Below are 57,671 nucleotides of genomic sequence, written 5' to 3' on the forward strand. Positions count from 1 at the left end.
TTGTGCTGCGAAGAAACTAGCTGAACTCTCATTAACTCATGGTTGTTGGGGCTATGAATTATGAGGGGATCCTACAGCGTACTGCTACAAGCTGCTACAGTGGTTAGGAGTAGGCTATATGCCAGTAGATGGCGGCTAAAACGTAAAGGCAGACCCGATGAAACGATAGGTTTTTTCATTACTGAATTCCTCCTGAACGGCGCAACATTTCTTGCTGCAGAATGCTGATATTGTTTTTCATTTCATTATTGACGCTATTGGCTTGTGCCAGCTCAGCGCGAGCTTGGGCCAATTCGGCCTCAAGGCTCGCCTCTATGGCGTAACGATCGGCGCTAACAGTGTCCATATTGAGTAATGCGCTGCTTGCAGATTGAAGTTTAAGTCTGGCCTGTGCCAGTTCATTTGAGGCATATTGGCCGACTCTTGCTTGCTCTGCGCGGGCAATGGTGTGTTCAGCTCGTTCCATTTCTGCGGTCTTAGTCAATGGCGTTGAACTGCAGCCCACGAGCGCTGTTGCAATACAACCTGCTAATAAGAAGTGTTTGGCTCGCTGCAGACCGATTGAATATTGCTGTGGTTGTTGATTTTTATTGATGTTCATTTGAAATTCCTTTCTCGGAAACAGTGTTCAGAGTGTGGTCTTTAGGTTTGTTATTCCACCATGCACAGTTAAATATGCTGGTGAATAGCCTTATTTTTGAGCCAGTTGGTATGAGTGAGTAATTTGACGCCACGGAAATTCATGATCTACTCCTCTGAGTTAAAGAGGGCCGACACAGTAAGGATTGCATCGGCTTGAGCTAAACGCAGTGTGTTACTGCAAGGTTTAGTTTTTGCACTTAATCAATGAAACTTTTCCCTGTTTGTTCGTCACGTCCTAGTCTAACGAGTGATGATTTGGCTCTTTTTCAGTCCAGTTTTCTTCCTTGTCGTTTGATTTAAGTTCTTCAACCTCGCTTATTGTGTGTGCTTTTACTGGTATCCACGTCTTGTTTAGCTTTATCCGCAACTGCAGTTTTGACCATCTGACGGTTGCGGGCTACGACGGGAGGATTGGCTTTGTTGGTGTTGGAATTCTGTGCATCGTTATCGACGGATTTATATTGTTCTGTGAATTTTTTCATATAAACCTCAAGTAACCCGGTGTAGTGCAAGAGTGCATGAACCGTACATTCAGCATGACCTGCAAAATATTGAACGTCTGTGCGTTAGCGCGCATGGGATTAGTGATGGCAATATTGGCCGCTCGGCACGTTTTTTGTTTGCTGGGTGGGTCGATGCAATCAACAATAATTCATTGATTATAAAGGTAATATTTCGGATACTAGGCAGCATCAGTTTGCGCCATGTTGGCGTGTCGGGTTGATGACTGCCTGTTTTGTTTATGCTCTGCAGTACCAGTGTGGTTGTAGTACTGAAGTGGAATATGGGATAACGATAGAATGGCTGTTGTACGAGTGGTCTAGCCATCCGTTATGTGTATTTTTGTATCCACAGTACGTTTATGTTTGCTGCGCTTGTTGAGGGGGCATCAGCCGTTCTGATTCCTGTCTAACGACCGTGTAACATTCACAACAGGTTTGTTCTAGTAACTCGCGATCGACCACTTCAATATTCCCTCGGCTGTAATTGATAATTCCCATGCGTTGCAGTTTGCCTGCCGCATCAGTGACCACCTTCACGGCGTACGCCGAGCATATTGGCAATCAATTCTTGTGTCATCAGCACGCGATCATCGGGCAACCTATCTATCGAAAGCAGCAACCAACGACACAGTTGCTGTTCAATACTATGGTGGCGATTGCAAACCGCAGTCTGAGCCATTTGGGTCAGTAGCACCTGACTGTAACGTAGTAACAGATGGAGCAGTGCGCCATGACGGTTAAATTCGTCTTTAAGCCGCTGACCAAACAATCGATAGGCAACGCCAGCACTTTGCACTACAGCGCGACTCGTGGTGCTTTCTCCTCCCATAAACAGTGCAACGCCGACCATACCATCATTGCCAACGACGGCAATTTCAGCGGATGCCCCATTCTCCATCACATATAGTAGCGAAATAATCGAGTCCAGCGGGAAATACACATAACGCTGCTTTGAGCCTGCTTCACAGACTACTTGTCCGAGTTCTAATGGAACCAGTTCCAGATGCGGGAAAATACGTTGTTTGACTTCTTCTGGCAATTCACATAACAACCGATTGGATTCTGGCGGGAAGTGAGTTTCCGGTGGCGGTCGCTCTGATACAGATTTCAGTTTTAGTGTGTCCATTATGATAGCGTGTCCTTGTTTGGTGATGTCGCTAACTCAGGTTGCAGCGAGAAACACCTATGCTATGTACGGTAGCGAACATAATGGCAGGTTTTTTGAATCGTTGAGTGGAAAATATGCACTTAAGTGCGCATTGAGTGATAGCAACTGCAGCAACGGGCAAGTAGAGCTTGCCGATCAAGAATATGTAATCGCCCACGATTATATGAAATGCTGCCGCGGGTCTGTAAATTGCCTGCGGCCTCGGTAATACTGCTTCGTCTAACACCCAGCATGTCGGCTAAAAATTGATGGGTTAGATATAACTCATCAGTCTGAATTCGGTCGTGACTCATTAGCAACCAACGTGCTAGCCGAGACTCAATGGAGTGAAAATGGGCACAGACTGCATTTTGTGATAATTGGCATAACAAAGTGTATAGATAAGTCTCTACTATTTGCTTCAGATTGGTATTTTGAGCGAGCAAACCTTCAAAGGTTTCAATGGGGAGCCGCCAAGCTTGACCAGAACCTTGGATGAGCGCCTCTGAAGGCACTTGCCGAGTGCCCAGCAAAGTCGTCGCCCCAAGCATACCTTCGTAACCAATCAAACCCATTTCCAATGCAGGATGTTTGGGGAGTTTAGCAATCAAAGAAATAAAAGCCGTTAAGGGAAAATAGACATATTGATATGACTCGCCTGGTTTGCACAGTAAGTCGGCAAAGTTAAGTTGGACTAATTCAGCTTGTGATAATAAATCCGCTTGTTCTACCACTGGCAGATGACGGATTAATCGGTTCTGAATTTGTGGGGCTAATGTGTCTTGGTGTTGAGTGGACATAGCGGTTCAACCTGTGGTGGCATTGACTTGGCACCAGAAAATCTGCTGCAAAAAGAAGGGCCGCAGCATCAGAACGGGGCTGCGGAATGATGGAGATTAAATGACTAGTTGTTTAGTTGCGGTGAAGGTGCGCCAGATTTTAGTTGCATATCGTTTTTGACTGAAATGACGCTGGGGACTTTGCTTGTTAGTTTTACCGCAGTATTGATATCTTCACGCGATTTAACAAACCCGCTGAGCTGGACCACGCCTTTAAAGGTTTCAACATTAATCTCGGCCACACTTAAGTTTTTATCACCTAAAATGGCAGCTTTCACTTTGGTGGTGACCACACTGTCGTCTAAATACTCGCCAGTACCTTCTTTGTTGTATGCAGAACTGCAACTGGCCACGGCGACTAAGCCTAGAGCCAGCAGGAAGATACTTAACATTTTAATTGTTCTCATCAGATTATCCTTTTTGATAAAGAGTAAAAATGGGGCGTATTAGCTAACGCGTCCCGTTAACAGCAATATAATCAGCACCAGTAGCACTATGCCTATAAGTCCACCAGGACGATAACCCCAGTTTCGGCTATGGGGCCAAGTGGGGAGCATGCCGAGAAATAACAAAATTAAAATAATCAATAAAATAGTCGCAATTGACATGGCTAATCTTCCTGATACCGGGGCAATTTTGCACTGGGTAACATGAGTCTGTGCCCTAGCAAATGGGATGTCGGTACGCTGGCGCACTTACAGGGATCTGACGAGTCGATGTGTTTATATTCGCATTACCTGATAAGCGGTATGCCGAACAGAGCGAGTGATTGTAGAGATGCATACTCTAACTTATGTCCAATGACGGACATGTTCAATTCGAAACCAACGTTTGGTATTTCACTTATTCCGTTGTCCAGTTTCATGGGCTGCGCTAATAAAGAGGTCAACAAAATGAATTATCATGATCGCGATGTTTACGGCATTTACAACAATCCACAGTTCGCTTCTCCATCATTGGCACAAGGACCCGGCCCATATCTGATGGGCGCTGAAACACTGATCGGCAATAATGTTGTTAATAATTCTGGTGAAACCTTAGGGGATATCAAAGAAATTATGCTTGAAGTGGAAACTGGCCACGTCGGGTATGCGGTACTGTCGTTCAGTACTTATTTTGGTTTTGGAGAAAAGCTGTTTGCAGTGCCTTGGAAGATGCTGACACTTAATCATGAGCAAAAATGTTTTGTCATGGACATCTCATTAGAGCGACTCAAAACGGCGCCGGGTTTTGACAAAGGCCATTGGCCCAATATGAAAGATGTTGAATGGGAAAACGAACTGCACGATTACTACGGTAGCCGTAGGGATTAATGGTGTTAAGCAGGGGATTTATCCCCTGCGTTATTATTTGGATTCGGTAAATATGTATAAGTGTGGTTGTGCCTATCAAGTGAGTAGGGCCCACACGCATTTTAGTTGTTAGGGATTTGCTTATCGCCATGGTTGACACCTAATAACGATAAAAGTTTGAGCTAGCGTATTATCGAAAGTCACCAGCGTGTATCGCTGATCAATGTCTTCGCTTCATCAAATGATTAAAGCCTTGTCGAAAGATAAGGCTTTTTTGTTTTTCTATTTTAAGTTTAAATCCCTATTTAAGGTAAATCTGATGTTTTCGGATTTGTACTACAGCTTATTTTACTTGATGTCGCTAGATTGCTCCGTTTTCTTGATTTTTTCTCCATAGGTGATGAGGGAAGAGTCATATTTAACAGTGGATATATCGAATAGATAATTTCAGCTTACTGTTCATGCTGTTGTCATCTGCGTCATTAAAGCTAAGCTCATTAGTATTTAGCTCAGTTATCTAAAGGATTTATATGGTTGAACACATTACTGGCATGCTAGCGCTAATTGGAGTGCTATCGTTATTTTGTCAATGGCTTGGCTGGAAACTGCGGTTACCAGCGATTTTACCCTTGTTGCTATGTGGGCTCACTTTAGGCCCTGGGCTTGGATTCCTCAATCCTGATGCGATTTTTGGTGATTTGCTTTTTCCGATAATTTCCCTCGGGGTCGCCGTGATTTTATTTGAAGGGGCTTTGACTCTTAACTTTAAAGAAATCAAAGATCATGGTCGCATGGTGACGCATCTTGTGACTATCGGTACCGTGATCACTTGGGCCTGTATCAGTACGGCCACCTTTTATTTACTGGATTTTAGTTGGGAAATTGCATTGCTCTTTGGGGCGCTAGTGGTAGTGACTGGGCCTACGGTTATCGTGCCAATGCTCAGAAGTGTGCGTCCTAAATCCCAGCTAGCGAGTATTTTGCGTTGGGAAGGCATAGTGATTGACCCAATAGGCGCGCTGCTCGCAGTGTTAGTCTTTGAATACATAACCGTTGCCAGCGATCAAACGACACATGTGCTTTATGCCTTAGGCTCTATGTTGTCCCTCGGATTAGGACTTGGCGCAGTGGCGGGTTATCTAACGGGACAAATCTTAAGACACAACCTATTGCCACACTATCTGCGTAATACCGCCGTTTTGACCTTAATGCTGGGTATCTTTGTCGGCTCGAACCTATTACAAGAAGAATCGGGTTTATTGACTGTGACGGTTATGGGCATTTGGCTTGCGAATATGCGTGGTGTGGATATTGCTGAAATCCTTGAATTTAAAGAAACATTAACCGTACTGTTGATTTCTGCACTGTTTATTTTACTGGCGGCGCGATTAGATTCTAATGCCATGCTCGGCTTAGGTTGGGGTGGACTGGGGGTTTTAGCGGTGACCATGTTATTGGCACGACCGCTGAGTATTTGGGCTTCTGGTATCGGCACATCTCTGTCGAAAGCGGATAAGTGGTTTTTATGCTGGATTGCCCCTCGAGGTATTGTGGCCGCGGCGGTATCTTCGTTATTTGCAATCAAGTTAGAAGCCAATAATGTGCAGGGCGCAGATGCAATTGTGCCCTTAGTGTTCTTAATTATTATCGGCACTGTGGTGGTCCAAAGTTTAACGGCGGGACGTTGGGCACGATTTCTTGGGGTTAAAGCCGATTCTGCCCAAGGTTTATTGATCTTTGGCGCCTCTAAATTTTCCAGAGAGTTAGCGAAAATTTTAAAAGCCAAAGATGTCAAAGTGCTATTGGCTGATAATAACTGGGATAACATTCGCCTTGCGCGTATGGATAATATCCCAGTGTATTTTGGTAATCCCGTATCGGAACATGCTGAAACCTATATGGATTTAACTGGAATTGGCCGCGTATTGATTATTTCACCTTACCGACAGTTAAACCCGTTAGTGAGCTTTCATTTCCAAGACTTTTTTGGTGCTAAAAAAGTATTTGGTCTTAATAATACCGAAGTAGGCAGTGCGCGCCACCAGCTCTCTGAAAGTTATAAGCAACGTTTATGTTTGTTTGGTGATGCAGTGTCTTATGCCAAGATAGCCAGCCTAATGGCGAAAGGCGCTCAACTGAAAGTAACGAATTTAACCGAAAACTTCAGCTTTGAACATTTTCGTAAACGTTACGGTGAGACGGCAATACCACTGATTTACCTGACAAAAGAAGGTAAGGTCGTCGTTGTTTCGGGTAATGATACCGTATTTCCGAATGGCATTGAGCTTATCAGTCTATTGCCAATTGAAGCCTTAGAAGAAGCCAAAGTGCAGCAAGCAATTGCAGAGCGGGAAGCCCAAGAAAAAGCAGCAGAATCTGCTTTAGCAAAGGAAAAAGCGGAAGAGGAGGCCGAGCGATTAAAGCTTGAAAAGGCTCAAGCTGAGGTGGCTACTGAAGATAATACCGCTGATCCACTACAAGCTGTAGATGAGACCTTAGTGAAGAATTAACCTAGGCTGCTATTGCGTTTAATGCTGCTTAATGACTTGAGTCGTGTGATTGGTTATAGGCATTAAAAAAGGAGGCTAATTAGCCTCCTTTTTGTGGTTTAAATCTTAGTGAGTATTACGCAGCACGTTCCTGTGAAGTGGTTGAAACCACTTCTGGACGAAGTTCTGCTGGGTCAAAGTCATCAACGTTGATTGATTTCATACGACCAATTTCTGCTCTTTCCAGTAATTGCACTTCGGCATCGCTTAACACTCCTAAGGCTTTACCTTCTGCGGCAACTTTATCTAACCACATAAATGGTAGACGTTTACCACTGGCTTTACAGACTTTGTCATGTAGCGGTTCAGACGCGATGATGTCGAGTAGTGTTTGTTCTTGGATCCCCACAGCATTGTGCTCAGAGTTAGTCCAGAACTGACCTTTACCTAAACGGTTACGGCTTTCACATGGTGTTTGCATGATCTTAGCGACTTTATGATCTAACACATCGCTTGGGCGTTTCAGTGGACGACCGAATGGGAACATCACCACACGTAATACGCCACCAAGGCCCATAGGGAAGTTATCCAGTAAATCGTCTAAAGAAGCTTGTAGCTTATATAGCGCATCTTCAACTGCCCATTGTACTAATGGCAAGTCGTCGGTTTGACGGCCTTCATCTTCATAGCGTTTCAGCGTGGCTGATGCCAGATACAGTTGGCTCAGTAAGTCACCTAAACGGGCAGAGATACGTTCTTTACGTTTAAGGTTGCCGCCCAAGGTTGCCATGGCTAAGTCAGAAAGCAGGGCAAGGTTGGCACTGAAACGGTTCATCTGTTGATAATAACGCTTGGTTTTATCTGAATAAGGCGCGTTAGAGAAACGGCTTGATGTCAGACCTAACCAGAAGCTACGGATGAAGTTACTGGTCGCGAAGCCAATGTGACCAAAAATAGCTGCATCGAAGTTAGCTAAACCTTGACCCGATTCAGTATCAAACGCTGACTCCATTTCTGCGAGTACATACGGATGGCAACGAATTGCGCCTTGGCCGTAGATGATCATAGAACGGGTAAGGATGTTTGCACCTTCAACAGTAATTGCGATAGGCGCAGCTTGGTAGCCACGGCCTAAATAGTTATTGGGGCCAAGACACACGCCTTTACCGCCGTGAATATCCATGGCATCGATAACGCATTTCTGCATTCTGTCGGTCAGGTGATATTTCACAATCGCAGAGATAACCGACGGTTTTTCACCTAAGTCGATACCTGTGGTGGTCAAAGTCGTTACAGCATCCATCAGATAAGCGTTACCGCCGATGCGTGCCATTGGCTCTTCGATACCTTCAAGCTTGCCAATAGGCAATTTGAACTGACGACGAATGCGAGCATAAGCACCTGTTGCCAGCGCTGCGGTTTTCACGCCGCCAGCTGAGTTTGATGGCAGTGTGATACCACGACCCACAGATAAACATTCCACCAGCATGCGCCAGCCTTGACCAGCCATTTTCGGGCCGCCAATGATGAAGCTTAATGGCACGAATACTTCGTTGCCGCGAGTCGGACCGTTTTGGAACATGCAGTTGAGCGGGAAGTGACGACGACCCGTTTCAACCCCTTCCATATCGGTAGGGATCAAAGCACAAGTAATGCCGAGTTCTTCTTTATCACCAAGTAGATGCTCTGGATCGCGCAGTTTAAAGGCTAAGCCTAATACTGTCGCGACAGGCGCTAAGGTGATGTAACGCTTGTTCCAGGTCAGCTTCATCCCCAGAACTTCTTCACCTTCCCATTGGCCTTTACACACAATACCAAAGTCAGGAATCGAGCCTGCATCGCTACCGGCTTCTGGGCTGGTCAGAGCGAAACAAGGGACTTCTAACCCTTTGGCTAAACGCGGTAAATAATGGTTTTGTTGTTCTGGCGTGCCGTAATGTTGCAGCAGCTCTCCAGGGCCTAAAGAGTTAGGTACGCCAACAGTTGAAGCCAATTCACTACTTAAGCCCGCCAGTTTTTGTAACACGCGAGATTGGGCATAAGCTGAATATTCTAAACCGCCGTATTTTTTCTTAATGATCATGGCGAAGAAACCGTGATCTTTCAGATATTGCCATACGTCGGCAGGCAGATCGGCAAGTTGATGTGACACTTGGTGTTGATTCACCATGCGGCACACTTCTTCAACAGGGCCATCGAGGAAGGCCTGTTCGTCTGCACTTAAACGCGCAACTGGGTAGTTATGGAGTTTTTTCCAGTTCGGGTTACCCGCAAACAGATCCGCTTCCCACCAAGTGGTGCCGGCTTCAATCGCTTCTTTCTCTGTTGAAGACATTTCCGGCATGATGCCGCGATATACCTTCATCAGTGGACGACTGATCACATTTTGTCTAAATGCACTGATATTTAACGGCAGCGCGATCACGAGGAAAACGATCCAAGAGATAGGGCCGACAACATCGAGTGTCCATCCTGCTGTCATCACAACAGCGGCTGTAATAGTGGCAGTGAGCAAAGATACCCGAAGGTAAGCTAGGGCTCCTAGCACTAAGATCATGGCGATGATCCAAAGTAGGGTAGTCACTGTAATTCTCCTTAAATATGACCGAGTGCCAACCACAGGTCATAGAGTGTTTTATTGATTGCGATCACAATTATAGTTTGTGGTCAGACCTGTGTCGCATAAAAGTTAAACCTAAGAGAATTTTAATACAAGTATTTTTCAAACAATTGTTTAAATTATTTGTCAGCTTTGATCATTCCACAAATGTCATCAACTAGTTACAATGCCAATAAGTAGTTTTTTTGATTGATGATAGGCGAGAAATATGTGCGAGTTACTGGCGATGAGCGCCAATGTGCCGACCGATATTGTGTTTAGTTTTACGGGATTAGCACAACGTGGTGGTGTAACTGGTCCCCACGTGGACGGCTGGGGTATTACTTTTTACGAGGGGAAAGGTAGCCGTACTTTTAAAGATGCTTGCCCGAGTAGCGAATCGCATATTGCAAAATTGATCAAATCCTACCCGATTAAAAGTGAGGTGGTGATAAGCCATATTCGCCAAGCGAATCGCGGCTGTGTGTCTTTAGAGAACACTCATCCTTTTACCCGCGAATTATGGGGACGTTATTGGACCTATGCCCACAATGGTCAATTGACGGACTATCTGCCCAAGTTTCATGTCTCGCGCTATCAACCCGTAGGCGATACCGATAGCGAACTTGCTTTCTGCTGGATTTTGGAACAAGTCGCCCAGAAGTTTGGCGGTACTAAACCTGAAGATATGTTGGCAGTTTTCCATTACGTCGCAACGTTGGCCGAGCAAATCCGTGCGTTAGGTGTGTTCAACATGATATTGAGCGATGGCGAGCATTTAATGAGCTATTGCAGTAATAACTTATGTTACATCACTCGCCGCGCGCCGTTTGGTAAAGCGAAACTTATCGATACCGATGTGGTGATTGATTTTGATAAGGAAACTACCGCCCATGATGTGGTGACTGTGATTGCGACTCGCCCTTTGACCGAAAATGAACAGTGGCGCGTTATGCAGCCGGGTAACTGGAAGCTGTTCAGATTGGGTGAGCTGTTAATCGATCTCTGATGTGATACCACTGAGCTAAATAATGAGGGTAAGCGGATTTACGGTTGACTTTGTTTTGTTCAGGTCACTTTATTAAAAAGTTCGAGTCAGTATCTAACATACCTTCTAGCAATCAGTGATGAACCATTAGCGATGAACATTAACTGAACTTAGAGGTAGGCCCTAAGTTCAGTTAGATATAGTTCAGTTAAATATAGTTCGGTTAGATATTAGTTCGGTTGGGCTTTATTCGATATGAGTTTGGCTTTAGTTCAGTATTGTGAAGCTAAGGCTTTGTATCATTGGGTTAAGTTTATACATCTTAACTCAATGCCTTACCGATTAACCTTCAGTCGTGCCGAGCAGTTTAGGCACTAGCGGTTTCTCTGCAATGTCTGCAGGTATGGTTTCTTGGTGCGGCACTTCATCGAAGTGATATTTAAGTAACTTAATATCGAGCTGCTTACTGCCTTTTTCAAAGTGAGTTAGACGCACGGGCAAATACGCTAAGTCAGGCGCCATCCAGAAGAAGGTTTGACGTTTTTTATTGTCACGCACGACTTCAATTTTGACTGTGTCGTAACTGCCGCTGTCGATGTTCATTCGTTCTTTACCGATCACATGAAACTTGTATTCATCGACTTCGTTGTCCTTGACCATCTTATAGTCGAGCACTTCTTTGCCCGCCATCATATCTAGCCTAAATTGCAACTGCACCATAAGAGGATCAAAGATTTTATCATCATAGGGAAACTTGCCTTTTTCATCTTTGTAACGTGTATGAATAAAGCCTTGAGCTTTGGCGAATGCGGTTTGCTCCGTGTAATTAGGCCCGACACCTTGGCGTTGTTGTAAGTAACGCAAAGGACTGAGCTGCGCGTCATTTTGAGTAAATTCACTCAAGATGTGACGCACATCTGTTAACAATAACAGGCTGAGATCGCTATCAAAACGATACTTAAACACGCCATCTTCGGCATTGGGTAGCGTGTATTTGGCTTTTCCTAATTCAATGTCTCCATAGTTGACTTGGTATTCGGCCGTCTGCGGTGTTAGCGGCGTTGGCGCTGCCATGGCAAACATACTTTGAGTGAGGACGGTAAAACTCACTAATAATGTGGGAATGGTACGCAAAGAATGCTCCTTGGGTCGCAGGTTTTCACCTTGTATCACTACAGAATGGTCGGTAGTGGTTGATAAAAAAGTGTCGAGTAGCATGCTTACTTACACAGTTCTGGGTCAATCAGTTGAGCATAAATCAATTATCGGATCGACTGTAAGCAGGTTATAGCCGAGGACGACGTTTCTGTAAATAGAGATGTAAATAGTTTATGGATCAATATATTAAACTAAAATGGCATTGCCATGACTAAAGTCACCAGATCCGGTCGCCACTCGTATTCAGACAAACTAATTTTGCCGCAGTTCACTGTTATCCCTTCAATTCTTAATAATTCCATCTGTTCTTGAAAGAAGGTTGAATTTTTCTCGAAGGATATTTTGCCTTGACTATTGAGTACCCTATGCCAAGGGAGTGACAAATGTTCGGGAGCTGCTTTCAGCGCTTTTGACACATAACGCGCTCGTTCCGGTAATCCTGCATAATCGGCAATTTTGCCATAGCTGCTGACTTTACCCTGCGGGATCATGGCGACGATATGCCAGATTTTCGCCATAGGAGACAAGTCCACTGCTTGGGGCTGTTTTCTCGCTACACTCTGTTTATCTTGTTCAAGGTATTGATACAGCGGTGATTTGTCTTTAGGAAACGATGCCATTGAATTGTTAACCCTCAGCTTAATGGTATTGATACCAATCACATTAAATATCTAATCAGTTCAAAGCCTCACAGGTATTTAAATCTCAGGCGCATTGACGCAGAAATCGTTATTCTCTTTTAAGTCAATGCAACACCAGAGTGGGATACCTGTGAGGCTCCCAAAGGGCGGGTTTCAAAACGCTTTATACTGCGTTTAAGGCTTTCGACAGAGCACCACTATGCCTTCAAGCCTTCGCCTTGTCTAAAGCGCGTTGAATTCTCGCTGAATGAACAGATATTTAATACGATTGGTATGACTCACAAAGAATCACGCTCAAAAACTTTTGCTTGATGAGTTCACGCTAGTGTAACGGTAAAGCGTGGCTTAGCGGAAGATGTGAGGGTATTTGGTATTTAAAGGATTAAGCACTTCTCGATATTTTTATCGGCTAGCTCGATTACTAACAAAATATTTAAACTGTTTTTAGCTTAAATATTGTGTAAATAGTCAAATAGTCCATAATAGCGCCAATTTTTTTGACTCGATGAGAGAAGATAACTGGCATGGCTGTACTCGATATTCTAACTATTCCCGATGAGCGCCTTAAACGTAAAGCGCAACCTGTAAAAGATATTGAAGCTGTTCAGGGATTTATCGATGATTTAATCGAAACCATGTATCACACGGACGATGGTATCGGTTTAGCGGCAACTCAAGTCGGCAGTACAGATGCAATTATCGTGATCGATTTATCTGACGGTCGCGACCAGCCTTTAGTGTTGATTAACCCTGAGATTGTTGAAAAGTCAGGTGAGTTCGTCGGTGAAGAAGGTTGTCTGTCTATCCCAGGTTATCGCGCTAAAGTGTCACGTTTTGAAAAGGTTAAAGTGACTGCCTTAGACAGAACTGGCAAGGCTATCGAAATCGAGACCGATGAGTTTTTAGCCATAGTGTTGCAGCACGAAATCGACCATTTGCATGGCAAAGTATTTATCGAACATTTATCCATGCTAAAACAACAAATCGCCCTTAAAAAAGTGCGTAAATACGCTTAACTTTTGACTTAAGTTGTATTTTAGAGAATGGTTGTACCTATTGATTAGCCGCATTTATAGTGCGGCTTTTTTGTATTTAAAATCTAATCAAGGAAGATTAATGCTGTGATATGTGAACATAACAGCTTGTTTTTACTCTGATGAATGGATAAGGTAACCCAAAATCTGCATTATACCAATCGTATTAAATATCTGTTCATTCAGCGGGAGTTCAACGCGCTTTAGACAAGGCGAAGGCTTGAAGGCATAGTGGTGCTCTGTCGAAAGCCTTAAACGCAGTATAAAGCACGTTGAAACCCGCCCTTCGGGAGCCACACAGGCATCCCACTCCGGTGTTGCATTGACTTAAAAGGGAATGACCATTTCTTCGTCAATGCGCCTTGGATTGAGATGCCTGTGAGGCTCTGAACTGATTAGATATTTAATGTGATTGGTATTATTGTAGGTTCAGTTTTCATCATTAACAGCAAGTGTATGGATACGGTAGGGAAACAAATGAAACTTAAGGTAATAGCCTGTGGTATAGCCTCATTCGCAATGCTTTCACTGGGTGGTTGTAGTGCATTTTTTAACGGTAATACTACTGAGAAAAATGCGGTATCAAGTAGCTTAGTTGAATATTTATACCCTGATGAGAAGAGTCGCCAAGCCCAGCAGCCATCCTTACCTGTGCTGCGTTTACCTATTACCGTCGGCATCGCTTTTTTGCCTTCGTCCCATTGGCAAGCCGATGCAATTGATAGCCGAACTCAGATGGCATTACTTGATAAGGTTAAAAAATCCTTTGTTAAATATGACTATATCGATCGTATCGAAGTGATCCCAAGTACCTATCTTAAAAATGGTAAAGGTTTTGAAACCTTGCAGCAGGTTGCTCGCCTGCATGATGTTGATGTGATGGCATTGGTTTCTTACGATCAATTGATGCAAAGCCACGAGAACAAGTCCGCCATCCTTTATTGGACTATCGTGGGCATGTATTTAATCCCCGGTAATGAAAATGCGATTCAAACCTTTGTTGATACAGCCGTTTTCGATATGCGTAGCCAGAAGATGTTATTTAGGGCGCCAGGTATTAATCAGTTAACTGAAAGTTCAACCGCTGTTGGCGTGACGACAACACTAAGAGAGAAATCCTACGAGGGTTTTGAGCTTGCGGTGAACGACATGATAGTCAATTTAGATGACGAGCTTGCCCGTTTTAAAACTCGGGTTAAGGAAGAGCACGTCGCCACCATAGAACATAAACAAGGTTACAGCGGCGGTGGCAGCTTATCTTTATTAATACTTTCACTATTGGGAATTTTGTCACTCGGCCGTTTAACCATCTGCCGAGAATAGTTGAACCCATTTATCAGGGGTGAGGTGAATGAAAAGGAGTTTCAATGTTTTGGATATTTCTACTTCGGGCTTTGTATTAAGTTCTTATCACTCCTTTACCCTATGTTAAATGGGCTGATTGAAGCATTAAGGACTTAAATATAATGACAGAAATTATTGATAGAATTGTTTATGACATCGAGGATGTTGAAGAGGCGGTAAACCTTGTAAAAACTATCTCGTCAGCACATGAATTGTATGCCTTATTGGACCATTATAATTGGGATGATGGTAATGAGATTCCTATTGCAATTGCGGATCATCCATTATGCGAGTTAGCCATTGCCATAAAGCTATTTTGGCTTGCTGAAGCGATGGATTGGTTAGAAATGAATGAGCTAAATGAATTAATTCCAACAAATGAGGTAATAGAACCTTATCAACAGGAACATTATGATTTCGCGGTCATGCTGACTAAGCGAATTTTAAGCGGTTATTATCAGGTGAAAACTGTTTCTCATACTGAAAAAATAACAAAGACGGCGCAATATTTTCTTAAGAAGCGTGGAGTGCCTGAGATTCTGTATCAGCCTATTGTGGTATGAGTGTAGAGGTATACGAAGTTGTATTAACCTCACCATTTATTTTGTAGCTTCTGTCCGTAAACATTTCTATAAACCCCAAATCATATCCTTACAAAATAGGGCAGTGCGATCAGGGCGATGCCGATAGCGATAAGTAACGCGAGATTGGTGACAAAATAGGGATAAATCATCAGGGTGAGGCCAACGACTAAAGGGATGGGGGCCGCTTGGCGTTTGCCATAGGTGAAAAAGCCAAGACCAAAGAGGCTAAAGACTAAACTCCATAGTAATAATGCTGGATTATCAAACATCTTGAGTTCCTAAATGGTTAGCCTAGGTAGGCTTTGACCTTATCACAGCGTCAAACTGGTCAATCGATTACTTAAACTATTGGTTAAACGACTGCGTCGTTTTATTGAGTCTAATGCTGACTATCCCGTAGCGTAATTAAGCTTTATTCATCTTATTGCTGCGATGTTGCCTTATTTCACTCGTGCTATAGCTCATATAACTCTAAGGGTAAGCCGTCGGGATCGCTAAAGAAGGTGAATTTTCTGCCTGTGTATTCGTCAATGCGGACGGGTTCAACGGTAATGTGATGGCTATGAAGATGTTCGATGGCGGTTTCAATTGATGCTACGCGAAAGGCGAGATGCCTAAGTCCACAGGCTTCGGGATAGCTTGGTCGTTTGGGCGGATTATCGAATGAAAACAACTCAATTTGACTCTTATCGGCCAGTTGCAAATCAAGTTTATAGGACTTACGTGCCTCACGGAAATGCTCTGCAAGCACGGTAAGGCCAAGAATGGTTACATAAAAGTATTTGGACTTTTGATAGTCGCTGCAAATAATCGCTGCATGGTGAATGCCGAGTAACATCGCTTTCCTTTGTGATTTTTAAAGGGTGATCAAATAAGATAGAAAGGTTTGAGAGTATAACGGTTAAAAAAAGATAGCGTCACAGTTTAGCATGACGCTATCGGTCGATTTCACTTTTTAGCTCACCTAGGCTTTTTGCTCGTTTAATCTTCTAGCTCGAATATGGCTGAAGACAGCGGTGCAAGTTGCATCTGAACTTGTCCTTCCCCTTGTTTGACAACCAACTGCGCTTTATTGTCTTCCAGCAAATCCTTAAGTGAATAGGTCCCATCCGTTAACTGCCATTGGTCGATAAGTGGCTTTGGTAGCTTAAGGGATAATGGCTTTGCTTGAGTTTGATTAAAGTTATTCACAATAATCAGTTTTTGGCTCGTTTTATTGGCTGTATTTTCCTCAAAGCGCACAAAGGCAAAAGTGCTGTCATCATAACCCGTTGCATTGCTATGAGTATCCATTGTGGCGGTTTGTGCGCTGCGGTTGGCTGCATCGAGCGAGTAATATTCTCCTAAGAGCGCAGGTACATTTTTACCTGTGCTTAGGTTCAGTAATTTTTGATAATAAGCCCGCAAAGTGACTTCCTTTAGGGTTGATTGTCCACCATCAAACTTGCCATTGTTCATCCAGCGCTGATGCGCAGGGACGCCTACATAGTCAAAAATACTGGTGCGTGATGCATGACCAAATCCTGGGTTGTCGATGGCGGCTTCTCCCACTTCTTGGCCAAAATACACTAACGTCGGTGAAGTACCTATCGTTGCCGACACCACCATAGCGGGTAGGGCATAGTGTGGATTCACGGCTTGGGTTGTCGTGGGCTTATTTGTGTGTAGCGATGCTAAAAATGCCGCATTACCAATACGTTGCTCGTCGTGGTTTTCTAAAAAGTGCAGCATGTGAGATTCAATATCCTGCACTTTTGCCTGATCTGCCGCGATATTAGCTGTGCTGGTTTTACCCGCCATTACGGCTTTTAGGGTGTCGTAAAGATCGACCTTATCGTACAGATAATCCATTTTGCCAAGTTGGATATAATCTCGATACAGCTTGGGGTTATAGACCTCGGCCAAGATAAAGGCATCGGGATTTGTGTGTTTTATCTGGCTGTTGAGATAGCTCCAAAACTCCACTGGCACCATTTCGGCCATATCATAGCGAAAGCCATCGACCCCTTTCGCTAGCCAATACTGGGCAATCTGATTGAATTTAATCCAAGAGCTTGGGAGCTCGGCTAAGTGTTGTTGCCAGAAAGCGTAATGCTGCGCCTGCGTTAAAGTGGCGAAATTGGCTGGCAGGCGAGGGAAGTCATAGGTGCCATCGGGGCGTACGCCGTAATTGATTTTGACTGTTTCGTACCAATCATTGGCATCAGGCTTGGCTAAGCGTGAGCCATTACCAGTCCATTTTGCGGGAAATTCGTTGAATTTGCCGTCACTTAATGGGTGAGCTTCTCCGCCCAGCGGTTTAAGATTTGCGGGTAAGCTTGGCACTTCAAAGGCATGCGCTTGTCCCTTTGCCCCCTCCGAGCCATTATTAACATCAACTTTATCAACAACGTAATAGAAGTTGTTGTTTTTGGCGTACTCCAGACTGGTATCATCATCTTCGCCAAAATCGCGCACGCCTTGGGGTTTATTAACGGATTGATAATGGCGCGCCACATGGTTTGGCACTATATCGATAATCACCTTTAAGCCGTGGTGATGGGTACGGGCAATGAGCGCTTCGAACTCGGCTAAACGGTTGGCGGGATTGACCGCCAGATCTGGGTTGACGTTGTAGTAATCTTTGACTGCGTAGGGTGAGCCCGCGCGTCCTTTGACCACATCGGGATCATCAGTACTCACGCCAATCGTGCTGTAATCACCAATCAAGGCATGGTGGGGAACGCCCGTGTACCACACATGGGTAACGCCTAGGTCCTTGATGCTATTGAGTGCAATATCATTGATATCATTAAACTTGCCGATGCCATTGTCGGCAATCGTGCCCCAAGGTTTGTTGGTTGGATTTTTATTGCCATAAAGGCGAGTAAAGATTTGATACACCACAGGTTTAAGCGTCATAACCTCACTCTCAGACTTTGGCAGTAACTCATTATCAAGCGCCTGCATCGATGTATTTGCATTGGTCGAGACGCTAAAAAGCGAGGCAGTTAATAAAGAGGCACTGAATAGAGCGTTTAAACATAAGCTGAGTGATGACTGTCGGCGCTGCTGGGTTTTTGGCGCTTTGGTTATAAGTAAAGCCACTATGGGAAATTTAGCCTCTTCAGGGCACTGAGTCACTCGGGAATAGATAGGCGATAAAAAGCTCAAGACTGAATTCCTTTTAGGGTTGAGTTTTTGATTGGGTGAGTTGTTTGAGCCTGAGTTAAATCGCTAGCTGAGTAACTCATGTGATTAGAGGTTTGACGGCTAGGTAAGCCAGTATTTAGCTGCAGTCTGGCTTTAAGCTCAAGGATAGTGACCCCTGCGTGGGGCAATGCAAGCGCTTGATTGAGTGAAACTGTGTTGCCACTGATGATATCTGTAGCGGCGCGGTTATCGCCAAGTACACTGGCAAAGCGGTTTACATCTAGCGTGACTGCTTTGTCATTTTTATTGTAAATCACCATGACTTTATCGGCCGAGGGCTGAGTACAGGCATTGTGTTGGGTTTGAGAATTGTTTTGTATTAGTGACTTAAGTGCTTCGGCTTTCTGTTCAGCTGATAATGGATCATTTAATAAGCAGCGAAATTGCACATAGATGCCATCCTGCGGCACAAAGTGCAGTAAATCGCCCGATTGCAGCGCAGGGGATTGTTTACGGTAATTCAGTAGGGTACGGATAAATTGCTGCGCTTGTCGTTGAGGTTCACTCAGTCCTTGGCCGGTAAAGGCATTCGTGGCATTGTTGGCAAACCCGCCGGGAAAATCACTGCGTACAACGCCATCGTGACGGCCCTCGGTTGGGCTTGTCATCAACACTTCTGTACCGTAGAACAGCTGTGGAATGCGTTTGGCGGTCAGCACATAGGTGAGGGCCATCTTGTATAAGTCTATATTTTCTTTCACTAAACTGAAGATACGATTGGTGTCGTGATTGCCTTCAAATAGCACTAGCTTACTAGGTTCTGCATACACAACATCGTTGGCTAAAATCTCGTAAAGCTTGATAAAACCCGTATCCCAGCTTTCTGGCTCATTAAGGCTGGCAATCAATTTTTCATATAGCGGGAAGTCCATCAAACTGGGTAAATCTGAGGTATAGCCATCGGCATTGATTTTGCCCTTTTGCCAATAGGACACTGTGATGGGGTTTGCGGTCCATTCTTCGCCAACAATATTAAAATTTGGGTACTCAGCCATTACGGCCTTAGACCATTTAGCGAGAAACCCTTTGTCGGCGTAGGAGTAAGTATCTTCACGTATCCCCGAAAGTCCTGCGTACTCGACCCACCAAATACTGTTTTGGATAAGATAGGTTGCCAGTTTTGGATTGCTTTGATTTAGATCTGGCATAGTGTCGGTAAACCAGCCGTCGACAAAATCAATATGATCTTGCGCTGCCGCGTAGGGATCTTGCACTGTAGTGCGCCTATGGCTGGTGAAACGGGGGCTGGTAACGCTGGATGTGATAGCGCTGGATTTAGCATCGGCAGACTGAGTCAAATTAGGCTTGGATTCTTGATTCTTTAGCTGCGTTTTTGTGGCATCGTTCAGCCAGTCATGGCTGGGTAAATCGTTGAGCCACCAATGGTTAGAGCCGATATGATTCACCACAACATCTTTAATCACCCCTAGGCCAAGTTTGTTAGCCTTAGCGACTAAGGCTTTATAATCCTCGTTGCTGCCAAAGCGGGGATCGACGCGGTATAAATTGGTAATTGAGTAACCGTGGTATGAATACTGGGCTTGATTATTCTCAAGCAGTGGATTGATCCATAACTGAGTCACGCCAAGTTTTGCCAGATAATCTAAGTGCTGGCTGATCCCTGCGATATCGCCGCCATGGCGAGCATCGGGATAATAGGGGTTGCTGGAATTGCTAGGAGAGTTAGCCGCGACTTGCTCTAACATATCGGCTTGATTGTCATTACTCGTGTCGCCATTGGCGAATCGGTCCGGCGTGATAAGGTAAATCACATCCTTATTGCTAAATCCTTGGCGCTCACGGCTACCTTTAGCGCGCCCTTGCAACGTATAGGGCAGGCGATAAAGAGGTTTATTGGCTTTTGAAGCAGAGTCAGTGCTTGAAATCACTAGTTCAAAGGTTTGCGGCGCAGCTTGACTCAGATCTAAATTGATAAACAAATAGTGAGGGTTATCAGTATGCTCAAGGCTTTTGAGTGTGATGCCTTTTCCTTGTATATCAACTTTAATCTGTTGCGGTAAGCTTGGAAGTTTGCGGCTATACAGCATCAGCTGTAACTCAGGATTGTGCATTCCCGCCCACCAAAAAGCGGGTTCAAGCTTAACGTCCGTCGATATATCTGGCTCAAAGGTGTTTGCATAGGCCGTATTAAATGAAGAGCAAACCAAGCATAAATAAAGTGCAATCATTAGGTTTTGACGGATCATAATGTAAGCCTTTTAAAGAGAAAGAAGTAAAACGTGCTGGCATGATGAATGTTAGAAATGCTGAAATCTGCATAAGCAAAAGCCTGCTTCTTAATTGAAGCAGGCTTTATTTGGGGTAGTTTATAAAGAGTAACTTAACCCTAGGAAGTACTGTCTACCGAAGTATTGGATTGTTCCTGTTTGATGTTCTTCACCAAAATAGGTTTTGTTCGGCTCATCGGTTAAGTTATTAATTTGGAATAAGAACTTAAGTCCATTTTCCAGTGCGTATGAAGCTTGATAATCCACAATTGTTTCGGCATCGAAGAAAGCAAGTTGTGATTCAACTGCCACTTGTTCTGAAACATAGCTACTACGATATCTCATGCTGACGCGAGTATCGAAACCATCCAGAGTATAGAACAAGGTGGTGTTGAGTACGCTTTCTGATAACCCTGGTAATGGAATGGTTAAGTTTGAACCACTTAAATCTGTGGTAAATTCCACTTCACTGTCTGAATACGAGTAGCTGCCAGTGAAGCCAAGACCGCTGAGTGGCGAGGGTAGGAAATCAAATATTTGGGTATAACCTAACTCAACACCACGAATGTAGCCGCCATTGTCGTTGTTGATTGCAGTTTGATATTGACCTTCATCTTTTACTACTGGGAATTCAACACCATTATCGATAATAGTATCGGGGACGATAAATCCATTACCTTCAAAATCAAATGGTTGGATTGTAAAGTTGTTGATAAAGGATTTAATATCTTTGTAGAACAAGGCTACGACAACCGCACCTTCAGAATCTTCAAAATAGTGCTCGTAAGATAAGTCGTATTGATCTGCATAGAACGGATCGAGTAGAGGACTGGTGTTACCCCAAGCATTGTACTTTTTGTATCCCGGTGTAGCAGAATCGTCATACCAAGATCCCATGCCTGACTTTAGCTTGTCGATTGGAGGACGTGACATCACAGAGGCTGCAGCAAAGCGCAGTTGATCATTTTCAGTGAGGTGGAAAGTTAAGTTGAGTGACGGTAAATAATCGGTATAGGTTTTACCTATCTCGTTACGGATATAATCGGTACTGATCACGCCAAGTTCATCAGTAATCGCTTCACCTAGGCCATAGCCAACTTGTTGTAGACCTTTACTGCTTTGATCTGTTTGAACAACACGCACGCCCACGTTACCCGTGACTTTCATATCGCCTAAGTCAAACTCGAGATTACCTTGGACATAGCCAGCTAATACATCTTCATTGACCGAACCGCTTTGGATCATGGTCCAGTTATTAGACCAATTGGCTGTCGGGGTGAAAGGGGATTGTCCTGTTGCCGCTAACTGTGCGTTAATCAGCTCAATGGCTTTGTTAAAATCAACGGAAAGGAAGTTAGGGTAACCAGATAATTCACCGCCAAAGTTGACGACATTTGTCATGTCAGTGTTCATTTGAAGCACGGGCTGGTTAGTTGGGTTTTTACCAAATTCAAAACCATAACCTGCTTGTGAACGTTGCGCATTAAACTCACGTTCTGAGTAGCGCAGACCAAAATCAACTGAAGTTAAGAAACCAGAATCTAACACATAGTTAAAGTCTAACTTGTAGGCGACAAGATCGTTTTGTTGATCGTATGGCCACATACCCACTTCTTTTAAACCCAAAGTCGCCGTATCTGTATAGTCGTGTGAAAAACTGACATCCGCAGGATTCAATCCATGTAGTCTATAGGTGATTGATTCTGCTGAGCGTACTTCATTACCTATATCATCATATAGAACGGCACGCGTACCACCGTTGACGAACTCGCCATCGGCTTTTGAATAGCTCACATCACCTGCGATAGTCAAGGCGCCGCCATTATTCCACTCAATATTGACTGAGCCTGATGTCAGTTCTGAATATTTTGAGTCGTTATCGTTAATCACAAAAACAGCAAAGTTATCATTGCCAGTGGTTGATATGGTTCCACCAGTAATAGAGCCATTTTCGACAACGGGATCACTGAAAGTACCATTTTTTAATGACTTGACTCGGAAGCCTCTAGCAAAGTTTTCGGAAGTGAATTTTGAATGGAATAAATCACTTTTCACACTAAGATTGTCTGTAGGTTGCCAATGGATAGCCGCCATATAACCATCGCGAGTATCATCACCACCTTTTTGCTGCAGTTCAAAACCTTCACTGTTTGATTCTAAAATATTATCGCCATTGACATCTTGTTTACCGTCATTGAAACGTAAACCAATGAATTGACTGGCAACATAAGGTTGGTACAAATGGGCATAGCCTAGCGCCACACCGAGTGTATCTTCAAGGAATTTGCCTTGATAGGCAAAGCTAAGACGGTTGCCATATTGATCGGCATCGGAAATCTCATCCGCTCTGTCATTAAAACTGCCGCGAGCATTGATATTAAATGATTGGTCTTTGTCGCTTTTTAAGGGATCTGCGGTTTTTAATTCTACCGTACCGGCGACGCCACCTTCAATCAGCGAGGCTTTTGGTGTTTTATAGACGGCGGCTTGACTAATTAATTCGGATGGATATTGGTCAAACTCAATCGCGCGTTTACCGCCCGTTGTCACTTGTTCGTGTCCATTAAGTGTTGCAAAGACGAAATCACCATCAAGACCTCGAATATTGAGGCCGCTTGCTTGTCCACCAGTGCGCACTGCGGTCACGCCAGGTAAGCGAGTCAGTGCATCAGCGATTGACTGATCGGGAAGGGCGCCAAGATCATCTGCTGAAATCGATTCAGAGACGGTATCTCCAAAGCGTTTATCATTTAGTGATTTGATGACACTGGTTCTAAAGCCTTTAACTTCAATAACCTCAATAGCAGCTTCTTTTGCTTTTGCTTCCTTATCTGTGGTCACTTCATCTGCCGCATAGGAGTGCATACTGGCACCTGCGGCGATGAGCGCTAAGGTTAGCAAACTGGGTTTAAATCGCATCATATCTCTCTTCCCCTTGGAGTCGCTTTATCGCTTTGTAGAGCGTTTTATCGTTATCACCGCGTTATTTTTGCGGCCTTTTTTTGGTATATGGGCGCTTAATTGACTGCATAAGTGCTGCGTTTATGACCAAATTGTTATGCAACGGTGAAGATACTACTCCCGAGTTTCTTAGCTGAACAACAGAGTGCATACGTATTCAATACCTAGCAGAGTTAAGAATAGACTGTGATAGAGGGTGAACTCAGGGAATAAAATGATTTTATTTTGCAATCAAGTGACTGTTAATAAAAAGTAAATTTCATTGTGATGTCATGTGACTATTGGCTGCATCTTCTGCATACGTATGCAGGTGTATTGAACCTTATTTCCCTCTTCACGTATGCTCGGTAACACAAAAGAAGCCGCGATGACTTTACTCTGCAGTAACAAAACGATAACTGTTTGCTTGAGTGTGTCAGGGAAAGTTCGCTGTAGAATAATGATAAAAGGGGCAACAATGAGTGAGTTAACGTGGTGGCGTGGTGCAGTGATTTACCAAATTTATCCGCGTAGCCTTTTAGATACCAATGGCGACGGCGTCGGGGATTTACGCGGCATTATCATAAAGCTGGATTACATTGCGAGTCTCAATGTCGACGCCATCTGGATTTCACCTTTCTTTAAATCTCCTATGGCAGATTTTGGCTACGACATCAGTGATTACCGTGAAGTTGACCCTCTTTTTGGCACTATGCATGATTTCGATGAATTGATTGAAAAAGCCCACGGTTTAGGTATTAAGGTCATTATTGATCAAGTATTAAGTCATACCTCGGACCAACATGCGTGGTTTATCGAGAGCCGCGAAAACCGTACGAATCCCAAGGCGGATTGGTATGTGTGGGCCGATCCTAAGGAAGACGGTACAGCGCCTAACAACTGGCTCGCGATTTTTGGCGGTTGTGCTTGGGAGTGGGAACCGCGCAGACAGCAATACTATTTACATAACTTCCTGCGTAGTCAGCCCGATATTAATTTCCATCATCCCGAAGTGCGCCAAGCTGTGCTGGATAACGTTGAATTTTGGCTTAAAAAGGGGGTAGATGGCTTCCGCTTAGATGCCATTACCTTTTGTTATCACGATGAACTGCTCAGGGATAATCCGGCAAAACCTAAGGATAAACGTCAGGGCCGTGGTTTCAGTGAAGATAACCCTTACGCATATCAATACCATTACTACAATAATGACCGTCCGCAAACCATCGCTTTTATTGAAGATTTACGAAAGCTCATCAATCGCTATCCAGAAGCGGTGACCTTAGGCGAAGTCTCTGCCGAAGATTCTTTGGCTGTAATGGCTGCCTACACTAAGGGCGAAGATCGCCTGCATATGGCCTACAGTTTTGAGCTGCTGACTGATGATTACAGCGCAAGTTATATTCGCCAAACCGTAGAGGCTTTGGAAGCGAGCATAGGTGATGGCTGGCCATGTTGGGCTATCGGCAATCATGATGTGCAGCGCGTAGCGAGTCGTTGGGGGCAAGGTAAACAGAATTCAGACATGGTCAAAATGCTCAATGCCATGCTAAGTTCGCTGCGCGGCAGTATATGTAGTTATCAAGGTGAAGAACTCGGTCTAACTGAGGCGCCAATTGAATATCATGAGCTGCAAGATCCCTTTGGCAAAACATTTTGGCCTATGTTTAAGGGGCGTGATGGTTGCCGTACGCCAATGCCGTGGCAGCAAGGCGCTGACTTTAGTGGCTTTAGTGATGTTTCTCCTTGGCTGCCAATTGCACCTGCGCACCAAGCGTTAGCTGTGGATGTACAAGAATCTGATGCTGATTCCATGCTCAACGGTTATCGACGTTTTCTGGCTTGGCGTAAGTTACACCCAGTGTTAGTTGAAGGTGATATTAAATTTGTTGATACAAAGGAGCCCATTTTGGCCTTTGTTCGCACCTTAGGCGATATAAAAGTGTTCGTGGGATTCAATTTAGGTGATACCGAGGTCGAGTTTGATTTCTCTGCATTTGAAATCAGTGAACCGCTGACGGGACACGGCCTTAAAACCGCACAAATAGAAAACAATCAGCTGAAGTTTTCGGCATTTACCAGCTTTTATGCAATGTTAAAGTGAAAATGATTCATTTTTATTCGGTTGAAGTGTTATAGATACGGGATCCCAAGCCCACAGTTCGATATAAACCCGCCCACGGGCACCATGGGGAATGTAACCTTAATTAGTTCCTGATAATAAAAACATACAGAGAGAATAACTATGGCGTCATCAATTAATACCGGTAGCTACACGAGCAGCACTGGCGAAAATGGGTCGGGCAGTTATCGTTTTGCCTTGATCTCATTGACTTCACTGTTTTTTATGTGGGGTTTTATCACCTGCTTGAACGATATTCTGATCCCGCATCTTAAAGCGGTGTTTTCACTGAATTATACTCAAGCCATGTTGATCCAGTTTTGTTTCTTCGGTGCTTATTTTCTAGTCTCAATCCCTGCGGGTAACTTAGTGAAAAAGCTGGGTTATCAAAAGGGAATTGTTTCTGGTCTCGTGATTGCAAGTATTGGTTGTGCGCTGTTTTATCCTGCGGCGGCCCTCGCTACTTACAACTTGTTCCTCGGTGCATTATTTGTTTTGGCATCAGGCATCACAATCCTGCAAGTGGCAGCCAATCCTTATGTCAATGCCTTAGGCAGTAGCGAAACTGCGTCGAGTCGTTTGAATTTAACGCAAGCGTTCAACGCCTTAGGCACAACGGTCGCGCCGTTTTTTGGTGCTATGTTAATTCTTTCTGTTGCCAGTTCAGTATCAGGCGATTTAGCCCAAGCGAGCGCTGAAGCAGAAGTGGTTAAACTGCCATACCTGTTACTTTCTGGCGCCTTGGCAATTTTAGCGTTGATTTTTGCAAAGTTAGATTTACCTGTGATCCGTGAGCATGATGAAAGTGTTCAAGGTGAAGTTCAGACCCATCTAGGTAAAACCAGTGCCTTACAAAGCAAGCACTTAGTGCTCGGTGCTGTGGGTATTTTCGTGTATGTCGGCGCAGAAGTGTCTATCGGTAGCTTTTTAGTTAGCTTCTTAGGTGAAAGCCATATAGCGGGTATGCCAGAAGCCGAAGCCGCCCATTACATCGCCTATTATTGGGGCGGCGCTATGGTGGGACGTTTCATTGGCTCTGTGGTGATGCAAAAAGTACCAGCAGGCTCAGTGCTTGCATTTAATGCTTTTATGGCGGCGCTACTTGTGGTTGCAGCGATGACAACCAGTGGCAGCATTGCCATGTGGGCAATCCTTGGGGTGGGATTATTTAACTCGATTATGTTCCCAACGATCTTCAGCTTAGCGCTTCGTGATTTAGGTCCACACACTTCACAGGGCAGTGGCATTCTGTGTTTGGCGATTGTGGGCGGCGCGATTTTGCCTTTATTCCAAGGCATGTTAGCGGATAATCTTGGCGTTCAGCTCGCCTTTATTCTGCCCGTGATTTGTTATGGTTTTATCCTGTTCTACGGGGCTAAAGGCTCAAAAATGTAATGGGTTAAACTGACTGTGGCAAAAAAGCGATCTTAGGATCGCTTTTTTTTATGGCTTTAACCTTAACTCGGCGCCAGCACGCTTGCGTATTAGGGCCTGACCTCCTATGATCCTCCGGTTTTATCATTCATGGTGACCTTTTAAATGTTGAATTCTCCGCTTTCTGCCAGCTCGAACGAATTAGTGATCAGTATCTTAACTATGGTGCTGAGCCAAGGGAAACCCTTAGATCGGGCCTATTCTCAGCATTTTTCTGGGTTGCAATTGGTACCCGCCGAGCAGGCGCGTATCGCATTAACGACGGGTGATATCCTACGTCGTTTAAATTTATATTGTTATCTGGCGGAAATTAGTCCAGATGAGATGGAGCGTTTTGGCTCTAAATTGCTTAATGCCTGGCATTTATTCCACGGGCTTGAATTGCCTAAAATGCAATATTCGTTGCAAGTTGATGAGGCGCGTTTAGCTGAGCGTATCGAGCAAGCGAAAACTAAGCCTGTGTTGTGGGACGGTTGCCCTGAGTGGCTCGATGTTATGGGCCGTGAGCAACTAGGTGAGTCTTGGGAAAAAGAGCGCGCCGCGTTAAGTACTGCGCCGAAACGTTTTTTACGCGCTAACGGCCTTAAGGTGACTCGTGATGAACTGGCCGCTAAGCTTGCCGCTGAGTTTGTGAGCACGCTCTGTGTTGATGGGGTTGATTCCGCCCTTGAAGTGACCTCCGATTCTGCCTTGTTCCGTACACAAAGCTTTAAAGATGGCTTATTCGAGCAGCAAGATGCGGGCTCTCAGCGCGTAGCTGCGGCGCTTGATGCCAAGCCAGGCATGAAAGTGATTGATGCTTGCGCAGGCGCGGGCGGTAAAACCTTACACATAGCTGCGCAAATGCAGGGCAAAGGACGCTTGTTGGCCATGGATGTGGAGCAATGGAAACTCGACAAACTTAAGGAACGAGCGCGTCGTAATGGGGCACACAATGTCGAAACCCGTGTTATCGCCAGCAGTAAAACCATTAAACGCTTAAAGCTCAGTGCCGATAGGGTATTGCTTGATGTGCCTTGCTCTGGTTTGGGTGTATTAAAGCGTAATCCCGATGCAAAATGGCGTGATACTGTAGAGCGTTTACCCGTGTTAATGGAACTGCAAAAACACATTTTGAGCAGTTATAGCCGCATGGTCAAAGTCGGTGGCATAGTTGTCTATGCGACTTGTTCTATCTTCCCTTGCGAGAACCGCGGTCAAGTGGATGCGTTTTTAGCCGAGAACCCCAACTTTCGCCTGATTGAGGATGAAAGTATCAGCCCAGCCGATAGCGGCTTTGATGGCTTTTACCTTGCCAAACTTGAACGTATTCAAGAATAAAGCATTGCTTTTTAGACTAAAGTAAACCTTTTACCGCGCAGGTAAAGGGTTTACTTAATTAACATTAGTGCCTAGAATTTCTTATAAGTTATAAATATTTAACATTGTTAATCAGTATTTATATTGCAACTTTGCTCTTAAGGAAATTATGGCGTACGGCGTTAACCTTCCAGATCTGCTCGATCATGCAGACGTTAAACTCGCCCACAATGTCAGCATAGCTTGTTATAGCAGTATTCTTTCTATGCTGCTCAATGGCGCACCGCTACATGAAATCTTGCACGCCTTAGTCTTAAAAATCGAAGCTCAAAAAGTAGGAACCAGAGGGTCTGTGTTACTGCTCAGTGCTGACGGTAAACGTCTGTTATTAGGTGCAGCCCCCAATTTACCCGACAGTTACAATCAAGCCATTAATGGTGTTGAAATTGGCCCCAATGTGGGTTCTTGTGGCACGGCTGCCTATTATGCGCAGCGTGTTATCGTTGAAGATATCGCTCAACATCCTTACTGGGTTAATTATAAAGAACTACCATTACGTGCAGGTCTTAAATCTTGCTGGTCAGAACCTATCAAAGATACTCATGGTAAAGTGCTAGGCACATTTGCCATGTATTATGATACGATAAAGTCCCCAACAGAGCAGGATTTAGAACTCATTTCAGAGGCGGCAAGACTGGCGAGTTTAGCCATTGAACGCAGTCGTGCAATGGAGTTTCAGCATTTAGCTGTGAAAATTTTTGACCGGTTACCCCTTGCTCTGGTTATTTCCAATTCTGACGATACAGTTCTCTATGCTAATCCCGCTTTCAGACATATAGTTATCCCTCAAGATACTGATATTGCTAGCTTTCATCCTAAGATTTTTTTAGCATCATCCCAATCTAATGAATTAGTGGGGTTATTTGAGCATTTAGCTCAGGACAGAATGTGGCAGGGTGAGTTGGTGGGTCTTAGGGGAAATGGTGAGGAGTTTTATCTTGACCTTATCGTCACGACCTTCCGAGAGTCCAATGGTCAGCAACCCTGTTTTGCATGGCTATTTTCAGATATTAGTGAACGTAAGAAAGCGGCGCAGCTGATTAAGTATCAGGCCAATAATGACTCTCTTACCGGACTTGCTAACCGCAATGCGTTATTCAAGCAGATCCAAGCGTTAATTACTTCCGACAGTTTGACTCCCGGCTTTAGTTTTATGTTGATGGATTTAGATAACTTTAAGCAAGTCAACGACACCCATGGCCATGACAAAGGTGATGCACTGTTAGTGCAAGTGGTTAAACAGATCAGCGAGTGTGTCGATGACACTATGGTGTTTGCACGCTTAGGAGGGGATGAGTTTGCCTTGCTATTACCTGGGGTTGTTAACCAGAAAGAATTGGCACAAATTGCAGATACAATTAACAAAAATGTGGCAAAACATTATGTGCTAGCCGATGGAAAAGGCGTTTATAGCTCGGTAAGTATAGGGATTGCACGTTTTCCTGAAGATGCCCTCGATCTTGAACAGTTGTTAAATTGTGCCGATCAGGCCATGTATATTTCTAAGGCAAATGGTCGCAATCGATATCATTTTTTTACTGAACAAATGCAGCTAAATGCCGAGCGTGTTGCTAGCCTTCATAATCAGCTTAAGCAGGCATTAGATCAGCATACCTTCGAGCTTTATTACCAACCTATAGTCAATGCGACCACAGGTCTTATTGTCCGTGCTGAAGTGCTGCTGCGCTGGCAGCATGAGGGAACGTTTATTCCACCCGATGAATTTATTCCTATCGCTGAAAACAGTGGTTTAATCGTTGATATTGGTCGAGATGTTCGCCTTGGTGCTATGCAGACTATTTTAGAGATGCAGGAACGAAATTGGCCCATTAATTTATCGGTGAATGTCTCGACTTTTGAGTTTTGGTCCCATGAACTACAAGATGCCTTTGTGGAATCCTTTGCTGCAATTACCGAGCAACTTGAGGTGACAGATTTCCCTTATGACAGATTAACCCTTGAGATCACTGAATCTTTATTGATGAAGCAGCATACGTATCTTATTGATGTACTTAATGGTTTGCGAGTTAAAGGGATTAAAATCTCCTTAGATGATTTTGGGACGGGTTACTCATCTCTATCTTATTTAGCTAATTTTCCTATCGATCAAATTAAAATCGATAAGAGCTTTATCGACAGATTAGATGAAGGCAAACGTCACGAAGCGTTGGTGGAGGCCATAGTGCGTTTAAGCCATGCGTTAGATTTAACTGTGACGGCAGAAGGGGTAGAAACTGAGTCCCAGCTTAAATTTGTAATGGCGAATCATATTCAAGAAATTCAAGGATATTTATTTTATAAGCCTATGCCCAAAGCTGCATTCTTTGCCCTGTTGGCAAAGCAAGCTGAGCTGCATAAGGGTTTTGACGTTTGACCTTGATGTTTGACCTTGATGTTTGACCTAGATGTTTGACCTAGATGTGAGGGCGGCTTAATCAGTGACAGTCTGATTTTGATATTGGGTTTAGATGTAAGGTAATAATTCAAGTTTTAGATATAAAACATTGAAAAAGTAATAAATAAAAAGAGCGCCGAGGCGCTCTTTTTATTACTGAAAACAGGTGCTGCACTGAGTCTCTGCGTTCACATTGAGTCAGATGGGTGAGCGCTAAGATTTAGCTGTTATCTGGCTGTTAATCACTAGACTCAAGTATTCAGTAAAGTCATGACCGTGATTCTGCAGCATTTTGGGGAACATAGAAATCGGCGTGGAACCTGGGAAGGTATTGATTTCATTTAGTAAAATCTCATTGTCCGCGGTTAAGAAAAAGTCGATGCGCGACAGGTGACGCAATTTCATACCTTTAAATGCCTTGATTGCATAGGCGCGGATTTGTTCACTGATCTCAGCCGACACATGCTGTGCCACCACATCGGTGCGTGCTTTACTGTTTTTGGCGTATTTCTCATCGAAGGTGTAGAAGGTGTTGGTATCACAGATGATTTCACCTGGTACTGTCGCCACCACTTCACCGTTGTACTCGTATACTGCGACTTCTAACTCACGAGCTTTAATGGTTTTTTCAACGATAACATAGGGCGCATAGCCGAAAGCATCTTTAAGCACGCCAGCGACTTTATCGCTGTCATCGACTTTATAACAACCAACAGAGGAACCTTGTGAGGCCGCTTTGACGAAGATGGATCCCCATAGTGCTAATGCGGCTTGGGTTTGCTCTATTGCTGCATCATCGAATTGGTTTAGAAAAATATACGGGGTATTCGGAATACCTAAGGCCGAGAACCACATTTTAGCGGTGATCTTATTAAAGCAGTTACTGCTAGCCTCGGATTCACAGCCAAAATAGGGCAGTTGGATTAGGTTAAAATAGGATTGAATGTCACCTGTTTCGCCGGGATAGCCATGAATGCAGGGAATGACGTAATCGACCGGCCATGGGGCTTTGCTCTCATCTCGGAAGCGAATTTCACGGCTATTGGTCAGTTCACAATCATCACCCGCAGCGGTGCGGTATTGACCAAATTTATCCAGTTCGACTCGCAATACACAAAACTGCTCGGATTTTGCCAGTGAGGTTTCAAAATAATTGGCCGACATGAGTGAAATATCGTGTTCGGCACTTCCGCCGCCGCACAGCAAAAGCAGGTTGATCTTAGACATTGTGAGTGATTCCTCAAAGTGAGCAAAATCGGATGACATCGGCCTGTGGCAATACGAATATCATCCTATAGTACAGCCGCTGTCATCTTAGTTTTCTTGCCCCTATGAGTGCAAGGTTTTGCTGACTGATGGCTATTAAGTGGTGAATTTTAACGCATTACATCGCATTGCAAATATGGGGTTGTGCCTTTGTCGGGTTTATTTTGATTTTTGTGGCGTGAGATGGCAATGTCGTTGGACTATTGCTTCGTCACCGTCATCTAAACTGTGCAACCCAGTACGAGTGACACTTACCTTTAGGCAGATTACAGCATGGTATCTCATGGTGAATAAAAACATTCGGTTAGCCCGCTTACAGGATACAGATAGTGTGCAGGTATTACTTGAGCAACTCGGTTATTCTTTGCCCCATGCCGCTTTAGCCCAGACGTTAAGCCAATATCAGCATGATTCTCTGCGCCGCAGTGATGAATTACTGGTGTATGAGCAACATAATGTGCAGGGTGACCTGCAAGTTGTCGCTGTGATGGCCTTAATGTTCTTTGATTATTTCCCCGCCTTGAGTCGTATCTGTCGTATAACCGCAATTGTGGTGGATGCCGACATGCGGGGTCAGGGCGTTGGCTCTCAGTTGATTGCCTTTGCGAAAGAGAGGGGAAAGCAAGAGAATTGCCAGTTACTAGAACTCACTACATCGATGCAGCGCATTGCCACACAGCAATACTATGAAAGTATAGGGTTTACCAAAACATCCTTTCGCTACAGCTTAGTTTTGAGCGAACCAAACGGCTAACTCTTGGCTCGAGCGAGCATAATCAGATCCGTTGTCCTTGTGCATTCGGGTACTGGAAAAACGTTGCGGGTGACATTGATAATTTCAAATTGATTGATTTTAGCAACTGATATTGCTTGGCCCACCACCGATATTTAGTCATCCGAATTTGTACATTAATACAAAAGATCAGAGTAAGTAGTTCAGATCAAAACAGATGTTTAGCCCTAAGTTATAGGCATGATTTTTATGTAAATTCACCATTAACTCGACATCCATCAGTTGCGCTAAGGTCACTGGTCTCGCTTCCCAGCGCGGTGCGTGGCCAGCATCATTACACTGTGCTAGGTATAAACGTCGCGTACTTTGATGTATGCCAAAATACGTCATATTACAACGCTGGCTAATCGTTAAATAGGGCTCAAAGTCGAGTGCATATACCTGCATGTCTTTAAATTCTGACCACTGGATATAGCGGGTTTTTTCATAATAACGCTTAGGTAAAGCGGCATCTGGTGCTATGGCGTCAAACAAGGCAATAACGGCTTGTAGATCCTTAAGTGTAATAATGTCCTTTTTAATCAATGTTTAAATCCTTAGTTTCATGGTTAGAATAAATCTAAAAGCCATATCTTAAAATGTAGTTCCTAAAGTGTTCCCCATTGACCACAAAGCTTCATTTACCCCCAAAGGCGGTCGGCAAGACCCGATGCGCGTTGGGTTGCTTGGCTACTGGCCCGCTCGAATACGTGCTGGGTGCCTAAGCAGGTAAAGTGGACTTTAGCGCGGGTGATGGCGGTGTAGACCAACTCTTTGGTCAGCAGTTGCCATTGGGCTAGGCTGGGGCTCGGCGGCAATACTAAGGCCACACGGCTAAATTCGCTGCCTTGGCTTTTGTGTACTGTCATGGCATAACAGGTTTCATGGCTGGGCAAACGGGCTGGCAAGACTTTTAATAGGCTGCCATCGGCCTTGATGAAGTGCGCCATTAAATGTTCGGGTTTATCTTCATCCTGCAAAATCAATCCGATATCACCGTTAAAAAGGCCTAAGTTATAGTCATTGCTTTGGATGATAATGGGCCGACCCAGATAAAACTCCTGTAGCGGTTTAATCAGCTTGGCATTGGCCAGTGCTTGAGTCACATACTGATTAATGCCTTCAACCCCATAATCGCCCGAGCGCATAGCACATAGAATACGGTACTGGTTAAAGCGTTCAATGATGTCAGCTGTGCTTGGACGCTTGCTTAAATCACTATTACTCGTATCATTGTTACTTGCATGGCTATTCAAGGCACCGAGATAAGTGCCATATTGCTGGCAGGCTTGCTCCAGCAGTGAATTGAGTCCCATATTATTAGCAGGCTCACTCACTTTGGCTTGGGTTTGGCTTACGATCATACTGTGTTCTAACCAGCTCAATTCTGCAGGTCCCTGTTGCCATACCTGCAAAATACCTTGAAGATCTGCGCGATTGACTGCACTGGCGAGCAGTCCAATCCCTGCATCGCCTTTAAATCTGTGGCTGTGCATTAGCATACATAAGCTATCGCCAAGCTTAGGGGCGTCGCTGATATAGGGCGTTAACTCAAAACCTGTTAAAGCACTCAGACGCTCGGCTTGTTCCTTGGAATAGCGCATTTGCCACAGAGCAGGGCTGTTTGACGCTATGTTGTTCTGAGCAAGGTTATTGGGATCTACTGGTATTTTAAGGCCCGCACAAATATCGGCGAGCACAGCGCCAGCCTCAACCGAGGCGAGTTGGTCTTGATCGCCGAGTAAAATCAAACTGGCGTGCTCAGGCAATGCGCTCAGCAGCTTGTACATCATGGGCAAATCGACCATAGAGGCTTCGTCGACAATCAATAAGTCGAGCCTAAGCGGATTACTTTGATGGTGGCGAAAGTGCGGCGAATTGGGGATCACCCCAAGCAGTCTGTGTAAGGTTGAAGCTTCCTCTGGAATGCGGCCCAGAGCCGTTAAAAAGTCTTGGCTATTTCTATTGCGAACTTCATCAATAACATTAGCATGGGCGCTGAGTTCCTTCGCCAGACGCGCTTTTGAGGCTTTGATTGATTCGCTTAAGCGAGCCGCCGCTTTTCCCGTTGGCGCGACTAAACGGATTTCCTGCTGTGATTCCATTTGTAGCAATAACAAAAGTTTAGTTACAGTGGTGGTTTTACCCGTACCTGGGCCGCCAGTGATCACTGACAGTTTTTTACCCAGCGCTGTGGCCGTTGCGACCTTTTGCCAATCAATGGGTGCTGTGTCTTCACTGTTAGTGAGTACATTGGTAGTGAGTGAATGGGGATCGCTCACATTGGCAGGGAACAGTTGATCTAGCAGTGACCTCAACTTAGCGATTTGCGGTTGCTTTTGGTGGCTTGTTTCTTCAGATAATTGCCTAGATACACTTCCGGACAAGCGGATTAATGAGGCGGCCACTGAGGTTTCAAATTGATGATAACGTTGTAAATAGAGTCTGCCATTATCAAAAATAAGTGGTTTATTGCTGCCCGCTTGGCCGACGGCATCAAAGGTTTGCAAGGTCTCAGTGAGCGCTTCGAGACTTAAACTGATTTTACAATGGCTATTTTGCTCGGCCATGGGATTAAGCGGCACGATATGAGCGAGTACTAGGCAGCTGTGCTGTGAAGATAATTGCTGGCTTAATAGCGCACACAGCAAAATAAACAAGGGCTGTTGGCTGTCGCTTGGATGCAAGTGACTCATTTCGAGTGCGAAATGCCGATCGAGCGGTGTGAGCAGTCGTTCTTGCTCCCACTGTTTTAACAGCTCTGGCAGCGGCGCTGTAAGCTGAATTGCGCCATGGTCTATCCATTTCGCCGCTGTGAGTGAATGTGCATTTAGCCCTTGGGTTGAGCGCATCATGCCGTGACTCCTGTATCTATTGCACGAGCCAATCTGCTGTGAAATAAATTGTCATTAAAAAGTGAATCTAGCGCGAGAATAAGTGCCTTCGGCGGCTTGTCGTAGTAAATACCATAGCCGGGATATTGAGCTGACATTCCCCGTAAGAACAAGTAATAACAACCGCCTATGTGGCTATCGTAGTCATAACTTGGCAGGCGTAAACTCAAATACCTGTGTAGCGCCAATGAGTAGAGAATGTACTGCAAATCGTACCTGTGATCGGTTATTGCGCTTTGCAGCGCGCTCTGATGATAGGCATTGATGTTGTTGCCTAAATGATTCGACTTATAGTCGGCGATATAATATTGACCTTGGTATTCAAAGGTTAAATCGATAAAGCCTTTGAGCATGCCCTTGAGATCATCAAACTTAAGTGTCGACTCATAGCCAAATTGCAGCAGTAGCGCATTGAGCTCAGTATCTTTAAGTTCGCTTAAGGGTAAATAAAACTCCATTTCGACTAAGGTATTCTGCGGCGATAACTTGGCTAAACACAGATCTGGATGAGCAGGTTTGACGGCGCTTACGGCTCTTACATGGCTAGTGACCTGCGACTCTAAGGCGTGCGGCATAGCGCACAGCGGTGCATGCAGCACATCCAAATACCAAGTATGTAATACTGTTTGCCATTCGGGTGCGATACCGTATTGCAACATGGCTTTAGGCAATTGCAGCGGTAAGTCGATTTCTGCCTGCGTAAAATCAATCTCTTCTAACACTAAATGCATAAAGCTACCGGCATTAGCGCCGCGCTCAAAGTTAAAGCGATTGAGCATGCCATCCTGCAGCTCATGGCTTGCCTCATTAGGAATAGAGAGTGTTTGCGCAGCCGTATATTCAAGCGTACCTAATATTTCATCATCGGCGCCCGGCGCGGCTTTACCATGGCTGGTATTTTTAACGAGACCTGAATAACTGCCGACTCGCCACGGCGTGCTGTATTGGCGGGTTAAGGTTTTCGCGCTAAGTATTTGCGCTATGTCTTGGCTTGAGGGCAATGGGCGCTCGTCTATGTCATCGGGCACCTTATCAATACTTATGGCTTCCACATCTTGAGCGAGCTGCTGCGCAGCATTGCAGATACGGGCAAAGTCACATTCTGAGTCGTCTATGCCGAGCAGATAGCCGATAGCGGTTTCATGCAGCTGACTTTTAAGGCCATTTTTAAGCTGACGACTGTGATTGGCGATATACAAGTAACACAAATACACTGGGCGAGTGAGCGCCACATATAGCAAGCGCAAGTCTTCGGCCAAGGTTTCTTGTTTGGCGCGATCCCAACCCTCATCCGTGCCTTCGATATCCCATACTAGCTCTTGCTCACCTGCATCGTTAGTTCTGTGGTACAGCATAGGCGTCGGGCGGCGGCGATTGTCACGGGCTAGGCTAACAAAGGGCACAAAACATACGGGATACTCAAGCCCCTTACTCTTATGGATAGTGACGATCTGTACTAGATTCTGCTCGCTCTCAAGGCGTAGCTGCTGTTCATCGGTGCCTGTGTTATCAATCAGTTGCTGTTCATACCAATTGAGTAGGGCACTCATACCATCAAGTTCGGTGGCTTTTTGTTGTAATAGCTCGGCAAGGTGGCGAAAATCCGTCAGGCGGCGCTCACCGTTTGTGGCATCTTGCTCTTGAGCATCTACCTCTGCACTGGCGGTGTGCAGTAAACGGTCAATCAGCTTAGTGCTATTGGCAAGGCTTAATAGCGCGGGCATGATGCCGCGTTTTTGCCACACTTGGTGCAAGTTAAAAAATTGCTCTAATAACAGCTGTCTGTGTTCTTCATCTTGGTTAAAGGCATGGATTTGCTCGGCGCTATAACCTAATAATGCCGTGGCTAGGGCGCTGCGCAGTGCCCGTTCATCTTTTGGGTTCGCTAGAGATCGCAAAATTAACGCCATTTCCCGCGCTTCAAGGGTATCGAACACACTGTCGCGACTTAAAAACACTGCGCCTATGTGGCGTTTACTTAATGCGGTTTTCATCACTGCCGCTTCGTTGCGATCCCGCACTAGGATAGCGATGTCTTTAGCGATCAACGGCCCTTTAGGGCTGTGGCATTCGCCATTGGCCGCATCTGTCAGTAAATGGGTAATTTGTGCCGCCGCGTCTTCTGCGAGCAAGTGTCTTGCCGTGGTTTTGTTGAGGCCGTTTTCTGCGCTTTCGCTTAAGAGTCTTAATCTTAAGGCGGCAGGATTGGCGGTTTTTTCAGTGAGGATTTTCCCTTTAGCACTGCTGGGCGTTTTCACGCTATCAAAGGGGATCGATTGACTGATAAACGGATCGTGATGCTGGCTAAACAGATGATTAACCCCAGCGACCATGTTTGCGCTTGAGCGGTAGTTGGTATCCAGATGATAGTGGGCCTGCGTATGATGACGGGCCTCAATATAGGTATGGATATCGGCACCGCGAAAGGCATAAATGGCTTGCTTAGGATCGCCAATCATCAACAGGCTAAGCTTATTTTCTGTATCGTTTTTGCTTTGTTCAAACGAGTAACGGTCTTGGTAGATGCCAGAGAAGATCGCAAATTGCAGCGGATCGGTATCTTGGAATTCATCAATAAGTGCGACGGGGAAACGTGTTGCCACGGCTTTGGGCAAGGTTTCATTATTGGCGTTTAACGCGCTCGCTAATGTCGTGAGTAAGTCATCTGGGGTCAGCACATTTTTTTGTTGTTTTTGCTGGGCAAATCGCTCGCTTATGCCGAGTTTCGCGCTATATAAAAATGCTGGTTTAATGGCGGCAATCAATGTGGCGAGTTGCTCCATATGATCCATCAGCGGTGCTTCGCTCACACTTGGGATGACGCCGCCCTTGTTGAGTTTTAACTCAGACAGCGATAAGGCTTCTAACTCTTTCAGCGGCGGCAACCCATGACCGAAGGCGAGCCAGTTATCTAATGCATCGAACATGGCGGCGAGCTTGGGGTACTTATCCGTTGCTTTGCCAAAGCGGGTGCCGTTGAGTGGCAAACTGTGTAGCAATGCCAATAAGCCATCGCGTCCCCGTGGCCAAGCTAATTTAAAGCGCTCTAAACTTTGGCGCAGTGACAGGGCCAAGGCATCAAACTTAAGCGCGGGTTTCAGAGGCTTTGCTTGACTGGCGCTAAGGAGCGGCCGCAATTGTTTGACCAAACCATCGGGCTCGCCAAATTCCTTAGCAATGATTTGCGCTAAGTAATCGGGCAGCGGATAACAGGCCTCACGCCAAAAATCCCGCACCGCATGGTGCAAAAATTCGCTGTCGTCCAAGGTAAAGTCCGATTCGAACAGCAAGGAAGACTCAAAGGCGAGATCCGATAAAATTCGCTGACAGAAACCGTGGATGGTAAAAATCGCCGCTTCATCGAGGGATTTAAGGGCGAGATCGAAACGCCGCAGGGCAATGGCGCGATCACTCTCAGGGGTGTTGTCATACAACGCCTGCACAAAGGGATCGGCAATCTTTAGCCCTAAGAAGCACTTAAAGGCGACTTGAATACGCCGGCGAATACGATCCCGTAATTCTTCAGTGGCCGCATTAGTGAAAGTTACCACGAGAATTTGCTCACAGGTCAGCGGCGCGGCGATGCCATCGCCAAGCAATAAGCGTAAATAAAGACCTGAAATGGTGTAGGTTTTACCTGTGCCAGCGCTGGCTTCAATCAGACGACTACCGCCAAAGGGTAGAGTGAGAGGATCAAGCGCTTGTGGTGCAGAATGTAAGGCTTGCGTGTTCAACGGCATCTGTTCACTCATGCTTGCTCTCCCTGTGCGCTATTGCGGTTCAAATGTGGTGCGAGAGCTTGTGTGTCAGTCGCGTGTTCATTAGCAGGGCCTTGGCTCATGCCATCGTTCAGCGCAAATTCCTCAAGCTGAGCCAGCGTGTCTTTGAGATATAAACTCACCATAGGGCGATAGATGCGCTCGGCTAATGCGCCAAAGCTATCCTCAGAGAAATCCCGCGGGAAGCTGAATAATCGCTGGTAATGGGGCTCATTTCCTTCTCCAAAAGCAGCTTCACCCAATTGACTCTGCTCATCTAACCATTCGGGTAACGCTTGCTGCAAACGCTCATCGTGCTCACCCTCGCAGCTGACGTAGGCCAGTGACGTGCGCGGCATAAAACACAGTGGGTGTTGTTGGCCTTGGTAAAACAACACTAACAAATCGGCCAGTAACGCATGGGCGCGCTCAGCTGTGATTGGCGCTAAGGTGTGGAAGTGCCCCATGTCGAGTAGATAGCTTGCATGTGTGTGGCCCATTGCCATTAAACACAGGTGGCGAAGGTACAACCTCAGCACATCGCGACCGTGTGCGCTACCAGGGCGGTAATTGACTAACCCCTTAGGGCTGATGTCATCGATACGACCTTGCAGTAACACTTGCTGGGATTTACCTGCCGTGATGGGCAAGTCAAACACGAGTTTAATATCCGCATGGCTGCTGGCTTGTTCTCCCTTGAGGAACAAGGTTCTGCCAATCAAAGGTTTAATATCATGCTGATATTGGCGCAGTAGCAAATCATCGAAGGGCTGCATGGGCAAAGTGCCACTGGCTTTGAGGCGTTTAATCAGCTCGATATCGGGCTCAGTCAGACCTTGGCCTATGGCATCGTCGAGTAACTGGGCCTGCAACATATAGCGCTCTAGGGCATTTAGACTAAAGGGCTCGTCATTATCATCGGCCTGAATATTAAGGCTGAGATCGACTTTTAACGTACGGTTGAAGAAGTACTGCGCTGGATTTCGAAAGAAACGGATCAGGGCTGACACATCCACTTGCTTGCTTTGCTGTTGTTCGTGCTCAGAAGCTGGCTGTGCCTCTGTATCTGGCACTGAGTCTTGTTCATCCGCTTCGAGCATGATGCGAGTTTGCGCGCCGATAAAGCGGCCCGCATGTGTGCCCGCAGCGCCCGCATTGGGCGGACACCATTGCAGGCTGTAACTTTGGCCTATGCCCGAGCTATTTGGGGTTCTGCCTGAGCCATCTATGTTTGAGCCATTTTTGTCATCACTTTTTACTGCGGCTTGATACAACTTAGGATCGAAGGGTTGCAGTGGCTGGTGGCTGACAATCGCGTTATAGAGGGCTTTTTCGGCATCCTCTGGGTCTATGGGGCTTGCAGCTTTTTGCGATTGAATCAATAGGGCCTCAGGCAAATAGCACAGCTGACAATATTCAATCAGCTCAGAGACGAGCATAGAGGCGATACGTTCAGAGTTATCCCGTTCGCTGCGGCCAATATAGCTGATATACAGTTGTTCCCGCGCCGACAATAAGGCTTCTAAAAACAAATATCTGTCATCGAGGCGGCGGGAGCGATCGCCTTTACGGGCACCGAAATGCGCCATTAAATCAAAGCCGACGGGATGTTGAACCCTAGGATAAACCCCATCGTTCATGCCGAGTAAACACACGACCTTAAAAGGAATCGAGCGCATCGGCATCAAGGTACAAAAGTTCACGCTCCCCGCAAGATAACGCTGGCCGACCCGAGATTCGGTTAAGCGTTGATTAAACCACTGTTGCAGCACTTCAATACTGAGGCTAAGCCCGCTTATGCGCTCTTGGGTTAGCGCCTCTAGCGGATTTGTCTCTAACGTTTTTGTATCTAAGGGCCTGCCCGCCGATAGTAACTCTTGCTCTAGGGCGGCAATGGCATCGCGGATTTCCTGTAATTGTTCGTGTTCGTCTTCATCTGTGTCGTAGAAGGCATCTAGTAGCTCAGTTAATTCCGCTAAACGCAGGGCGCCCACTTGCGGCAGGGCGAGTATTTGCGCCGTTTCATCGAGTACTTCAATAAAATTGAGTAGCTTACCTAACGCCTGCGCCGATTGGCCTTCGATGCCAGTGACGACAAGATGGTCTTGATAGAGCGGCGCATCGTCACTCAAGGCGTAACCTAAAATCAGCCTTTTAATACCAAAGGCCCAAGAGTTTTGCTCAAACGCTGGCACACCTTGTTTAAGGCGGCTTTGTTCATCGCGGCCCCAGCGCACGCCCGCTTCATCTAACCAGCGGCGGATCAGTTGCAATTCATCGTCATCGAGCTGGAAACGGCGCAAAATGGCGGGCACTTCGAGTATGCTCAAAATGTCAGTAAGACCAAAACGGCTCTGATTAATCCCGAGTAAATTTAAAAAGCTATTGATGAGCGGTGATTCCTGCGCTGCGCCGCGGTCGGCAATGGCGTAGGGAATGTAATGCAGGCCTTGCTTCGCCGAGAAGACGGCATCGATATAGGGGGCGTAGGCGGCGACATCGGGCATCATCACCACTATGTCTTTAGGCGTCAGGTCGACATCATTGCTGAGTAACTCAAGCAAGTGATCGTGCAGGGTTTCGATTTCCCGCAGTGGGCTGTGACAACTCTTGACTCGAATAGATTCATCGTCGCGCTTTAGTAGGCGTCTGTTCTCGACATTTTGGTACAGATCGGCATCTGGCCCTAGTACTCTGTCTAAGGTTTGCATCTCTAAAATATCGTATTGCACGCCGTGGAGCATGCTGGCGTTACTGTGTGGCGAGTTGGGATCGTCACAGGGCTCACAATACACATCATCGCCAAAGTCGCAGTGTTCGGCGGGGAGCTCAAGCAGCATATCGAGTAATTCACGGCCCATCTTGCCGTTATTGGCAAGCAGCGGGTTACCCACTTCGAGTTTATCTTCCCACAGTTCGGCTAATTGGCGTTTACCCGCATATTGCACCGCCATGCGGGCCCGATTACGGGGATCAACAATGTCGCCCCAATAGTGCTGACAGGGGCTTAAGCCAAGCACGATCACATCGATACGACTTGCCAGATGGTAAAGCACTTCAAGGGTTTGCGGCGCCATCGAGGAAATGCCAAACACAAATAGGCGTTGTGGCAATTTGGCGAGTGACGTGTCGGGATGATTCAGCGCTGCAATTAAGTCACTGTGCAGGTTGGCCCTGTGGTAATGGCTTTGATTAAGCTCATCACGGTTAAAGGCAATGAGCGCGCGCCATAAAATGGGTTGCCAGCGTTGGTCTTCATTCAGCGGCTTGGTAAGTGAGTCGGGATGCTCGTTTTGCTCCCACGCTAAAATCCAATCGGGGCGATACACTAAGTATTGGTCGAAGATATCGGCAATCCGCCCACAGAGTTGGTACAGCTTAATATCGTCAGCCGTCATATCACGGGTGTTGTGCTGTTCATTCGTGTCGGCGGCATTTGTGCTGGATTGCTGATGACTTAGATAGTGTCTCAACGGCCCAAAGGCGTCATTTTGCAACATGCGCGGTAAGAGTTGCATCAGCTTCCACGTCATCGCCGCCTTAGTGAAGGCGTTGTCCTTAGGCACATCGGGTAATAAGTCATGGCACAACTGCCAGGTAAAGCTCGATGGCAGCGGGAATTCCAGTGCGGCGGCAATTCCATTTTGTTTGGCGATTTCGAGGCGTAGCCAAGTCGACATGCCGGGACTCTGTACCAGAATATGCTCGTTACTCAGTAGACGTGCAAAAGCAAGGGGTTGGGTCAGGTAAGCGGCTAAATGGGCGCAGAGCACTTCCATCTGATTGGACTGGATTAACTTTAGCATGTGCAACTCGGCATGGTGACAATAAAACAATTCTATGTGTTTGATTTATAAGATTCAACACTATTGCTGCTTCTGTGGAATTAACCCGCAATTTTAGGTGTTTATTGGTGCTTGCTCCGATGAGGTATCGTCAGTTACAGCTCAGTTGACGAATGCTAGGCTAGATTGAACTTATCTTTCACTTTGGCTCTGAGCAATAACCAGTTGAGTTGCTTCGCCGCCGCTTTAAATGCGGTTAAATGCGCTTGATAGTCTTTAGCCGGTAAATCTTGGTACTTCAGCGCTACATAACTTTGTGTCAAGGTTTGAAACAGCGTGCAAAGCTTTGGTGCACTGTGTTGGTATTGCTCAATAATCTGCTGCGCAAATTGATTTGGTCCATCACTGTCTTTGCGCTTAATGCCATGGTGTGCGAGACGATTACAGAGCTGTTGATAACGAGTACTAATGGGATCGCCTTGAACTCTAAAATGTAATAAGCCCGCGCTGTAGGCGATATAGAGCACGATAAGGCTGATACAGAGCCCCATAAAGACCGCAATTTTAGTGTGAGTCACATCGCCTAAAATGCCACTGAGCACTTGATTCTGCTTCTCTTGGTTAAAACCCAGTACCCACACGCTCCAGTAATAATCTATGCTGGCAAAACGTTGTCTTAACTCATTGAGCCAAGGCATTGATTTAAATCGTAAGCTACTAAAAGGGCTTTCCTGCAGGTAACTTTGCTCGGGATCAAACTGGGCGTCGAATCCTTGTTCGATACGATCGGGCGCCACCATAGCGGTCGGGTCGAAACGCACCCAACCTTCACCTTCAAGCCAGACTTCTGCCCATGCGTGGGCCATATATTGATACACACTGTAGTAACCCGCTTGCGGATTAAATTCACCGCCCTGATAGCCTGTGACCATACGTGCGGGTAAACCTGTGGCCCGCGCCATAAAAATGAAGGCTGCGGCATAGTGCACGCAAAAACCGGCTTTGTTTTCAAATAAGAAATCATCCACTTGCTGCGGCCCAAGGGGAGGCGGCGTGAGAGTGTAGAAAAAAGGCTCACTATTAAAGTGGCCCATCATGGCCCATAGTCGTGGCTTAGGCGCGGGATACTGAGTCTTAAACTGCTCAGCTAACGCCAAAGTGCGTGGATTACTTTGGCTCGGCAGTTCGAGGTTAATCTGCCTTTGCCGCGCCGATAGCTTGAGGTCCATCTTCGCCTTAGGCCAAGACTCCACTTGATAACTCATTCGCTGATCGATATTGCGCAGCGCCAACAGCCGATAGTCGGGCATATTGACCACGTTATCATCTTGGCTATAGGCCACATCGAGACCAAATAACCACGGCTGGTGGCTCGGCTCAGTAATCACTTGATAACGAATACTATGCTTATCTTGCTTACTTAATGCGATCTCTTGATCTTCACTGCTTATCGGAGCAGGACTATTGCTCATGGGATCACTCATGGGATCAGGATTATTGACCATCAATGCTGGGCTGGGCCGTGAGGGCGGAAACAGCAGCGCATCTTTTTGCAACTGTTTAATCCCCGCTTCTTGGCGCCAAGTGACACCATCATAGTTCTCCATCACGAGGGCGCGCCAATATAACTCGGCATTAATGGGCTTTGCATTGGTAAAACTCGCCCTAAAGGCAAGTTTAGTCGAACGGGTAAGCTTACCTATATCACCAATCGCCAGACTATCGGACAAGCCCGTTTGGGCTTCTTTCATGTTGGGCACTAACCAGAGCGGTGCAAGACGCGGTAACACTAAAAATAACAGCAGCGCGAGGGGAAGGCTCTGGAGTAAAAATTTGCCACCGATCCAAGCCGTGTGTTTTAAGGATTGCTTATCTTGATACAAAGTCACGAGCACGCAGGTGTTGATCAACGTCACCACGAGTAAATGCGCGGTATTGAGTAAGGATTGGTGATCAATAAAGGTCAGCGCGATAATAAAATAGCCCGCGAGGACGACAACGCGCACATCCCTTTGATTACGCATTTCAATGTATTTTAAGGCATAACCTAACAGCAGCAGATTTACTAGCGCATTGAGTAAGCCTATTTCCTTTGAGACGAGTGCCAGTGTGGCTGCGGCGCCGATCGCAAGACTGGTGACCAAAAAACGCGGTGGTTTTGCCACTTTGCCGACATAAATCCCCACACGCCACAGCAAACAGATAGCGCAAATGCCCAAAGTCCAAGGCGTGGTTTTATCAAATAGTGGGCTTAATACCGCAATATTGGTGATCAATAACCAAAAAAGTGTCTGGCGGCTAATATTGTCGCCGATTTGAGGTGTCGTGCTATTGGCCGCTAACTTCATACTTGCTCCCTCGAAGTAGGGATATGATGCTGCTTGCGGGGAGCTTGATTCGTTTTTTGTGGCTGATTAGCGACTGATGACTGATATGGGGGCTTCGCCACTGAAGGCGCTAATTGTGGATATAAGGCAATGGCTTTTTGACAGGCGATCCTGTGGTGATTGCCTATCGCGGGCGCGATCAAGAAATCGTCTCCCATTGGGTTTTGCAGATGTAAGCCAAAATACTGCTCAAGTTGCGTGAGTTTATTGACTTGCCAGCTTAGCTGACTCAATTGGGTTTCGAGGCGTTTGGCATCGGGTCTGAGCCTTAACCAGACGGGATCACCTTGGGGCTGCTGGAATTCTTTAGTCAGCATGCCTCGACCTTGTGCCCATTGTTTCCATGCCACTTGCTTGAGGGATTCGCCGAGCACATGGGGTTTAAGGCCTTTAAACTCATCGATGCCTGACACATGTTTACCCGCCAGTAGCAGGGGATCTTGCTCAGACTGAGTATGATCAGACTCAAGCTGCAGCGGCGCTTCAATCGGCTGGGCAAAGACTAAGTGACTAATGGCCAAATCCACATGGGACCATGCGCGGCAAAGCCCTAAGGGATAGAAGGATTCAATTTTGAGCCGACCCGGTGACACTTGGCCCCGCTGATGATATTCGAAGGGTACGAGCGCTTGTTGTTCATCTGTGCCGACGTTCTGCACCGTATAAGTGCGATTATGCGGATAGTTAAGTTGTATGTTATGGCCACTATGGTGAGTGTTGATAAGGACAGGAAAAGTTAAGGTTTCGCCCGCATAGACTTCGGGCGGCGTCGTGGCCCGTACATGTAAGCCGGCCAGATTTTTGTAACTGTATAGAATGCAGGTATTAAAGAGGCTTAGGAGTAAGATGCTGAGGCCAATGACTAAGTTGTTTTGATAGTTAGTGCCGAATAAGTATAAGAGTAAAACCAGACCAAGCCAAACTAACCCAAAACCGCTCGGCAGAATAAAAATGCTGCGATGGCTTAAGGTTATTTCGGGACTCGGTGGCAAGCGTCTTGCTAACCAACGTTGCCAAATCGGGACTAACGTCGGAATGAAAGTCGGGAGTATCAGTCGTTTCACTTCTGAGTTATTTCCTTAGTTTAATGCGTTAACTGCATACTTTAGCGATATCTTCTCATTACAGTATCTTGCTACATAATAGGGTTAACACTGGCGAGAATTCGCTCAGATAGGGCTTCACCCTGTAATTGGCTACTGGTTCTGAGTCTATGCTCCGCTACACAACAAAATACCGCTTGCACATCTTCGGGGACTAAATAATGTCGACCTTCTAAAAAGGCCCATGCCTTAGCCGCTTGTAATAGCGCTTTGGTGGCACGCGGTGATAACCCCACGCTGTCACTTTGGCTACGGGAAAAACTCACTAAGGCTAGAATATAATTGAGTAAGGCATCGGAAGCGCTGACCTTGTCGCACTGCTCTTGTAGTTGCATTAAGGCCATAGGTGTCAGGCATTGGGGCAATTGATCTAAGGTTAAGTGGTTATGATTGCTCTTAAGCATAGCGAGTTCAGCATCGTGGCTTGGATAACCAATAGACAGACGCATCATAAACCTGTCGAGCTGCGATTCTGGTAGCGAAAATGTACCGGATTGATCGGTGGGATTTTGAGTCGCGATCACAAAGAAAGGATTGGGCAATCTGTGGGTGATGCCATCGACGGAAATTTGTTGTTCGGCCATCGCTTCGAGTAAAGCACTTTGTGTCTTAGGGCTGGCGCGATTAATTTCATCTGCCAAAATCATCTGTTTGAAAATCGGTCCAGGATGAAAGATAAATTGTGCTTGATGTTTATCAAAAATCGATACGCCGAGAATGTCGGCAGGCAGCATGTCACTGGTGAATTGGATCCGCTGATAGCTCAAACCTAAGCTTTGGGCTATACCATGGGAAATACTGGTTTTACCCATGCCGGGTAAGTCTTCAATCAACAGGTGCCCACGGGCGAGAATACAGGCTAAAGCGAGACGAATTTGCCTAGGCTTGCCCAGCAATACTTGTTCGAGTTGTTGTAGTAATTCGCTGATCCCAGATTGTGCCACGGGCGACTCCTAATACATTTGGAAGTGTGCTTAAGGTGCATTTGCAAGCTGATGTGCGTTATCACTATGGCGGATCATCGCCCGTATATCCAGTGGCATTTCTAGTGCTAAATCAATTACTCGACAGCATTAGGTTTGGTCTTGAGTGGGCTGGTGGCGCGAATGTAAACCGTTTTAGCCTGATCTTACGTAAGGCACAGTGCTTGGCTGCTGGTGGGGCGAATAAACCAGGATTTAAACAAAAAGCCTTGGACAAAGTCGACACCGATATCCCGCGCAAAGGCTAAGTGAGCTTCAGTTTCTATGCCTTCTAAAATGCACTGTTTGTTGGTCTTTTTGGCAAAGTTGACCAATGCAATTAATAATTGGGCTCCCTCGGGGTGTGTTATGTGTGTTAACCAATGGCGGTCAAACTTAAGATAATCCACGTTCATCATCAGATCGACACTGAGCATGGAGTGGGGCGCACCAATATCATCCAGCGCCACATGTATCTTAGCTTGTTTAAATTGAGTGAATAATTGACTGGCTAGCTGGGCATCGTTAATGCAGGTGTTTTCGATGATCTCGACCGTGACTCGTTCATAGTGGGACAGCAAACGAATGAGCTTGGCGGTATGTGGTCCATCGACGGCGTGGGGATCAACATTGATAAAAATTCGCTGCTGACTCGGCGCATGGATGAGTTGAAATGCCTTGGCTTGATATTCAACTGCAGCGAGTATTTCTGTGGATTCATGCAACTGCTCGAACACAATATTAGGTGCAACCGCATCACCATTAGGCAAGTAAAAACGCGCTAAGGCTTCATAGCCGTCGATGGCTAAAGTATGAGGATTGACAAAGGGTTGGTATTCGCAGCTAAGGGTTAACGAACTAAGGTTAATCATGGGTGTAATGGGATTCTTAATGCTTTAATACTAATTATTCGCATTTAACGCCCTTCAGTGCAAACAAGTTTTCGATAAAATGGCGTGATTGCTGAATAATTATTCGCTTTGCTAATTATTTGAATTTAGAGAATAACATTTAGAATTTTTGGTGGTTAAAGCATGAGCTTTACCCTAGGGTATGCTGAAAAGTAGGAACTCGATGCGGCTGAGTATCGAGTTCCTTTTCATGTCACGAGTTAGTAAGCAAACTTAAGCTCAGCTTCGCTGAATAATGGCTGTGCTTTTTGCTTTTGCGCCTCATAAATCAATCGATAGCTGAGGACGGCTTGAACATATTCACGGGTTTCAGTAAAGGGAATAGCCTCGATAAAGCCCATGGCATCGAGTTTGCCATCAGAGTTTGATAACCAGCGCCGCACGCGAGAGGGACCCGCGTTATAGGCCGCCGTGGCGAGGATGCGGTTTTGGTTAAACTCTTTCAACAGCTGGGCATAGTAAGCGCTACCAAGATTGAGGTTAAGCTCTGCGCTGTAGAGATCCTTTGGATCGCTATATCTGGCCCCGTGTTTTTTGGCGGTAGCTTTGGCCGTGGCAGGCATAATTTGCATTAGACCACGGGCACCTACGCCCGAGGTCGCATAAAGATAGAAGGCACTTTCGCGGCGGCTAATCGCACGGATCTCATCGATGTTAACCCTATGCTTTTTGCTGGCGTGCTCAAAACCCGCTTGGTGTGCCATAGGGAAGCGTAGAGGAATATCATCCCACAACTTACCTTGAATACTGGCTTCAACACCAAAATCGTACCAGCCCTGTTCATGGGCATAGCGTCCATAGCGTGCTCGCATCGTATTGTCACTGCGTTTTAGTAGCGACATCCATTCATAGCGAGCATCAAAATAACGGTCGAGCGCCATTAACTCTTGCACGCGCACAAAACCCAGATCATCGGTTAACTTTTGGCTATTGGCATCAACAACAGGCTCAGGGCTTTGATTGAGTGATACCGGTTTATTTAAGAACTGCGCAGCAGCAAAACCGTAAAAATTACGTTCATTACTGATTGTCGCGAGCGCTTTTATGGCGCTTTCAGGCGCTTCTTTGGCATTGGTGCGATAAAGCCAGTATTGCCAACGTTCCTTTGCCAAGGTTTCTGGTTGGAGTAGGTTCAAGTAACGGGCAATACTGCGCATGTCGTGATCGCGGATAGCCCATCTTAAACGGCGTTCAAATAAGTCGTCATTTTTCAGCTCAGTGAGCACATTGTCGACATAGTTTTTATAGTTATCATCTTGTTCAATTAAAATGCGGCGAACAAGGTATTTATCGAGTTGCTGCGCTTGTTCTGGGGTAAAACGATGGGCCTTTTGATACCGTTCATACAAATTAATGGCTTGGTCGAGATCCTTACGGGCAAGACGTTTTAATCCTGCGGCAACTATGTCACCGACAATGGGATTTTTATCTTTAAACTTTTCGGTATGGCGCAGGCTATTAGGATCTTTATAGACGGCGACTAAACGCTTAGCTTCGTTACTATGGGTGGTGATTTTTTGGGATAAAAAACTCAGTAAACTCGTTTCGCCAGCCTCGAAACTCAGCATCATTCGCGCCCATACGACATCTTGAGTGCGTTTACCGGCTTTGGTCCATGTGTTGAAAAGAGGATCACATTCCTTTGGGCGCGAACCCCCAAATACCCAAAGTGATTGTGCGGCCGCATAAGCCGTTTTTAGATCGCCCTTGGCGAGTTTCGCCTCATAGTAATAACACTGCAGGCGGATGTCGGTAGGCGCTTCTGGGGTGATCGCAAGATAATCATTCCAGCGTTTTTGGCTACCAGCATTGTTTAAATATTTAGACCGTAACCTATTGTACATGGGTGTGGTTTCATATTTTTCAATCAAGGCTTTAGCTGCATAACCCTGTAAGGCATTAAGAGCACCTATGTCGATATCATGATCTAAATAAATCGCGAGCGGATAATTACCTAGTTTTGCCCGTAGGGGTTTATAGGTTGCATAATCTTGCTTCTTCAGGGCTTTTTCAGCCTCAAGAAAGGTTTTCTGCGTTGACGTTAACGCAAGTGCAGCAGGGGCATTCAATGCGCCTGCGAGCAATATTGCACTGGATATAACCACATTTATAACTGCTTTGCACATGGAGCGTTTGCCTCCGGGCATCAAGGTATCAATCGACATGTCCGTATCGATTTGAGGTAATTAATGGGTGTTCAATTCTTGTTATCTATCATTGCACTCGACAGGTTCGAGTTCCGTGTCCTTAGGATCGCGGGTATGCGATAGATTAAGTTCAGCGTCGTCATCCTGAGTGTCGTTATCGTCTTGGGCTTCATTGAGTGCTTTTTCTAGCAGCATTTTATCCAGTTGTTTGCTGGTATCGACCCCGAGCTGCTGCATTAAATGGGCTTGACGCACTAGATTGCCTTTGCCCGATGACAGCTTGTTCATTGCACTGTGATAGGTTTTCTCCGCATTATCTAAGGCGCGGCCGAGTTTTTCCATGTCTTCAATATAACCACATAACTTGTCGTAAATTCGACCCGCTTGTTTTGCAATGGTTTGTGCGTGTTGATTTTGATATTCGTAGCGCCAAATATTGTTAATTGTGCGCAGGGCTACCAACAAATTCGTTGGACTAACAAGCATGATATTCTGCTCAAGGGCAAAATTGACTAGGCTAGGATCATGCTCCAATGCCAGTAAAAATGCCGGTTCGATAGGAATAAACATCAACACATAATCGAGACTCTTAAGGCCATGCAGATGTTGATAATCCTTTTGACTTAAGCCTTTAATGTGACTGCGAATTGAAATGACATGCTCGTTAATGGCCTGTTGGCGCAGTGCCGGATCTTCACTGTTGAAGTAGCGCTCATAACTGACTAACGACATCTTAGCATCGATGACCACATCTTTATTTTCTGGCAGATGCACAATCACATCCGGCTTAAAGCGTTTACCGCTATCATCCTTGAGATCTTGCTGAGTATGGTACTCATGGCCTTCACGTAGGCCGCTTTCCTGCAATACGCGATCGAGGATCACTTCACCCCAATTACCTTGTTGCTTGTTATCGCCCTTGAGCGCTTTGGTCAGGTTGATAGCATCTTGGCTCATCTTAAGGTTGAGCTCCCTTAAGTGCTCAAGCTGATGTTTGAGGGCGCTGCGCTCGGATTGTTCGTGGGTGTAGGATTCACGAATTTGCTGTCTGAATCCTTCAAGTTGTTGTTTTAATGGCCCAAGTACGCCTTCGAGTTGGCTGGCATTTTGGTGCTTAAAGTTTTCGCTACGTTCTTCAAAAATACGGTTTGCGAGGTTTTCAAATTGGGTTTGTAAACGCACTTCGGCCGATTCTAAGCTGGCAATTTTATCCTGCAGCGATTCTTGCTGGGCATCGGCCTTGGCTTGAATGGTTTGCTGCATGGCATTGGATTTCGACAGGGCTAATTGGATCTCTAACTGACGGCGCTGGCTATCATTTAATTGCTGCTCTAAGGTGGGAACGCGTTCGGCTAAGGCCTCGGCTTTGCCCAGTTGTTCAATTTTGAGCTCAAGGCGTTGCTGGTATTGACGTAATTGCGCTTCTTTGTCATCGACCAAAATTTGCTGTTGTGCTAAGGATAATTCTGCATCTTCATTTACTTGACGCATTTCTTGCTCAAGTTGGTCTTTGTGTAGTTGCCAGCGTTGGCGGGTGAGTTTTTGATTGAGCAGAGCACCGATCAACAGGCCTAAGAAGGCAATGGCGAGAAGGCCGATGATTTCGGCGACAGAAAAAGATTGAGAAAATGGCATGATCAATAGCACTCCTTTAGCTTTGGCGCTTAGGTTCGCATGCCCCCCAACAGGCTTCAAGCCCTTTAATCAACTATATCTGCGCTTAATGCTTGAATGAGCAAGTCTTATACGTTTAAGGTGAATTTATTCACGGGTGGAAAGTTTTTCTGGCTTTTACCTGTCTATATAAGAGTGAGCGATACAGAAGAGCGCCAGAGAAGGTTTTTATCGCGACTCGGTAGCTTTAATCATTGGATGGTAGAGGTGTCAATTGGCTAAACATTCCCGTTTTACCCCAGGTATTCTTAAAAAAGCGCAGTGGCACATGCAAGACAACCAAGTGACGCCCGAAGCGGTATTTCGCTCGCGTCGGCAAATTGTAAAAGCCATGGGACTCGGTGCTATCGGCGCCAGTGTGCCAGGTTACGTGCAGGCCGGATTATTCGATCTATTTGGCGATCAACCTAAGTCCTCATTTATCACTACGCCACTGACGTTTCAATCCAATAAGCAGTACGGTGACGCCGATGTGTTAACCCCGTTTGATAAAGTGACGCAGCATAATAATTTCTACGAATTTGGTACGGATAAGCAAGATCCCTTCAATAATGCCCAAGGCTTTAAAGTCGACCCTTGGCAACTGCGTATCGAAGGTGAAGTTGAACGGCCCATGACCTTAGATTTTAATGATCTGACTAAAATTTTCCCGCTTGAGGAGCGTAACTATCGCCTGCGCTGCGTTGAAGCTTGGTCTATGGTGATCCCTTGGGTGGGGTTCCCGCTGGCGGCGTTATTAAAAAAGGTTGGCGTCACCAGTAAGGGCAAGTATGTCGCCTTCGAAACCGCTTTTGATCCCGAGCAAATGCCGGGGCAGAAGAGCCGATTAATGGGCGGTGGTATTCATTATCCCTATGTTGAAGGCCTCACGATAGCCGAAGCAATGAACGATTTAACCTTAATGTCGGTGGGGTTGTACGGTAAAACCTTGCCACCGCAGAACGGTGCGCCCATTCGCTTAGTGGTGCCGTGGAAATATGGCTTTAAGAGCATTAAATCAATCGTGCGAATTCGCGTCATGGATAAACAACCGCCGACCAGCTGGAATCAGCTTGCTTCACACGAGTATGGATTTTATGCCAACGTTAATCCGGCGGTGGATCATCCACGCTGGTCGCAGGCCACAGAGCGTCGTATCGGCGAGGGGGGATTGTTTTCAGCAACCCGCATCGATACTCAGCCGTTCAACGGTTACGGCGAGTTTGTGGCTTCACTGTATGACGGCATGGATCTGAGGAAATACTATTGATGATTGGTTTGTTGTTTGGATATTCGCCATTAAGCGGGGACAACCTATGTTGAGATTAACCGCTAAGCACTTGTTTTGGCTAAAGGCGTTATTTCATTTGTTGGGTTTAGTGCCCATCGTCTACCTTGTGTTCACTGTGGTGCTTGGCCGTGCGGGTGGCGATCCCGTGCAGCACATTATTCACTACACAGGCATAGGCGCATTAAATGCGCTAGCGGCGACCTTACTGATCTCACCGATTGCCAAGTTGACTAAGCAAGGGTTGTTGATGCAGACCCGCCGTTTAGTGGGGTTATATGTGTTTGCCTATGCCACTTTACATATCTTGGCCTTTTTTAGTTTAGATCTGTTGTTTGCTTGGGAATTACTGTTTAGTGAAGTGGTAAAACGGCCGTATATTTTAGTCGGTGCAGTGGCTTATCTTATCGTCACCGCTTTGGCGATAACTTCGTTTAAAGCCTTGATGCGTAAGATGGGACGTCGTTGGCAAACCTTGCACTATGCGGTGTATTTAGTCGCGATATTGGCGCCAATCCATTTTTACTGGTCGGTAAAATCAGAAATCATCGAACCAAGTCTGTATATCGTAGGTTTTAGTGTGTTGCTGCTGTGGCGCACGCCTTGGTTTAAACGTCATTTCAGCCGTAAAGTGGCGAACAAAACCGAGCGAAAGCTGACACAAGATAAAGCTTCGATAAAGTCGGTTTAAACGCATGGCGCGAGCAGTAAATCACTGGCTTGATTTATGTTTCTTTGTGCCTAACGTGAGATCTAAAGTATAAAAACAAAAATGCCGAATGAAGATCCGGCATTTTTCGCTGAATAAATAGTCTTGCTCAGCTATTTTTCGGGTTCAGTTGACAGGACTTAACCTAAACCTTGAGTCGCTGATTTCATTTGAATAAACTCAATTTTATAACCGTCTGGATCTTCAACAAACGCAATCTCAGTGGTACCACCTGCGACAGGACCTGGGGCGCGAGTCACTTTGCCACCGGCTGCGGCAATCGCAGCGCAACGGGCGTAGATATCTTCATCGCCAATCGCTAAGTGGCCAAAGCCTGTGCCTAAATCGTATTTGTCAGTGCCCCAGTTATAGGTGAGTTCAACCACGGCTTGGCCTGTGGATTCTTCACCGTAACCCACGAAAGCTAAAGAATATTTGTACTCTGGATTTTCAGAGGTGCGAAGTAGCTTCATGCCGAGCACTTCAGTATAAAAAGCAATACTGCGTTCTAAGTTACCGACGCGGATCATAGTATGTAATAGTTGCGACATAGGTCCTCTCTCTAAATAGATTACGGGGTGGAGTATACCAAAAATCCGTAGATGGACCTCGATAAATGTCAGCCATTGTTTTTACTGCGCTTGACCCAGATTAAAGCTTAGGATAGGGAAATGATTGTCTGTAAGAGGAATTTTCAGGATTTAGAAGAGAAAATTGCCGATAAATTGGCTATCGCTCACAAAACACAGATACAAACATGGGTTTTTATCACTGGGTTGATAATAATGTAGCCATACCAACTAGGAGAGTGAATGATGAACACCGAACTTAAAATGGCTTTAGGCACCACAGTTGTTATTGCTTTATTTTTTAGTGCGTTCTTTGTTTCAATGTTTTAACGACTAATACAAGTTTGAGTTAACCCAGTTCCAAGTTAAGCAAAAAAGCCGCTATTGCGGCTTTTTGTTTGTCTGTGATTTAATGCATGTAAAACTTAACAAGGATTTGAAGATGTTGTTTAGCGAAACTGAAATAGCATTAATTGCGTCGGCCAAGCGAAAAGTACAGATGGCGCAGAAAGTGCGATTAGCTGTGATTACATTAGTCGTGCTGGGTACTGGGCTGACGATATCTGGCTTGTGGGTCAATGAATTCGCCATTTATATGGCCTTTGGAATCGTGGTTTTTGCAGTGGCCTTGCCGCAATTTGGGCAAGGGCCAAAATATGAAGAGCTAGTCAGTTTGCTCGAGAAGAAAAGCCAAGGCTAACTGGCTTGGGTTTACTCTTCAGGATAAATTTTTTCTTTAAACTCACACAAGTCTTCAATGATACAGCTGCCACAGCGGGGTTTGCGCGCAAGGCAAGTGTAGCGGCCATGCAGGATAAACCAGTGGTGTACATCGACTTTAAATTCCGCCGGCACGACTTTTAGCATTTTCTCTTCCACTTCGACTACGTTCTTGCCGGGCGCGAATTTAGTGCGATTGGCGAGGCGAAAAATATGGGTGTCTACGGCGATGGTTGGCCAACCAAACGCAGTGTTTAGTACCACGTTAGCCGTCTTGCGGCCAACGCCGGGCAGAGACTCTAGGGCTTCGCGGTTTTCTGGCACTTCGCCATTGTATTTCTCAATTAAGATCTCACAGGCTTTGATCACATTGATGGCTTTGTTGTTATATAAGCCTATGGTTTTTATGTATTGCTTTAAACCCTCTACGCCAAGGGCATAAATGCTGTGGGCCGTGTTCGCCACAGGAAAGAGTTTATCCGTTGCCTTGTTAACACTCACATCTGTTGCTTGGGCCGATAACGTCACTGCCACTAGCAGTTCGAAGGGACTTGAAAAATTGAGTTCGGTTTCAGGTTTGGGATTGTTATCGCGAAGACGAGTGAGGATCTGGATACGTTTTTCTTGATTCATGTACGATTCCTGCGCTGTGGTGGGTTTCAACTCTCAACCGTTCATTATCACTATCTTATTAATGATGATTGATGAGTTTACAACCCACGTTCGCTGATTTTCTTATGCTTTGAGTTTTGCCGCTAATCATGTGCTAGGCACACATTAAACGCGTTAACACTAGGGCATATCTGATCGCCATAATGCCTGTCGTTACTTGAAAGCCTAACCTACCTTAGTGATCCGTGCGCGGGTAATACTCGGCTCTGCGGCGACTTGAGGTTGGCGTTCTTTGACTTTTTTATCAATCACATTTTTCAATGCAATCAATAATCCCATCACGATAAATGCGCCGGGTGGCAACATAGCAAGGAGAAATGGGGTATCGACTTGCCATAGATGCATGGTTAACGATTTAGCCCATGGGCCGAGCAGTTGATCCGCACCATCAAACAGTGTGCCTTGACCTAAGATTTCCCGCGTTGCGCCCAGCACTGTAAGCACTAAAGTAAAACCAAGGCCCATCATTAGACCATCGAAGGCGGCACTAAACGCATTATTACGCGAGGCAAAGGCTTCGGCGCGGCCGATGATGATGCAGTTCGTCACAATTAATGGCAGGAAGATCCCAAGGGATAAATACAGGCCGTAGGCATAGGCATTGATGAGCAGTTGCACTGTGGTGACTAGCGCGGCGATGATCATCACAAACACAGGAATACGAATTTCTTTGGGTACATAGTCGCGCACCAGTGATACCAAAATGTTAGAGCCAATCAGCACCAGCATAGTGGCTAGACCAAGGCCAAGGGCGTTAGTGATCGTTGCAGTAACCGCAAGTAGCGGACATAAACCTAACAGTTGCACTAGGCCTGGGTTGTTTTTCCACAGTCCTTGCCACGCAATTTCGCGATAATTAGTCATGGTTGGCCTCACAATTTAGCGGCTGGCTGAAAATTTGTGCTTGGTTAGTGCTGAAATACCATACCGCGTTTTTGACTGCTTTAACATAAGCGCGCGGGGTGATGGTTGCACCGGTAAATTGGTCAAAATCGCCGCCATCTTTTTTAACTAACCATTGCTTATCATCTTCAGAGCCCAATACTTTACCAACAAACTGAGTGACCCAATTCGATTTACGTAGTTCAATTTTGTCACCCAGCCCAGGGGTTTCTTGGTGGGACAAGGTACGTACGCCTAAGACTTCA

At 45.7% G+C, this 57,671-nt stretch carries 43 protein-coding genes and 1 pseudogene (1 of these 44 running past the window's edge); 14 read left to right on the forward strand and 30 right to left on the reverse strand.

The genetic code is table 11. The features are described from left to right. Positions 1 to 178 precede the first annotated feature (178 nt). The 6 genes and pseudogenes from HGO26_RS10675 to HGO26_RS10700 all read right to left on the reverse strand — a co-directional run bounded on the left by HGO26_RS10675 (position 179) and on the right by HGO26_RS10700 (position 3,739). Complete coding sequence (locus HGO26_RS10675; protein ID WP_028760080.1) at positions 179 to 601, reverse strand: DUF4398 domain-containing protein; 423 nt, start codon at positions 599 to 601, stop codon at positions 179 to 181. A 346-nt stretch (positions 602 to 947) separates the two neighbouring features. Further along, positions 948 to 1,124: a hypothetical protein gene (locus HGO26_RS10680; protein WP_247651537.1), complete on the reverse strand. Its 177-nt coding sequence runs from the start codon at positions 1,122 to 1,124 to the stop codon at positions 948 to 950. A 378-nt stretch (positions 1,125 to 1,502) separates the two neighbouring features. Beyond that, positions 1,503 to 2,271 (reverse strand): annotated as a pseudogene (locus tag HGO26_RS10685) (Crp/Fnr family transcriptional regulator). 122 nt (positions 2,272 to 2,393) lie between these two features. Further along, entirely contained in the window at positions 2,394 to 3,092 is a 699-nt protein-coding gene (locus HGO26_RS10690; RefSeq protein ID WP_168825089.1) for a Crp/Fnr family transcriptional regulator, read from the reverse strand. A gap of 104 nt (positions 3,093 to 3,196) precedes the next feature. After that, positions 3,197 to 3,538 carry a BON domain-containing protein gene (locus tag HGO26_RS10695; RefSeq protein ID WP_168825091.1) on the reverse strand — a complete coding sequence of 114 codons (342 nt, stop codon included), beginning with the start codon at positions 3,536 to 3,538 and terminating at the stop codon, positions 3,197 to 3,199. A 39-nt stretch (positions 3,539 to 3,577) separates the two neighbouring features. Beyond that, positions 3,578 to 3,739 (reverse strand): DUF3309 family protein, encoded by a 162-nt coding sequence (locus HGO26_RS10700; protein ID WP_081729035.1) that lies wholly within the window; start codon positions 3,737 to 3,739, stop codon positions 3,578 to 3,580. Between the two features lie 285 nt (positions 3,740 to 4,024). On the opposite strand from HGO26_RS10700, the gene HGO26_RS10705 reads away from it, so the two are divergent. Together HGO26_RS10705 and HGO26_RS10710 are read left to right on the forward strand one after the other, a co-directional pair. Next, positions 4,025 to 4,444, forward strand: coding sequence for a PRC-barrel domain-containing protein (locus tag HGO26_RS10705; protein WP_028760076.1), 420 nt, complete (start codon positions 4,025 to 4,027; stop codon positions 4,442 to 4,444). 509 nt (positions 4,445 to 4,953) lie between these two features. Beyond that, positions 4,954 to 6,933 (forward strand): cation:proton antiporter, encoded by a 1,980-nt coding sequence (locus tag HGO26_RS10710; RefSeq protein WP_168825093.1) that lies wholly within the window; start codon positions 4,954 to 4,956, stop codon positions 6,931 to 6,933. Positions 6,934 to 7,048: 115 nt separating this feature from the next. Here the strand turns inward: HGO26_RS10710 and fadE are convergent, their stop codons facing one another. Continuing rightward, positions 7,049 to 9,496 carry an acyl-CoA dehydrogenase FadE gene (gene fadE / locus HGO26_RS10715; RefSeq protein WP_168825095.1) on the reverse strand — a complete coding sequence of 816 codons (2,448 nt, stop codon included), beginning with the start codon at positions 9,494 to 9,496 and terminating at the stop codon, positions 7,049 to 7,051. A 244-nt stretch (positions 9,497 to 9,740) separates the two neighbouring features. Here fadE and HGO26_RS10720 point away from each other — a divergent pair, with 244 nt between their 5' ends. Continuing rightward, on the forward strand, positions 9,741 to 10,520 hold the full coding sequence (locus tag HGO26_RS10720) for a class II glutamine amidotransferase (protein WP_113939616.1): 780 nt from the start codon (positions 9,741 to 9,743) through the stop codon (positions 10,518 to 10,520). 321 nt (positions 10,521 to 10,841) lie between these two features. Here the strand turns inward: HGO26_RS10720 and HGO26_RS10725 are convergent, their stop codons facing one another. Continuing rightward, positions 10,842 to 11,633 carry a DUF3108 domain-containing protein gene (locus HGO26_RS10725; protein ID WP_211085890.1) on the reverse strand — a complete coding sequence of 264 codons (792 nt, stop codon included), beginning with the start codon at positions 11,631 to 11,633 and terminating at the stop codon, positions 10,842 to 10,844. A 215-nt stretch (positions 11,634 to 11,848) separates the two neighbouring features. Next, entirely contained in the window at positions 11,849 to 12,277 is a 429-nt protein-coding gene (locus tag HGO26_RS10730; protein ID WP_168825099.1) for an MGMT family protein, read from the reverse strand. Between the two features lie 545 nt (positions 12,278 to 12,822). Between HGO26_RS10730 and def the strand changes: the two genes are divergently transcribed. After that, complete coding sequence (def, locus tag HGO26_RS10735) at positions 12,823 to 13,314, forward strand: peptide deformylase (protein WP_011789520.1); 492 nt, start codon at positions 12,823 to 12,825, stop codon at positions 13,312 to 13,314. 132 nt (positions 13,315 to 13,446) lie between these two features. Here the strand turns inward: def and HGO26_RS22520 are convergent, their stop codons facing one another. Beyond that, positions 13,447 to 13,629 (reverse strand): hypothetical protein, encoded by a 183-nt coding sequence (locus HGO26_RS22520; RefSeq protein ID WP_168825101.1) that lies wholly within the window; start codon positions 13,627 to 13,629, stop codon positions 13,447 to 13,449. Between the two features lie 180 nt (positions 13,630 to 13,809). On the opposite strand from HGO26_RS22520, the gene rhlP reads away from it, so the two are divergent. Together rhlP and HGO26_RS10750 are read left to right on the forward strand one after the other, a co-directional pair. Next, a complete protein-coding gene (gene rhlP, locus HGO26_RS10745) occupies positions 13,810 to 14,655 on the forward strand; it encodes a rhombotarget lipoprotein (RefSeq protein ID WP_168825103.1) in 846 nt (281 codons plus the stop codon). A gap of 143 nt (positions 14,656 to 14,798) precedes the next feature. Next, the gene (locus tag HGO26_RS10750; protein ID WP_168825105.1) at positions 14,799 to 15,239 is read left to right on the forward strand and encodes a DUF4274 domain-containing protein; all 441 of its coding nucleotides are present in this window, start codon (positions 14,799 to 14,801) and stop codon (positions 15,237 to 15,239) included. An 80-nt stretch (positions 15,240 to 15,319) separates the two neighbouring features. Here HGO26_RS10750 and HGO26_RS10755 read toward each other — a convergent pair whose 3' ends face one another. The 5 genes from HGO26_RS10755 to HGO26_RS10775 all read right to left on the reverse strand — a co-directional run bounded on the left by HGO26_RS10755 (position 15,320) and on the right by HGO26_RS10775 (position 23,602). Further along, positions 15,320 to 15,529 (reverse strand): hypothetical protein, encoded by a 210-nt coding sequence (locus HGO26_RS10755; RefSeq protein WP_168825107.1) that lies wholly within the window; start codon positions 15,527 to 15,529, stop codon positions 15,320 to 15,322. Between the two features lie 185 nt (positions 15,530 to 15,714). Continuing rightward, complete coding sequence (gene gloA2, locus HGO26_RS10760) at positions 15,715 to 16,098, reverse strand: SMU1112c/YaeR family gloxylase I-like metalloprotein (protein WP_168825109.1); 384 nt, start codon at positions 16,096 to 16,098, stop codon at positions 15,715 to 15,717. A 143-nt stretch (positions 16,099 to 16,241) separates the two neighbouring features. Continuing rightward, the gene (locus HGO26_RS10765) at positions 16,242 to 18,413 is read right to left on the reverse strand and encodes an alpha-amylase family protein (RefSeq protein WP_168825111.1); all 2,172 of its coding nucleotides are present in this window, start codon (positions 18,411 to 18,413) and stop codon (positions 16,242 to 16,244) included. Then, positions 18,410 to 20,659, reverse strand: coding sequence for a glycoside hydrolase family 13 protein (locus HGO26_RS10770; RefSeq protein WP_247651539.1), 2,250 nt, complete (start codon positions 20,657 to 20,659; stop codon positions 18,410 to 18,412). The genes HGO26_RS10765 and HGO26_RS10770 overlap by 4 nt, the downstream gene beginning before the upstream one ends. Before the next feature lie 120 nt (positions 20,660 to 20,779). Beyond that, on the reverse strand, positions 20,780 to 23,602 hold the full coding sequence (locus HGO26_RS10775) for a TonB-dependent receptor (RefSeq protein WP_168825113.1): 2,823 nt from the start codon (positions 23,600 to 23,602) through the stop codon (positions 20,780 to 20,782). 496 nt (positions 23,603 to 24,098) lie between these two features. On the opposite strand from HGO26_RS10775, the gene HGO26_RS10780 reads away from it, so the two are divergent. The 4 genes from HGO26_RS10780 to HGO26_RS10795 all read left to right on the forward strand — a co-directional run bounded on the left by HGO26_RS10780 (position 24,099) and on the right by HGO26_RS10795 (position 30,906). Then, positions 24,099 to 25,721, forward strand: coding sequence for an alpha-glucosidase family protein (locus HGO26_RS10780; protein WP_168825115.1), 1,623 nt, complete (start codon positions 24,099 to 24,101; stop codon positions 25,719 to 25,721). A 141-nt stretch (positions 25,722 to 25,862) separates the two neighbouring features. Next, positions 25,863 to 27,134 carry a sugar MFS transporter gene (locus HGO26_RS10785; protein ID WP_168825117.1) on the forward strand — a complete coding sequence of 424 codons (1,272 nt, stop codon included), beginning with the start codon at positions 25,863 to 25,865 and terminating at the stop codon, positions 27,132 to 27,134. 144 nt (positions 27,135 to 27,278) lie between these two features. Beyond that, complete coding sequence (locus tag HGO26_RS10790) at positions 27,279 to 28,493, forward strand: RsmB/NOP family class I SAM-dependent RNA methyltransferase (protein ID WP_168825119.1); 1,215 nt, start codon at positions 27,279 to 27,281, stop codon at positions 28,491 to 28,493. A 148-nt stretch (positions 28,494 to 28,641) separates the two neighbouring features. Continuing rightward, entirely contained in the window at positions 28,642 to 30,906 is a 2,265-nt protein-coding gene (locus HGO26_RS10795; RefSeq protein ID WP_168825121.1) for a sensor domain-containing phosphodiesterase, read from the forward strand. 234 nt (positions 30,907 to 31,140) lie between these two features. Here the strand turns inward: HGO26_RS10795 and HGO26_RS10800 are convergent, their stop codons facing one another. Then, positions 31,141 to 32,154: a D-alanine--D-alanine ligase gene (locus tag HGO26_RS10800; RefSeq protein WP_168825124.1), complete on the reverse strand. Its 1,014-nt coding sequence runs from the start codon at positions 32,152 to 32,154 to the stop codon at positions 31,141 to 31,143. Between the two features lie 322 nt (positions 32,155 to 32,476). On the opposite strand from HGO26_RS10800, the gene HGO26_RS10805 reads away from it, so the two are divergent. Further along, on the forward strand, positions 32,477 to 32,947 hold the full coding sequence (locus HGO26_RS10805; protein ID WP_168825126.1) for a GNAT family N-acetyltransferase: 471 nt from the start codon (positions 32,477 to 32,479) through the stop codon (positions 32,945 to 32,947). 168 nt (positions 32,948 to 33,115) lie between these two features. On the opposite strand, the gene HGO26_RS10810 is transcribed toward HGO26_RS10805, so the two are convergent. The 10 genes from HGO26_RS10810 to rmuC all read right to left on the reverse strand — a co-directional run bounded on the left by HGO26_RS10810 (position 33,116) and on the right by rmuC (position 52,547). Beyond that, on the reverse strand, positions 33,116 to 33,511 hold the full coding sequence (locus tag HGO26_RS10810; protein ID WP_211085891.1) for a hypothetical protein: 396 nt from the start codon (positions 33,509 to 33,511) through the stop codon (positions 33,116 to 33,118). Between the two features lie 95 nt (positions 33,512 to 33,606). Further along, a complete protein-coding gene (gene recD / locus HGO26_RS10815; RefSeq protein WP_168825128.1) occupies positions 33,607 to 35,820 on the reverse strand; it encodes an exodeoxyribonuclease V subunit alpha in 2,214 nt (737 codons plus the stop codon). After that, positions 35,817 to 39,611, reverse strand: a complete 3,795-nt coding sequence (gene recB / locus HGO26_RS10820; RefSeq protein WP_168825130.1) for an exodeoxyribonuclease V subunit beta — start codon at positions 39,609 to 39,611, stop codon at positions 35,817 to 35,819. Before recB ends, recD begins: the two co-directional genes overlap by 4 nt. After that, positions 39,608 to 43,423 (reverse strand): exodeoxyribonuclease V subunit gamma, encoded by a 3,816-nt coding sequence (gene recC, locus HGO26_RS10825; RefSeq protein ID WP_168825132.1) that lies wholly within the window; start codon positions 43,421 to 43,423, stop codon positions 39,608 to 39,610. Before recC ends, recB begins: the two co-directional genes overlap by 4 nt. A gap of 155 nt (positions 43,424 to 43,578) precedes the next feature. Then, entirely contained in the window at positions 43,579 to 45,750 is a 2,172-nt protein-coding gene (locus HGO26_RS10830) for a transglutaminase TgpA family protein (RefSeq protein WP_168825134.1), read from the reverse strand. After that, on the reverse strand, positions 45,747 to 46,853 hold the full coding sequence (locus HGO26_RS10835) for a DUF58 domain-containing protein (RefSeq protein WP_345719246.1): 1,107 nt from the start codon (positions 46,851 to 46,853) through the stop codon (positions 45,747 to 45,749). The genes HGO26_RS10830 and HGO26_RS10835 overlap by 4 nt, the downstream gene beginning before the upstream one ends. A 71-nt stretch (positions 46,854 to 46,924) precedes the next feature. Further along, positions 46,925 to 47,836 carry an AAA family ATPase gene (locus HGO26_RS10840; protein WP_028760026.1) on the reverse strand — a complete coding sequence of 304 codons (912 nt, stop codon included), beginning with the start codon at positions 47,834 to 47,836 and terminating at the stop codon, positions 46,925 to 46,927. Positions 47,837 to 48,021: 185 nt separating this feature from the next. Beyond that, entirely contained in the window at positions 48,022 to 48,726 is a 705-nt protein-coding gene (locus tag HGO26_RS10845) for an EAL domain-containing protein (protein ID WP_168825136.1), read from the reverse strand. A 239-nt stretch (positions 48,727 to 48,965) separates the two neighbouring features. Beyond that, on the reverse strand, positions 48,966 to 50,891 hold the full coding sequence (locus HGO26_RS10850; protein ID WP_028760024.1) for a transglycosylase SLT domain-containing protein: 1,926 nt from the start codon (positions 50,889 to 50,891) through the stop codon (positions 48,966 to 48,968). 81 nt (positions 50,892 to 50,972) lie between these two features. Further along, positions 50,973 to 52,547 (reverse strand): DNA recombination protein RmuC, encoded by a 1,575-nt coding sequence (gene rmuC / locus HGO26_RS10855; RefSeq protein WP_113939637.1) that lies wholly within the window; start codon positions 52,545 to 52,547, stop codon positions 50,973 to 50,975. A gap of 253 nt (positions 52,548 to 52,800) precedes the next feature. Between rmuC and msrP the strand changes: the two genes are divergently transcribed. Beyond that, positions 52,801 to 53,835: a protein-methionine-sulfoxide reductase catalytic subunit MsrP gene (gene msrP, locus HGO26_RS10860; RefSeq protein ID WP_168825138.1), complete on the forward strand. Its 1,035-nt coding sequence runs from the start codon at positions 52,801 to 52,803 to the stop codon at positions 53,833 to 53,835. 46 nt (positions 53,836 to 53,881) lie between these two features. Further along, positions 53,882 to 54,544: a protein-methionine-sulfoxide reductase heme-binding subunit MsrQ gene (msrQ, locus tag HGO26_RS10865; protein ID WP_168825140.1), complete on the forward strand. Its 663-nt coding sequence runs from the start codon at positions 53,882 to 53,884 to the stop codon at positions 54,542 to 54,544. A 158-nt stretch (positions 54,545 to 54,702) separates the two neighbouring features. Here msrQ and gloA read toward each other — a convergent pair whose 3' ends face one another. After that, entirely contained in the window at positions 54,703 to 55,113 is a 411-nt protein-coding gene (gene gloA, locus HGO26_RS10870) for a lactoylglutathione lyase (protein WP_006087315.1), read from the reverse strand. 460 nt (positions 55,114 to 55,573) lie between these two features. On the opposite strand from gloA, the gene HGO26_RS10875 reads away from it, so the two are divergent. Further along, entirely contained in the window at positions 55,574 to 55,831 is a 258-nt protein-coding gene (locus HGO26_RS10875) for a hypothetical protein (RefSeq protein WP_168825142.1), read from the forward strand. A gap of 11 nt (positions 55,832 to 55,842) precedes the next feature. Here the strand turns inward: HGO26_RS10875 and nth are convergent, their stop codons facing one another. From nth to rsxG, 3 genes are all read right to left on the reverse strand, one after another. Next, on the reverse strand, positions 55,843 to 56,484 hold the full coding sequence (nth, locus tag HGO26_RS10880) for an endonuclease III (RefSeq protein WP_168825144.1): 642 nt from the start codon (positions 56,482 to 56,484) through the stop codon (positions 55,843 to 55,845). Positions 56,485 to 56,688: 204 nt separating this feature from the next. After that, positions 56,689 to 57,387, reverse strand: a complete 699-nt coding sequence (locus tag HGO26_RS10885) for an electron transport complex subunit E (RefSeq protein ID WP_168825146.1) — start codon at positions 57,385 to 57,387, stop codon at positions 56,689 to 56,691. Then, positions 57,380 to 57,671, reverse strand: partial view of an electron transport complex subunit RsxG gene (rsxG, locus tag HGO26_RS10890; protein WP_211085892.1) — the 3' end only. It continues 347 nt past the right edge of the window; the window shows 292 of its 639 coding nt (coding positions 348-639); the start codon falls outside the window, past its right edge; it ends in the stop codon at positions 57,380 to 57,382. Before rsxG ends, HGO26_RS10885 begins: the two co-directional genes overlap by 8 nt.

It is taken from the genome of Shewanella oncorhynchi (assembly GCF_012584455.1).
In the GTDB taxonomy this organism is placed as follows: Bacteria; Pseudomonadota; Gammaproteobacteria; order Enterobacterales; family Shewanellaceae; genus Shewanella; species Shewanella oncorhynchi.

What these genes read in the sequence shown, in the direction of transcription:
- gloA (WP_006087315.1), bottom strand. Translation starts at nt 55,113, where the DNA reads ATGTCGCAACTATTACATACTATGATCCGCGTCGGTAACTTAGAACGC.
- HGO26_RS10695 (WP_168825091.1), bottom strand. Translation starts at nt 3,538, where the DNA reads ATGAGAACAATTAAAATGTTAAGTATCTTCCTGCTGGCTCTAGGCTTA.
- recD (WP_168825128.1), bottom strand. Translation starts at nt 35,820, where the DNA reads ATGATGCGCTCAACCCAAGGGCTAAATGCACATTCACTCACAGCGGCG.
- gloA2 (WP_168825109.1), bottom strand. Translation starts at nt 16,098, where the DNA reads ATGTTACTCGGCATTCACCATGCAGCGATTATTTGCAGCGACTATCAA.
- HGO26_RS10680 (WP_247651537.1), bottom strand. Translation starts at nt 1,124, where the DNA reads ATGAAAAAATTCACAGAACAATATAAATCCGTCGATAACGATGCACAG.
- HGO26_RS10775 (WP_168825113.1), bottom strand. Translation starts at nt 23,602, where the DNA reads ATGATGCGATTTAAACCCAGTTTGCTAACCTTAGCGCTCATCGCCGCA.
- recC (WP_168825132.1), bottom strand. Translation starts at nt 43,423, where the DNA reads ATGCTAAAGTTAATCCAGTCCAATCAGATGGAAGTGCTCTGCGCCCAT.
- rhlP (WP_168825103.1), top strand. Translation starts at nt 13,810, where the DNA reads ATGAAACTTAAGGTAATAGCCTGTGGTATAGCCTCATTCGCAATGCTT.
- HGO26_RS10730 (WP_168825099.1), bottom strand. Translation starts at nt 12,277, where the DNA reads ATGGCATCGTTTCCTAAAGACAAATCACCGCTGTATCAATACCTTGAA.
- msrQ (WP_168825140.1), top strand. Translation starts at nt 53,882, where the DNA reads ATGTTGAGATTAACCGCTAAGCACTTGTTTTGGCTAAAGGCGTTATTT.
- HGO26_RS10750 (WP_168825105.1), top strand. Translation starts at nt 14,799, where the DNA reads ATGACAGAAATTATTGATAGAATTGTTTATGACATCGAGGATGTTGAA.
- HGO26_RS10790 (WP_168825119.1), top strand. Translation starts at nt 27,279, where the DNA reads ATGTTGAATTCTCCGCTTTCTGCCAGCTCGAACGAATTAGTGATCAGT.
- def (WP_011789520.1), top strand. Translation starts at nt 12,823, where the DNA reads ATGGCTGTACTCGATATTCTAACTATTCCCGATGAGCGCCTTAAACGT.
- HGO26_RS10795 (WP_168825121.1), top strand. Translation starts at nt 28,642, where the DNA reads ATGGCGTACGGCGTTAACCTTCCAGATCTGCTCGATCATGCAGACGTT.
- HGO26_RS10875 (WP_168825142.1), top strand. Translation starts at nt 55,574, where the DNA reads ATGTTGTTTAGCGAAACTGAAATAGCATTAATTGCGTCGGCCAAGCGA.
- HGO26_RS10845 (WP_168825136.1), bottom strand. Translation starts at nt 48,726, where the DNA reads ATGATTAACCTTAGTTCGTTAACCCTTAGCTGCGAATACCAACCCTTT.
- HGO26_RS10805 (WP_168825126.1), top strand. Translation starts at nt 32,477, where the DNA reads ATGGTGAATAAAAACATTCGGTTAGCCCGCTTACAGGATACAGATAGT.
- HGO26_RS10885 (WP_168825146.1), bottom strand. Translation starts at nt 57,387, where the DNA reads ATGACTAATTATCGCGAAATTGCGTGGCAAGGACTGTGGAAAAACAAC.
- HGO26_RS10830 (WP_168825134.1), bottom strand. Translation starts at nt 45,750, where the DNA reads ATGAAGTTAGCGGCCAATAGCACGACACCTCAAATCGGCGACAATATT.
- HGO26_RS10800 (WP_168825124.1), bottom strand. Translation starts at nt 32,154, where the DNA reads ATGTCTAAGATCAACCTGCTTTTGCTGTGCGGCGGCGGAAGTGCCGAA.
- HGO26_RS10700 (WP_081729035.1), bottom strand. Translation starts at nt 3,739, where the DNA reads ATGTCAATTGCGACTATTTTATTGATTATTTTAATTTTGTTATTTCTC.
- HGO26_RS10770 (WP_247651539.1), bottom strand. Translation starts at nt 20,659, where the DNA reads ATGATCCGTCAAAACCTAATGATTGCACTTTATTTATGCTTGGTTTGC.
- HGO26_RS10720 (WP_113939616.1), top strand. Translation starts at nt 9,741, where the DNA reads ATGTGCGAGTTACTGGCGATGAGCGCCAATGTGCCGACCGATATTGTG.
- rmuC (WP_113939637.1), bottom strand. Translation starts at nt 52,547, where the DNA reads ATGCCATTTTCTCAATCTTTTTCTGTCGCCGAAATCATCGGCCTTCTC.
- HGO26_RS10705 (WP_028760076.1), top strand. Translation starts at nt 4,025, where the DNA reads ATGAATTATCATGATCGCGATGTTTACGGCATTTACAACAATCCACAG.
- HGO26_RS10690 (WP_168825089.1), bottom strand. Translation starts at nt 3,092, where the DNA reads ATGTCCACTCAACACCAAGACACATTAGCCCCACAAATTCAGAACCGA.
- recB (WP_168825130.1), bottom strand. Translation starts at nt 39,611, where the DNA reads ATGAGTGAACAGATGCCGTTGAACACGCAAGCCTTACATTCTGCACCA.
- HGO26_RS10850 (WP_028760024.1), bottom strand. Translation starts at nt 50,891, where the DNA reads ATGTGCAAAGCAGTTATAAATGTGGTTATATCCAGTGCAATATTGCTC.
- HGO26_RS10780 (WP_168825115.1), top strand. Translation starts at nt 24,099, where the DNA reads ATGAGTGAGTTAACGTGGTGGCGTGGTGCAGTGATTTACCAAATTTAT.
- HGO26_RS10755 (WP_168825107.1), bottom strand. Translation starts at nt 15,529, where the DNA reads ATGTTTGATAATCCAGCATTATTACTATGGAGTTTAGTCTTTAGCCTC.
- HGO26_RS10710 (WP_168825093.1), top strand. Translation starts at nt 4,954, where the DNA reads ATGGTTGAACACATTACTGGCATGCTAGCGCTAATTGGAGTGCTATCG.
- nth (WP_168825144.1), bottom strand. Translation starts at nt 56,484, where the DNA reads ATGAATCAAGAAAAACGTATCCAGATCCTCACTCGTCTTCGCGATAAC.
- HGO26_RS10785 (WP_168825117.1), top strand. Translation starts at nt 25,863, where the DNA reads ATGGCGTCATCAATTAATACCGGTAGCTACACGAGCAGCACTGGCGAA.
- HGO26_RS10675 (WP_028760080.1), bottom strand. Translation starts at nt 601, where the DNA reads ATGAACATCAATAAAAATCAACAACCACAGCAATATTCAATCGGTCTG.